The 57322-nt window shown below is 41.3% G+C and carries 63 protein-coding genes, 1 pseudogene, 1 riboswitch and 1 other annotated feature (2 of these 66 running past the window's edge); of the genes and pseudogenes, 24 read left to right on the forward strand and 40 right to left on the reverse strand.

What is annotated here, in order from left to right; all coding sequences use genetic code 11:
- A protein-coding gene (locus tag AKG37_RS04145; RefSeq protein ID WP_060697680.1) for a helix-turn-helix domain-containing protein crosses the window boundary here: on the forward strand, positions 1-946 show its 3' end. The gene continues 1355 nt to the left of window position 1, outside the view; 946 of the gene's 2301 nt are visible here — the last part of the coding sequence; its start codon lies off the left edge, out of view; its stop codon occupies positions 944-946.
- A 40-nt stretch (positions 947-986) separates the two neighbouring features.
- On the opposite strand, the gene AKG37_RS04150 is transcribed toward AKG37_RS04145, so the two are convergent.
- The gene (locus tag AKG37_RS04150; protein ID WP_060697681.1) at positions 987-1358 is read right to left on the reverse strand and encodes a winged helix-turn-helix transcriptional regulator; all 372 of its coding nucleotides are present in this window, start codon (positions 1356-1358) and stop codon (positions 987-989) included.
- 155 nt (positions 1359-1513) lie between these two features.
- On the opposite strand from AKG37_RS04150, the gene AKG37_RS04155 reads away from it, so the two are divergent.
- Together AKG37_RS04155 and AKG37_RS04160 are read left to right on the forward strand one after the other, a co-directional pair.
- Positions 1514-2701 carry an MFS transporter gene (locus tag AKG37_RS04155; protein WP_060697682.1) on the forward strand — a complete coding sequence of 396 codons (1188 nt, stop codon included), beginning with the start codon at positions 1514-1516 and terminating at the stop codon, positions 2699-2701.
- Positions 2702-2714: 13 nt separating this feature from the next.
- Positions 2715-3554: an aldo/keto reductase gene (locus AKG37_RS04160; protein ID WP_060697683.1), complete on the forward strand. Its 840-nt coding sequence runs from the start codon at positions 2715-2717 to the stop codon at positions 3552-3554.
- 45 nt (positions 3555-3599) lie between these two features.
- On the opposite strand, the gene AKG37_RS04165 is transcribed toward AKG37_RS04160, so the two are convergent.
- The 6 genes from AKG37_RS04165 to AKG37_RS04190 all read right to left on the reverse strand — a co-directional run bounded on the left by AKG37_RS04165 (position 3600) and on the right by AKG37_RS04190 (position 11205).
- Positions 3600-5099: an extracellular solute-binding protein gene (locus AKG37_RS04165; RefSeq protein WP_060697684.1), complete on the reverse strand. Its 1500-nt coding sequence runs from the start codon at positions 5097-5099 to the stop codon at positions 3600-3602.
- 25 nt (positions 5100-5124) lie between these two features.
- A complete protein-coding gene (locus tag AKG37_RS04170) occupies positions 5125-5985 on the reverse strand; it encodes a carbohydrate ABC transporter permease (RefSeq protein WP_149865067.1) in 861 nt (286 codons plus the stop codon).
- A gap of 220 nt (positions 5986-6205) precedes the next feature.
- A complete protein-coding gene (locus AKG37_RS04175; RefSeq protein WP_060697686.1) occupies positions 6206-6958 on the reverse strand; it encodes an NAD-dependent epimerase/dehydratase family protein in 753 nt (250 codons plus the stop codon).
- A gap of 46 nt (positions 6959-7004) precedes the next feature.
- The gene (locus tag AKG37_RS04180) at positions 7005-7907 is read right to left on the reverse strand and encodes a dienelactone hydrolase family protein (RefSeq protein ID WP_060697687.1); all 903 of its coding nucleotides are present in this window, start codon (positions 7905-7907) and stop codon (positions 7005-7007) included.
- Between the two features lie 131 nt (positions 7908-8038).
- Complete coding sequence (gene leuS / locus AKG37_RS04185) at positions 8039-10453, reverse strand: leucine--tRNA ligase (RefSeq protein WP_060697688.1); 2415 nt, start codon at positions 10451-10453, stop codon at positions 8039-8041.
- Positions 10454-10550: 97 nt separating this feature from the next.
- Positions 10551-10772: a binding site (T-box leader), on the reverse strand.
- A 103-nt stretch (positions 10773-10875) separates the two neighbouring features.
- Positions 10876-11205: a DUF4257 domain-containing protein gene (locus tag AKG37_RS04190; RefSeq protein ID WP_224929310.1), complete on the reverse strand. Its 330-nt coding sequence runs from the start codon at positions 11203-11205 to the stop codon at positions 10876-10878.
- 423 nt (positions 11206-11628) lie between these two features.
- Here AKG37_RS04190 and ytvA point away from each other — a divergent pair, with 423 nt between their 5' ends.
- On the forward strand, positions 11629-12432 hold the full coding sequence (gene ytvA / locus AKG37_RS04195) for a YtvA family blue-light photoreceptor (RefSeq protein ID WP_060697689.1): 804 nt from the start codon (positions 11629-11631) through the stop codon (positions 12430-12432).
- 84 nt (positions 12433-12516) lie between these two features.
- The gene (locus tag AKG37_RS04200; protein ID WP_060697690.1) at positions 12517-13218 is read left to right on the forward strand and encodes a coiled-coil domain-containing protein; all 702 of its coding nucleotides are present in this window, start codon (positions 12517-12519) and stop codon (positions 13216-13218) included.
- Between the two features lie 63 nt (positions 13219-13281).
- Here the strand turns inward: AKG37_RS04200 and AKG37_RS04205 are convergent, their stop codons facing one another.
- From AKG37_RS04205 to AKG37_RS04230, 6 genes are read right to left on the reverse strand one after another with little or no spacing between them, the layout of a single operon-like run.
- Positions 13282-14592, reverse strand: coding sequence for an ABC transporter permease (locus AKG37_RS04205; RefSeq protein ID WP_060697691.1), 1311 nt, complete (start codon positions 14590-14592; stop codon positions 13282-13284).
- Positions 14582-15280, reverse strand: coding sequence for an ABC transporter ATP-binding protein (locus tag AKG37_RS04210; protein WP_060697692.1), 699 nt, complete (start codon positions 15278-15280; stop codon positions 14582-14584). The genes AKG37_RS04205 and AKG37_RS04210 overlap by 11 nt, the downstream gene beginning before the upstream one ends.
- A gap of 21 nt (positions 15281-15301) precedes the next feature.
- Complete coding sequence (locus AKG37_RS04215; RefSeq protein WP_060697693.1) at positions 15302-16282, reverse strand: ABC transporter permease; 981 nt, start codon at positions 16280-16282, stop codon at positions 15302-15304.
- Positions 16276-17154 (reverse strand): ATP-binding cassette domain-containing protein, encoded by an 879-nt coding sequence (locus AKG37_RS04220; protein ID WP_060697694.1) that lies wholly within the window; start codon positions 17152-17154, stop codon positions 16276-16278. The genes AKG37_RS04215 and AKG37_RS04220 overlap by 7 nt, the downstream gene beginning before the upstream one ends.
- Positions 17147-17539 (reverse strand): GntR family transcriptional regulator, encoded by a 393-nt coding sequence (locus tag AKG37_RS04225; RefSeq protein WP_060697695.1) that lies wholly within the window; start codon positions 17537-17539, stop codon positions 17147-17149. Before AKG37_RS04225 ends, AKG37_RS04220 begins: the two co-directional genes overlap by 8 nt.
- A 17-nt stretch (positions 17540-17556) precedes the next feature.
- Complete coding sequence (locus AKG37_RS04230; protein ID WP_060697696.1) at positions 17557-17736, reverse strand: hypothetical protein; 180 nt, start codon at positions 17734-17736, stop codon at positions 17557-17559.
- Positions 17737-17940: 204 nt separating this feature from the next.
- Between AKG37_RS04230 and AKG37_RS18715 the strand changes: the two are divergent.
- A pseudogene (locus AKG37_RS18715) lies at positions 17941-18904 on the forward strand (IS1595 family transposase).
- Positions 18905-18939: 35 nt separating this feature from the next.
- Here AKG37_RS18715 and AKG37_RS04245 read toward each other — a convergent pair.
- Together AKG37_RS04245 and AKG37_RS04250 are read right to left on the reverse strand one after the other, a co-directional pair.
- On the reverse strand, positions 18940-19272 hold the full coding sequence (locus AKG37_RS04245) for a hypothetical protein (protein WP_060697698.1): 333 nt from the start codon (positions 19270-19272) through the stop codon (positions 18940-18942).
- Between the two features lie 158 nt (positions 19273-19430).
- The gene (locus AKG37_RS04250) at positions 19431-19706 is read right to left on the reverse strand and encodes a YtzC family protein (RefSeq protein WP_060697699.1); all 276 of its coding nucleotides are present in this window, start codon (positions 19704-19706) and stop codon (positions 19431-19433) included.
- A 152-nt stretch (positions 19707-19858) separates the two neighbouring features.
- On the opposite strand from AKG37_RS04250, the gene mnmL reads away from it, so the two are divergent.
- The gene (gene mnmL / locus AKG37_RS04255; protein ID WP_060697700.1) at positions 19859-20824 is read left to right on the forward strand and encodes a tRNA modification radical SAM protein MnmL/YtqA; all 966 of its coding nucleotides are present in this window, start codon (positions 19859-19861) and stop codon (positions 20822-20824) included.
- Positions 20821-21396: a tRNA 5-(aminomethyl)-2-thiouridylate-methyltransferase MnmM gene (mnmM, locus tag AKG37_RS04260; RefSeq protein ID WP_060697701.1), complete on the forward strand. Its 576-nt coding sequence runs from the start codon at positions 20821-20823 to the stop codon at positions 21394-21396. Before mnmL ends, mnmM begins: the two co-directional genes overlap by 4 nt.
- 14 nt (positions 21397-21410) lie before the next feature.
- Here mnmM and AKG37_RS04265 read toward each other — a convergent pair whose 3' ends face one another.
- Together AKG37_RS04265 and AKG37_RS04270 are read right to left on the reverse strand one after the other, a co-directional pair.
- Positions 21411-22490 (reverse strand): tetraprenyl-beta-curcumene synthase family protein, encoded by a 1080-nt coding sequence (locus tag AKG37_RS04265; protein ID WP_060697702.1) that lies wholly within the window; start codon positions 22488-22490, stop codon positions 21411-21413.
- 30 nt (positions 22491-22520) lie between these two features.
- A complete protein-coding gene (locus AKG37_RS04270) occupies positions 22521-23300 on the reverse strand; it encodes an alpha/beta hydrolase (protein WP_060697703.1) in 780 nt (259 codons plus the stop codon).
- 45 nt (positions 23301-23345) lie between these two features.
- On the opposite strand from AKG37_RS04270, the gene AKG37_RS04275 reads away from it, so the two are divergent.
- Complete coding sequence (locus AKG37_RS04275; RefSeq protein WP_060697704.1) at positions 23346-23861, forward strand: gamma carbonic anhydrase; 516 nt, start codon at positions 23346-23348, stop codon at positions 23859-23861.
- Between the two features lie 141 nt (positions 23862-24002).
- Here the strand turns inward: AKG37_RS04275 and asnB are convergent, their stop codons facing one another.
- Both asnB and metK read right to left on the reverse strand, forming a co-directional pair.
- On the reverse strand, positions 24003-25901 hold the full coding sequence (gene asnB, locus AKG37_RS04280) for an asparagine synthase (glutamine-hydrolyzing) (RefSeq protein ID WP_060697705.1): 1899 nt from the start codon (positions 25899-25901) through the stop codon (positions 24003-24005).
- 148 nt (positions 25902-26049) lie between these two features.
- Positions 26050-27252, reverse strand: a complete 1203-nt coding sequence (gene metK, locus AKG37_RS04285) for a methionine adenosyltransferase (protein WP_060697706.1) — start codon at positions 27250-27252, stop codon at positions 26050-26052.
- Between the two features lie 195 nt (positions 27253-27447).
- A riboswitch (SAM riboswitch) is annotated at positions 27448-27581 on the reverse strand.
- Positions 27582-27807: 226 nt separating this feature from the next.
- Here metK and pckA point away from each other — a divergent pair.
- Positions 27808-29394, forward strand: coding sequence for a phosphoenolpyruvate carboxykinase (ATP) (gene pckA, locus AKG37_RS04290; protein WP_060697707.1), 1587 nt, complete (start codon positions 27808-27810; stop codon positions 29392-29394).
- A gap of 44 nt (positions 29395-29438) precedes the next feature.
- Here pckA and AKG37_RS04295 read toward each other — a convergent pair whose 3' ends face one another.
- From AKG37_RS04295 to AKG37_RS04320, 6 genes are read right to left on the reverse strand one after another with little or no spacing between them, the layout of a single operon-like run.
- On the reverse strand, positions 29439-29681 hold the full coding sequence (locus tag AKG37_RS04295) for a DUF2584 domain-containing protein (RefSeq protein ID WP_060697708.1): 243 nt from the start codon (positions 29679-29681) through the stop codon (positions 29439-29441).
- A 39-nt stretch (positions 29682-29720) separates the two neighbouring features.
- On the reverse strand, positions 29721-30515 hold the full coding sequence (locus tag AKG37_RS04300; protein WP_060697709.1) for an alpha/beta hydrolase family protein: 795 nt from the start codon (positions 30513-30515) through the stop codon (positions 29721-29723).
- A 23-nt stretch (positions 30516-30538) separates the two neighbouring features.
- Entirely contained in the window at positions 30539-32023 is a 1485-nt protein-coding gene (locus AKG37_RS04305; RefSeq protein WP_060697710.1) for a phytoene desaturase family protein, read from the reverse strand.
- Positions 32020-33147, reverse strand: a complete 1128-nt coding sequence (locus AKG37_RS04310) for a glycosyltransferase family 2 protein (RefSeq protein ID WP_060697711.1) — start codon at positions 33145-33147, stop codon at positions 32020-32022. The genes AKG37_RS04305 and AKG37_RS04310 overlap by 4 nt, the downstream gene beginning before the upstream one ends.
- Entirely contained in the window at positions 33132-33875 is a 744-nt protein-coding gene (locus AKG37_RS04315) for a lysophospholipid acyltransferase family protein (RefSeq protein ID WP_060697712.1), read from the reverse strand. Before AKG37_RS04315 ends, AKG37_RS04310 begins: the two co-directional genes overlap by 16 nt.
- On the reverse strand, positions 33844-34572 hold the full coding sequence (locus AKG37_RS04320; RefSeq protein ID WP_060697713.1) for a carotenoid biosynthesis protein: 729 nt from the start codon (positions 34570-34572) through the stop codon (positions 33844-33846). Before AKG37_RS04320 ends, AKG37_RS04315 begins: the two co-directional genes overlap by 32 nt.
- A 171-nt stretch (positions 34573-34743) precedes the next feature.
- On the opposite strand from AKG37_RS04320, the gene AKG37_RS04325 reads away from it, so the two are divergent.
- Genes AKG37_RS04325 through AKG37_RS04335 form a run of 3 tightly spaced genes read left to right on the forward strand, consistent with a single transcriptional unit; the run spans position 34744 to position 37312 of the window.
- The gene (locus AKG37_RS04325) at positions 34744-35745 is read left to right on the forward strand and encodes an ABC transporter substrate-binding protein (protein WP_060697714.1); all 1002 of its coding nucleotides are present in this window, start codon (positions 34744-34746) and stop codon (positions 35743-35745) included.
- Positions 35746-35760: 15 nt separating this feature from the next.
- Entirely contained in the window at positions 35761-36531 is a 771-nt protein-coding gene (locus tag AKG37_RS04330; RefSeq protein ID WP_060697715.1) for an ABC transporter ATP-binding protein, read from the forward strand.
- Between the two features lie 34 nt (positions 36532-36565).
- On the forward strand, positions 36566-37312 hold the full coding sequence (locus AKG37_RS04335) for an ABC transporter permease (RefSeq protein ID WP_413597982.1): 747 nt from the start codon (positions 36566-36568) through the stop codon (positions 37310-37312).
- 31 nt (positions 37313-37343) lie between these two features.
- Here the strand turns inward: AKG37_RS04335 and ytkD are convergent, their stop codons facing one another.
- On the reverse strand, positions 37344-37820 hold the full coding sequence (gene ytkD, locus AKG37_RS04340) for an RNA deprotection pyrophosphohydrolase (protein ID WP_060697717.1): 477 nt from the start codon (positions 37818-37820) through the stop codon (positions 37344-37346).
- Positions 37821-38069: 249 nt separating this feature from the next.
- On the opposite strand from ytkD, the gene AKG37_RS04345 reads away from it, so the two are divergent.
- Both AKG37_RS04345 and AKG37_RS04350 read left to right on the forward strand, forming a co-directional pair.
- On the forward strand, positions 38070-38723 hold the full coding sequence (locus AKG37_RS04345; protein WP_060697718.1) for a TerD family protein: 654 nt from the start codon (positions 38070-38072) through the stop codon (positions 38721-38723).
- 22 nt (positions 38724-38745) lie between these two features.
- Positions 38746-39528, forward strand: a complete 783-nt coding sequence (locus AKG37_RS04350) for an AIM24 family protein (protein WP_060697719.1) — start codon at positions 38746-38748, stop codon at positions 39526-39528.
- A 29-nt stretch (positions 39529-39557) separates the two neighbouring features.
- Here AKG37_RS04350 and AKG37_RS04355 read toward each other — a convergent pair whose 3' ends face one another.
- The 4 genes from AKG37_RS04355 to AKG37_RS04370 form a co-directional block, all read right to left on the reverse strand.
- Positions 39558-39866: a hypothetical protein gene (locus AKG37_RS04355; protein ID WP_060697720.1), complete on the reverse strand. Its 309-nt coding sequence runs from the start codon at positions 39864-39866 to the stop codon at positions 39558-39560.
- A 43-nt stretch (positions 39867-39909) separates the two neighbouring features.
- Positions 39910-40314: a phage holin family protein gene (locus tag AKG37_RS04360; RefSeq protein ID WP_060697721.1), complete on the reverse strand. Its 405-nt coding sequence runs from the start codon at positions 40312-40314 to the stop codon at positions 39910-39912.
- 135 nt (positions 40315-40449) lie between these two features.
- Positions 40450-40641, reverse strand: a complete 192-nt coding sequence (locus AKG37_RS04365) for a hypothetical protein (RefSeq protein WP_060697722.1) — start codon at positions 40639-40641, stop codon at positions 40450-40452.
- A 123-nt stretch (positions 40642-40764) separates the two neighbouring features.
- Positions 40765-41202 (reverse strand): Dps family protein, encoded by a 438-nt coding sequence (locus AKG37_RS04370; RefSeq protein ID WP_060697723.1) that lies wholly within the window; start codon positions 41200-41202, stop codon positions 40765-40767.
- Between the two features lie 132 nt (positions 41203-41334).
- On the opposite strand from AKG37_RS04370, the gene ytzI reads away from it, so the two are divergent.
- The gene (gene ytzI, locus AKG37_RS04375) at positions 41335-41481 is read left to right on the forward strand and encodes a YtzI protein (RefSeq protein WP_059375225.1); all 147 of its coding nucleotides are present in this window, start codon (positions 41335-41337) and stop codon (positions 41479-41481) included.
- Positions 41482-41489: 8 nt separating this feature from the next.
- Here ytzI and AKG37_RS04380 read toward each other — a convergent pair whose 3' ends face one another.
- Positions 41490-41924, reverse strand: a complete 435-nt coding sequence (locus tag AKG37_RS04380) for a FixH family protein (RefSeq protein ID WP_060697724.1) — start codon at positions 41922-41924, stop codon at positions 41490-41492.
- Between the two features lie 119 nt (positions 41925-42043).
- Complete coding sequence (locus AKG37_RS04385; protein ID WP_003217624.1) at positions 42044-42517, reverse strand: S-ribosylhomocysteine lyase; 474 nt, start codon at positions 42515-42517, stop codon at positions 42044-42046.
- Between the two features lie 126 nt (positions 42518-42643).
- On the opposite strand from AKG37_RS04385, the gene yidD reads away from it, so the two are divergent.
- Positions 42644-42868, forward strand: a complete 225-nt coding sequence (gene yidD, locus AKG37_RS04390) for a membrane protein insertion efficiency factor YidD (protein ID WP_039180891.1) — start codon at positions 42644-42646, stop codon at positions 42866-42868.
- Between the two features lies 1 nt (position 42869).
- On the opposite strand, the gene AKG37_RS04395 is transcribed toward yidD, so the two are convergent.
- Positions 42870-43436 carry a beta-class carbonic anhydrase gene (locus tag AKG37_RS04395; protein ID WP_060697774.1) on the reverse strand — a complete coding sequence of 189 codons (567 nt, stop codon included), beginning with the start codon at positions 43434-43436 and terminating at the stop codon, positions 42870-42872.
- Between the two features lie 214 nt (positions 43437-43650).
- On the opposite strand from AKG37_RS04395, the gene AKG37_RS04400 reads away from it, so the two are divergent.
- Positions 43651-44634, forward strand: a complete 984-nt coding sequence (locus tag AKG37_RS04400; RefSeq protein ID WP_060697725.1) for a metal ABC transporter solute-binding protein, Zn/Mn family — start codon at positions 43651-43653, stop codon at positions 44632-44634.
- Between the two features lie 279 nt (positions 44635-44913).
- Here the strand turns inward: AKG37_RS04400 and AKG37_RS04405 are convergent, their stop codons facing one another.
- Positions 44914-45156 (reverse strand): type B 50S ribosomal protein L31, encoded by a 243-nt coding sequence (locus tag AKG37_RS04405; RefSeq protein WP_041086807.1) that lies wholly within the window; start codon positions 45154-45156, stop codon positions 44914-44916.
- A 176-nt stretch (positions 45157-45332) separates the two neighbouring features.
- On the opposite strand from AKG37_RS04405, the gene AKG37_RS04410 reads away from it, so the two are divergent.
- From AKG37_RS04410 to AKG37_RS04425, 4 genes are all read left to right on the forward strand, one after another.
- Positions 45333-46664 carry a cytochrome ubiquinol oxidase subunit I gene (locus AKG37_RS04410; RefSeq protein ID WP_060697726.1) on the forward strand — a complete coding sequence of 444 codons (1332 nt, stop codon included), beginning with the start codon at positions 45333-45335 and terminating at the stop codon, positions 46662-46664.
- Between the two features lie 22 nt (positions 46665-46686).
- Complete coding sequence (locus AKG37_RS04415) at positions 46687-47733, forward strand: cytochrome d ubiquinol oxidase subunit II (RefSeq protein WP_193391695.1); 1047 nt, start codon at positions 46687-46689, stop codon at positions 47731-47733.
- Positions 47734-47801: 68 nt separating this feature from the next.
- On the forward strand, positions 47802-47960 hold the full coding sequence (locus AKG37_RS04420; RefSeq protein WP_008360682.1) for a DUF1540 domain-containing protein: 159 nt from the start codon (positions 47802-47804) through the stop codon (positions 47958-47960).
- Positions 47961-47986: 26 nt separating this feature from the next.
- A complete protein-coding gene (locus AKG37_RS04425) occupies positions 47987-48178 on the forward strand; it encodes a hypothetical protein (protein ID WP_060697729.1) in 192 nt (63 codons plus the stop codon).
- 106 nt (positions 48179-48284) lie between these two features.
- Here AKG37_RS04425 and menC read toward each other — a convergent pair whose 3' ends face one another.
- The 6 genes from menC to AKG37_RS04455 all read right to left on the reverse strand — a co-directional run bounded on the left by menC (position 48285) and on the right by AKG37_RS04455 (position 55725).
- Positions 48285-49409 (reverse strand): o-succinylbenzoate synthase, encoded by a 1125-nt coding sequence (gene menC / locus AKG37_RS04430; RefSeq protein ID WP_060697730.1) that lies wholly within the window; start codon positions 49407-49409, stop codon positions 48285-48287.
- Positions 49396-50856 carry an o-succinylbenzoate--CoA ligase gene (locus tag AKG37_RS04435; protein WP_060697731.1) on the reverse strand — a complete coding sequence of 487 codons (1461 nt, stop codon included), beginning with the start codon at positions 50854-50856 and terminating at the stop codon, positions 49396-49398. Before AKG37_RS04435 ends, menC begins: the two co-directional genes overlap by 14 nt.
- 70 nt (positions 50857-50926) lie before the next feature.
- Positions 50927-51745 carry a 1,4-dihydroxy-2-naphthoyl-CoA synthase gene (gene menB / locus AKG37_RS04440; protein ID WP_060697732.1) on the reverse strand — a complete coding sequence of 273 codons (819 nt, stop codon included), beginning with the start codon at positions 51743-51745 and terminating at the stop codon, positions 50927-50929.
- Between the two features lie 14 nt (positions 51746-51759).
- Positions 51760-52587, reverse strand: coding sequence for a 2-succinyl-6-hydroxy-2,4-cyclohexadiene-1-carboxylate synthase (gene menH / locus AKG37_RS04445; RefSeq protein WP_060697733.1), 828 nt, complete (start codon positions 52585-52587; stop codon positions 51760-51762).
- A complete protein-coding gene (gene menD / locus AKG37_RS04450; RefSeq protein ID WP_060697734.1) occupies positions 52572-54314 on the reverse strand; it encodes a 2-succinyl-5-enolpyruvyl-6-hydroxy-3-cyclohexene-1-carboxylic-acid synthase in 1743 nt (580 codons plus the stop codon). Before menD ends, menH begins: the two co-directional genes overlap by 16 nt.
- On the reverse strand, positions 54307-55725 hold the full coding sequence (locus tag AKG37_RS04455; RefSeq protein ID WP_060697735.1) for an isochorismate synthase: 1419 nt from the start codon (positions 55723-55725) through the stop codon (positions 54307-54309). The genes menD and AKG37_RS04455 overlap by 8 nt, the downstream gene beginning before the upstream one ends.
- 381 nt (positions 55726-56106) lie before the next feature.
- On the opposite strand from AKG37_RS04455, the gene AKG37_RS04460 reads away from it, so the two are divergent.
- Both AKG37_RS04460 and AKG37_RS04465 read left to right on the forward strand, forming a co-directional pair.
- Positions 56107-57045, forward strand: a complete 939-nt coding sequence (locus AKG37_RS04460) for a 1,4-dihydroxy-2-naphthoate polyprenyltransferase (RefSeq protein ID WP_060697736.1) — start codon at positions 56107-56109, stop codon at positions 57043-57045.
- Between the two features lie 118 nt (positions 57046-57163).
- On the forward strand, positions 57164-57322 hold the start of the coding sequence (locus AKG37_RS04465) for a TraR/DksA C4-type zinc finger protein (protein WP_060697737.1). 576 nt of this gene lie beyond the right edge of the window; 159 of the gene's 735 nt are visible here — the first part of the coding sequence; its start codon is at positions 57164-57166; the stop codon falls past the right edge of the window.

A 57322-nucleotide genomic window follows, 5' to 3' on the forward strand; every position in this document is an offset into this window, starting at 1 on the left:
TCAGCCAACCGTTGTCAATCAGCATCAAACGACGATTATCCTCAATCAATCAAAATCAGATGAAGAGTTTACTGAATACTTAAATCAATTAGCAGAAACCATTCAGCATCGTATCGAGGAAGAGCTTGGTTTATCGATCAGCATCGGGATCAGCCGCCAGTTTAAAGAGCTCGCAATGGCGAAACATGCGTACATCGAAGGAAAAGAAGCCTTAAAATACCGACTCAAAGCAGAGAAAAAATCCATTATCCTATATGAGCATATCCAGCAAGGAAAGACGTTTAAAACCCATTTTCCAAAGCAGCTGCAGCATGATTTATTTGATGCGGTGAAAGCTGGCGATCAAGGCAAGGCGGATCACTATTTACATGTGCTCCTGCAGTCCATTTTCTCTAAAAATGCAGGCCCCCACGAATACCATATTGCCCTCGCCCGCTTTTTAAACAACTTAATAGAGCTGATGCATTTGCTTGGCATTGAATTATTTGAGGTTGAAGACAACAAAATGCTCTATGATACGATTTTCGAATTTAAAACCTTTGAAGATACAGAGGCATGGCTGAAACACGAGATCATTCGGCCAATTATTGACCAGCTTGCTGCACGTGAAGACTCACAATACAAAAACATCTCAGAAAAAATCATTCATATCATTCATCAAGAATTCGACTCAGATCTCACATTGGATGAAATCGCCACACGACTGCATTACAACCCGAATTATTTAAGTAGTATTTTCAGAAAGGAAATGGATATCTCCTTTAGTGAATATCTCTCATCCTACAGACACCATGTCGCCAAAAACTGGCTTGTCGAGACCGATATGTCCGTCAAAGAAATTTCAGAAAAACTGAAGTATAAAAACCCGCAAAATTTCATCCGGTCCTTTAAAAAGCTAGAAGGCACAACCCCTGGGAAGTACCGCGATCAGAAAAAAGGCACATAAGACAAAAAGTCCCGCTCTAAACAAGAAAGCGGGACTTTTTTTATTTAAACTGTTCATTCAAGATGCTGTCTTCCAGCACTGAAAGCGGCTCTCCATACACACGTTCAATATGAGCTGCTCCCCAATCGCATAGTGCATTGAGGATTTTTTCGAGCGACTGTCCGTATTCACTTAATTCATATTCCACTTTAGGCGGCACCTGTTCATAGACAATTCGGTTAATGACCCCATCACTTTCAAGCTCTCTCAACTGCTGCGTGAGCATTTTTTGTGTGATGTTTGGCATGAGCCGCTTCAATTCACTCGTACGTTTTTTTCCATGTGTCAAATGACATAAAATCACGCACTTCCACTTCCCACCAATGACCTCAAGTGTTGCTTCCACAGAGATATTATATTTCTTCTTTTCCATCAAATGTTCACTCCTCTTTGTACGAATAGGCACTTTTTAGTACCTATATTACAAAAAAGTACGTACTTTTTTTTTCGTCATCTATGTTAGATAATAACTCTTGCCGATCGGAATCGTCTATCAAAATGTCATCACAGAAGGATGTGAATTTACGAATGAAGAATAGTCAAAACCACTTTGCTCTTCTCGCACTAGCGATTAGTGCCTTTGCTATAGGAACAACTGAGTTCATCAGTGTCGGGCTTTTACCAATGATTTCAGAGGACTTTGGAGTAAGCGTCAGCCAGGCGGGCTGGACCGTCTCTTTATATGCTCTTGGTGTCACATTTGGCGCGCCTATTTTAACTTCTCTTACTTCAACGATGAACAGAAAGACGTTGCTTTTGCTCATTATGCTCGTCTTTTTGCTAGGAAATACACTCGCCACCATCGCCCCGACTTTTCCCGTACTGTTAATTGGACGGGTGATTTCAGCCTTATCCCATGGAATCTTCATGTCCATTGGCTCTACGATTGCTGCAAGCCTTGTGGTGAAAGAAAAACGGGCAAGCGCCATCGCCTTTATGTTCACTGGTTTAACCGTCGCGACTGTGACAGGCGTGCCATTCGGAACATTTCTTGGCCATGAGTTCGGCTGGCGGACGTCATTTGGTGTGATTGTTGTGATTGGACTGATCGCTCTGATATCTAACTATTTTCTTGTGCCATCTCAATTAAAGCAGGGCGTGAAAACATCATTTAAGGATCAAGCTGTCCTATTAAAAACAAAAAGAATCCTGCTCTTATTTGTTATTACAGCAACAGGATATGGAGGAACCTTTGTTGTCTTCACGTATTTATCTCCTCTTTTGCAGCATGTGACAGGGCTTGCACCTGAAGCGGTCGCCTTGATCCTGCTTTTATATGGAATCACGATTGCAGCCGGTAATGTCATTGGAGGAAAAGCTGCTAATGGGCAGCCGATAAAAGCACTGATTTATATGTTTATCATCCAAAGCATCATCTTGTTTATTCTTAGCTTCACTGCTGGATTCACAGTGTTAGGCATTGGAACCGTCATGCTGATGGGGCTGTTTGCTTTCATGAATGTACCAGGATTGCAAGTAGCCGTCGTTGATTTTGCCGAAAGATATACCCCCGGAGCAGTCGACGTCGCATCAGCTATGAATATCGCTGCCTTTAATGCCGGTATCGCCATCGGCTCATATTTAGGCGGCGTCGTCACAGATACACTTGGGCTTGTGCATACAGGCTGGGTCGGGGGCATCATGGTCCTCATCGCAGCGATTCTTACAATGATCAGTTATCAAATGGAACAAAAAGAACAAACACAAACCATCTAAAGGAGTTTTTATTATGGAACATTTACAAAGTACAAAAACATTAAACAATGGAGTCCGCATGCCAGGCTTTGGCCTTGGTGTATTCCAGGTAGAAGATGGAGCAGAATTAATTGATGCAGTCAAAACAGCCATTCAATTAGGCTATCGCAGTATTGATACAGCATCTATTTATGGCAATGAGGAAGGTGTTGGCCGAGGCATCCAGCTTGGTTTAGCAGAAACAGGACTAAGCCGCGAGGATATCTTTGTAACATCAAAGGTGTGGAATGCCGATTTAGGCTATGAATCCACACTAAAGGCATACGAAGAAAGTTTGAAAAAACTTCAGCTTGACTACCTTGATCTGTATTTAATCCATTGGCCTGTTGAAGGAAAATATAAGGAAGCATGGCGTGCACTTGAAACCTTGTATCGTGAAGGAAAAGTCAGAGCGATCGGTGTGAGCAACTTCCAGCCGCATCATCTAGACGAGCTATTAAAAGATGCAGACGTCATACCAGCTATCAATCAAGTAGAGTTTCATCCAAAGCTTACGCAGGAAACACTCTATACGTATTTGAACACACATGGCATTCAAATGGAAGCTTGGTCACCGCTGATGCAAGGTGAACTGCTGCATCACCCGCTGATTACAGAGCTGGCAAACACATACGGTCAAACACCTGCTCAAATTATTTTGCGCTGGGATGTGCAAAAAGGTGTCATCACCATCCCAAAATCGACGAAACCACATCGTTTAAAGGAAAACGCTGATATTTTTGATTTTGTTTTATCTGAAGAGGATATGAAGCGACTTTCTGATTTAAATGAAAACAAACGTATCGGTCCAGATCCAGACAACTTCGACTTTTAATCAAAAACACCTCCGCTTTTTGCTGCGCGGGGGTGTTTTCATTGATCATTTTGATTTTTTAAAGGAAGCTTCGTATTCTTCAATGATTTTATTTCCACCATTTGATTTCCACTTCTCTACATCTTTCTTAAATTGTTCTTCACTTATGTCTCCAAGAATGAATTTATACGTCGCATCATCGATGATTTTTTTCAATTCGTTTCCTCGCTCTGATGCTGTTGCCGAATACAGGCTTTCGGCAGGATTGGCGACAATGATATCTTTATTGTCTTCTTCTAGTTCTTCATATTTTGTACGAACCGCATCTCCTTTATTTTTCAAGTAACGTTTATCAATGCCCACAAGACTAACGAGCGGCTGTACATCTGTCTGCCAGCTTTTCACTTGGCTTTCTTCCCTAACAAACGTATTTCCTTCTTCCTTCTTATAATGCTTGCCATCGATACCGTACGTCATGAGCCCATATACATCCTCTTCGGCAATACGGTCAAAGAAGGCCAAAATCCGCTTTAATTCTGCCTCAGATTTCACACTTGTTTTAGGGAATGCGAAGATTCCATTATGACCACCAGATGCCCATACACGTTCTTTGCCATCTGGGCCTTTGATTCGGTTGATGATATCTACTTCCATGTTTTTATCTGTTGCATCATCTCTCAAGTTCACCGCATCAACCATATTTCCAACATAGATGCCTGCTTTTCCTTGTGAGAATAATTCCTGCTGCTGTGTTTTGCTTGTCACAGGGAAATCTTTATTGATAAAGCCATTGTCACGCAGCTTTTTCATGTATTTCATTGTATTCATGTACTCATCTGTCATAAAATCAGGCGTGAATTTCCCGTTTTCTTCTTTCCAGTCTGTTGGCATGCCTTCATATGAACCAAGTGTTTTAAATGCCCCATAAATCAAATCGTTTCGATCCGTAAAGCCAATTGTATCGGCCTTTCCGTTTTGATTCGGGTCTTTCTCAGTAAAGGCTTTGGCTACTTCATACAGATCATCCAATGTTTTTGGTGTATCCAAATTTAAATTTTCAAGCCAATCCTTTCGAATGACAATCCCTTGTCTTGAAAGTGGTCTTTCTCTATAGATACCATAAAGCTTGCCGTCTATAGAGGCGTTTTTATTAATCAGTTCGTTCATCTTACTTAAATTTGGATAATCCTTTAAATACGGACCGACTTCCCAGAACATGCCTGATCTGAACGCGTTAATGGCAGACGAATTTTTAATGTCTTGAATCGTCACAATTTGCGGGAGATTCCCTGCGGCAAGTGCGGAATTTAAACGATCTTCCTTCACAGCATCCGGTACCCACGTAATATCAAGCTCTGTATTTGTGAGCTTCTCAATCTCTTTTAAAACTGAATCTTTCGGCGGCTGCTGATGATATAAAATGGCCATCCATGTCAGCTTCACCTTTTTGTCTAAATCAACCTTCTCATCTGATGAATTTGCTCCTTTACTTGAACATGCTGACAAAATACCGCTTGCTGCAAATAACAGGACGAACGCAATCAGCCATAATTTCTTTCTCCCCATAAGATCCCTCCGTTGTTCCATCTTTTTAACCCTTTACAGAACCTAGTAATGCCCCTTTGTTGAAATGCTTTTGAATAAATGGATAGACAAGCAGAACCGGAATGGTTGCCACAACAATAACTGCCATTTTAATTGTCTGGTCTGGTGGTGGTGTGGATGAGCCCATATCCGACATATCTCCCTGCATTCCGCTTGAGACAATGACGATCTGCCTTAGCAGCACCTGAATCGGCCATTTTACTGAATCATTTAAATACAGAATGGCGGTCATGTACGTATTCCAATACGTCACTGCATAAAAAAGTGAAATGGTCGCAATGGCTGGCAAAGAAAGTGGCAGCACAATTTTAAAGAAAATCCCTAAATCGTTACAGCCATCCATCTTCGCAGACTCCTCAAGACTTGCCGGTATGTTTTGAAAGAAGTTTTTCAATATGATCAAATTGAATGCATTGATGGCAACCGGTAGAATAAGTGACCAATAGGTATCAAGCAAACCTAGTGTTTTCACCACAATAAACGTCGGAATCATCCCTCCGCTAAACAGCATGGTGAAAACAACAAGAAACATCAATGTTCTCCGGCCTTTTAACTCCTGACGAGACAGCCCGTATGCCATAAGTGAGGACAAAAACATGCTGACAGCTGTTCCAACAAGCGTCACAAGAATGGACACAATGAGGCTGCGATACACAATATCTGTAGAAAAAATATATCGATAAGCCTCTAGAGAAAACGTCGTTGGAAATAAGATAAACTTCTTCGTGATGACCTCTTCTACTGTGGCAAAAGAGGCAGCAATGACATGGATGAACGGAAGCACACATATTAATGCGAACATGAGTAGAAAAGAGTAATTAAATAAACTGAACAATCGGCCTTTAATAGAACGATCTATGTTCATCACACCCTCTCTTATGAAAGCGTTATCATTTCGTCTGAAAATAAGCTGCAGCCTGTGACGATATCGTGATTAAAATGTAACAAACGAGGGAAGAAAGCGTCTATAATCATCTTGACAGACCAACTGAAGGGATCATGTCAGCCGTGCTTTTATGCTCATGAAACAAAAGAATAGGATCATTAGCTCATGACATGATTATGCCCTATGTCTGATCATTTTCTTCTAGGATTTCTGTCGTGTTGACATCTGGTTCGTAGCCCAACTCCTGCTTCGTTTTCTCAGTAGACCACGGCTTTTCTATATTTTCTGATACGGCATAATATGTCCCAAAAGAAATGTCCGTTTCAATCGCCGCCTTTGTCATCCCTACAAGATCTTCATGTGATAGCAATGTTCTTTTCGTTCTTTGTTTTTTGTGTAATGCCTTCATCTCATCTGTCACAACCGTTCCAATCCGTAAATTGATGACAGACAATCCCGTTTGATCGTGAAACAAACGCCCTAGCTGTTCGGAAGCAAATTTTAAAATGCCATAGACATTTTTAGTCGCAGGCACATCATCAGTGGTAATCTGTCGCCCAAGTAAGGAGCGGCCATCCATTTCATAACGATCGGTCACATGGTTGCTGCTTGCAAAAATGACTTTTGGTATGCCAAGACGTGCGGCTGAGCGAAACATATAATAGGTACTCCTCCAAAAAATATCATTCATGTTTGCAAATTCTTGATGATCCATCACATCATGCGTCATATCCATGTTTAGAAGGTGCATAATAACATCTGTATCTCGTGGAATCACCTCATATAATTTCTGTTCATTCGCTGCATCTGCTAAAATGACACCTTCTTCACAGCTCGTTTGATCAATCATGATGATGTCATACTCAGAAGAGAGCGCTTTTGTTAACACACGTCCAATCACACCGCATCCGCCAATGATGGTGATTTTTTTCATCCGGCTCCTCCTTTCTTTTGATGTAGTATATCCAAGCTTTCAATGCTTACAGCCATTTTTTCAAAAATCGTGTGGCCTCGTGACGCATAGCGGCTGTTTCAAAATGACCCGCATGAAGATGGGCAAGCTGATATCGTTCTTTTAATGAAGCAGTTTGATAGGTTTGACTCAATCTCTTTTGAATCCTTCCGACGCCTTCAGCAGGCGTCAGCTGATCAAGTTTTCCAACTAAGCTTAAATGCGGTCTTGGAAAAATCATTTCCTGAATATCGGATGCTGTAAAATGCTTCGCCAAGCTCGGTACATAGTAATAAAAGCCATGCCTGTCCAAATTGTTCGTTTCAATTAATGTGTGATGATCCACCTGTGCGCAAAGATCAATACACACACTGACTCTCTCATCAAGCGCAGCCGTCCACCAGGAAAGGAGACCCCCCATTGACATTCCAAAGACAGCTAATCGGTCTGGAAGCACATCAGAACGAGACAGCAAATAATCGATCGCGCACATACTTTCATACAGCATCATACCCCACATCACTTTTCCTGTTAAAAGCATTTCCTTAAAAATTTCACTTTCTGTTCTGCCCCTTCTTTCACCAAACCCTGCATGATCAATAGCCAGTACACTATATCCTTTTGATGTAAATTCTTTTGCATATGAAGGCGCTTGCAAATAATGAGCACCCTTTAACAACTCTTCTTTCCCATCGATGTAATTCCCGCCGTGAGAGTGCTGGAACAACACAACAGGTCTTTTTTTCACCATATCCTTCGGTTTCACGAAATAAGCAGGAACTTCCTCTACACCATTCATGGAAAGAATGAGTGTTTCAACTACATAGGATTCACGTTCTTCAATTTTTATCGTATAAGCCTCTACGCGATGACGTTCTGGCATTTCTCCTAACAGACTGAGCAGTTGTTCACGTTTGCTTTCCTTTTCCATCGACGTCACTCCTCATTTTTTTGATCACCTGTTAAAATACGAGATCGATGAGAGAATCACCTTGTTTTCGACAAAATTATGTCCCGGGAAATAAAGAACACCCACCGGTTAAATACCGATGGGTGTCATCATTAGTTCGCAACAATATTGACAAGCTTCCCAGGAACCGCAATCACTTTACGAATGGTTTTCCCTTCCAGCTGTTCTTTTATTCGTGCATCATTTTTCGCAAGCTCTTCTAACTGCTCCCTTGTTGCATCAGCAGGAACGGTTAATTTTGCTTTCACTTTACCATTAAGCTGTACGACAATTTCTACTTCATCGTCGACAAGCTTTGACTCATCATATTGCGGCCATGCTTCATAAGAAATAGATCCTTCATGACCAAGTTTATTCCAAAGCTCTTCCGCTAAATGCGGTGCAATTGGAGAAAGAAGTTTCACAAAGCCTTCTGCATATTCTTTCGGCAGTGTATCCGCCTTGTAAGCATCGTTGATAAACACCATTAATTGTGAAATTCCTGTATTGAAACGCAAGCCCTCATAATGATCCGTTACCTTCATTACTGTTTCATGATAACTGCGTTCTAATGTGCCGCCAGACTGCTCCGTCACTTTAGCACTGATTGAGCCATCTTCATTTGTAAATAGACGCCATACACGATCAAGGAAACGACGAGCGCCATCAAGTCCTGTTTCAGACCAAGCAATTGACGCATCTAAAGGACCCATGAACATTTCATAAAGACGTAATGTATCCGCACCATGAGATTCTACGATATCATCTGGGTTGACAACGTTCCCTTTGGATTTACTCATTTTTTCATTGTTTTCTCCTAGGATCATTCCTTGGTTGAACAATTTCATGAATGGTTCTTTAGTTGGGACAACACCGATATCATATAAGAACTTATGCCAGAAGCGTGCATATAGAAGATGCAGTACAGCATGTTCTGCTCCACCGATATACACATCAACTGGAAGCCATTTCTTCAGCTTCTCAGGAGATGCAAGCTCTTCTGAGTTATGTGGATCAATATAACGTAAGAAATACCAGCAGCTACCTGCCCATTGCGGCATTGTATTCGTTTCACGGCGGCCTTTTTTACCTGTTACAGGATCTACAACCTCAACCCAGTCTTTGATGTTGGCTAATGGTGATTCACCTGTGCCACTTGGTTTAATTTCCGTCGTCTTAGGCAGGATCAATGGAAGCTCTTCCTCTGAAACCGCTGAAGATGTTCCGTCCTCCCAATGAATGATTGGAATTGGCTCACCCCAGTAGCGCTGACGGCTAAATAGCCAGTCTCTTAAACGATATGTGACTTTCTTTTCACCTTTTTGATGCTCTTCAAGCCAAGCAATCGCTTTTTCAATCGCTTCTTCTTTTCCTAAACCATTGAGGAATTCAGAGTTGATGTGCTTCCCATCACCTGTGTAAGCTTCTTTTTCAATGTCTCCGCCTTCTACAACTTCTTTGATTGGAAGATCAAATGTTTTGGCGAATTCATAGTCACGTTCATCATGAGCAGGTACGGCCATAATCGCCCCTGTTCCATAAGTGGCTAACACGTAATCTGCAATCCAGATCGGCATCTTTTCACCATTTAACGGATTGATGGCATACGCGCCTGTGAAAATACCCGTTTTTGTTTTGGCAAGATCTGTCCGCTCTAAATCACTCTTCGATTGAATTTCTTTGATATATGCTTCGACTGCTTCTTTTTGAGCAGGTGATGTAATTTTTTCAACAAGTGCATGTTCTGGTGCAAGCACCGCATAAGTTGCACCAAATAGTGTATCAGGACGCGTTGTAAAAACCGTAAACTGTTCGTTATGTCCTTCTACTTCAAAATGAACATGCGCACCTTCAGAGCGTCCGATCCAGTTACGCTGCATATCTTTAATGCTTTCAGGCCAATCAATGTCCTCTAAATCTTCTAACAGCCTGTCCGCATATGCCGTAATCTTGAGCATCCATTGCTTCATAGGACGTCTTTCAACTGGATGCCCTCCGCGTTCACTTTTTCCATCAATGACTTCTTCATTTGCAAGGACTGTGCCAAGTGCTGGGCACCAGTTCACTGGTACTTCGTCGATATAGGCTAATCCTTTTTCGTACAATTTCAAGAAAATCCATTGTGTCCACTTGTAATAATTCGGATCTGTCGTGTTGATTTCTCGATCCCAATCATACGAAAACCCTAGTGATTGAATTTGGCGGCGGAAGTTATTGATGTTCTCTTCTGTAAAGGCCGCCGGGTCATTTCCTGTATCCAGTGCATACTGTTCTGCTGGAAGACCAAATGCATCCCATCCCATTGGATGAAGAACATCATATCCTTGCATACGTTTCATGCGTGATAAAATATCCGTTGCTGTGTATCCCTCAGGGTGTCCGACATGAAGCCCTGCTCCTGATGGATATGGAAACATATCCAGCGCATAAAACTTCGGTTTATCTTCCGAGTCAGATGTGGCGAATGTTTTATGTGTCAGCCAATAATCCTGCCACTTCTTTTCAATTTCCCGATGCTGAAAACTCAATGTGAAAACCTCCTTTAATATGTACGGCTTTATCTGCTTAGATGACCACTGCAAGAATTCAGATTTTTCTAAAATCAACAAAAAACCCTCATCCCTGGAAAGGGACGAGAGATTTTTTGGTTCCCGCGGTACCACCCTTGTTAGCGTAACATTCTGTTCGTACGCTCACTTAATATCTTTAACGCAGACATGCGACAGAAGCTTTAACGCAACTGCAACTCTGAGGCGAGTTCAGAAGCAGATTTGATTGACTTTCACCAGCCGTCAATTCTCTAAAGACAAATACTGCTTTCCTACTACTCCTCTTCACTGTTCTTATCGTAACCGTCATCTAAGTAGTATTTTATAGAATTATGATCATAAGTGCAAGCAGGTTTGTATACAATGGGAATGTACCCTAGACTAGGGTAAAGTAGAGGATATTATTCGTGTGGAGATCGGTTATGACGGCTGGAGTCTGCATCCTGTGAACGCTGCTCTCTCACAAAATCGAAGCTTCGCAGAACTGCTTCTCCTCCGTAACCTGAAATAATTGATAAGATGATCAAGTGCAGACTAGAATCGGGATTTGAGGATAAGACAAGCAGTGTAGCGGCAATCATCCCAACGAGCCAATCTTCAATAAACCCTAAATAAATAAACTTTTTTGTCATTCTGGGCTTCTCTAGCCTGCCTTTTTTCTTTACGTGACCGAGAATGCCCATGACCCCTCCAATGGCGCAAGCAATAATGACTTGTTGCAGCATTTTCATCACCTTCCTAAAGCCCTTAGAATAGTAAAGCGACTTCAGGCTGTCCAGCCCCCTGTAATGCCATTCTGCTGTTCCGTCATAATCCATGTAAAAGGTCTATTCTCTCTAACGAAGAAAAAAAGCTTGTTTCTTCCATTATATGTGAATGACCCAAAAACAATCTTGATGCATTGGAATCATTTTCGCCTAATCCATATTAACTATTTTTGTCATTTTATGAATTATCAGCAATTGATTCCTTCTTTTTCTAAAGAAAAGTCTCCTTACTTACTCTATTCTAATGGAGGACAAACTATGATGACAAATTTAACAAAGCGTTTGCAATCGTTGAAACAGAACATATGTTATGTTACGTTTATAAAGAATTCATTTGGTTGAAAAGACAACCATTTGATATGTCTCATAGTAGCAAAGGAGGGTAATATGGTCAGCTCGAATATCTTCGGCTTGCAAAAACAGCTTGAACTCATAAAAAAAGCGCTGGATCATGCGCGGATCGGTGTTGTCATTACAGACCCTTCCTTAGAGGATAACCCTATCGTTTATGTGAATCATGGTTTTACACAAATGACTGGATACAAACCAGATGAGATTCTTGGGCGGAATTGTCGATTCCTTCAAGGAAAAGATACAGATCAAAAGCAGCTTGCTTTAATCCGACACGGAATACAGAACAAAACACCTATTACCACACAGCTGAAAAATTATAAAAAAGACGGCACTTTTTTTTGGAATGAACTCAATATAGACCCTCTATACATTGAACAAGATGACAAAACATTTTTCATCGGTTTTCAAAAGGATATTACAAAACAGAAAGAATATGAACAGCTCCTAGAAGATTCCTTACAGGAAGTCACCTCTCTTTCGACGCCAATCGTCCCAATCAAAAATGGTGTTTCCGCTCTTCCGCTTATCGGAAAACTATCTGAAGAACGCTTTGATGCCATTGTCGCTAAGTTAACTTGTATATTAGATGATTCAAAGGATGATTATTTAATTGTCGACCTTTCTGGTTTAATCGATGTCGATGATTCCGTCGCAGGACGCATTTTCAAACTGCATCATCTCCTCAATTTAACTGGAACCGAACTGATTATTACTGGGATCAAGCCCCAGCTTGCGATGAAAATGAAAGACCTAGATACAGATTTCCAGAATACAGTTACTTATTTAACAGTAAAAGAAGCGATTAAAGGATTGCCATTAGCTGAAAACCCTGTGTAAACAGGGTTTTTTTAATTGAACCGCTTCCCAAAATGGAAAAATGAGGTATGATAGGTGTAAATAGAGATTTAGGGGGGCTGCTAGATGATGATGTTACTCATCATAGGTCTTTTATGTGTTTGTTTCGCCATAGGATATGCCGTCAATTTCTTATTACTCAAACACCAGAACGAGCAGGTCTTTTCAAAGAAACTATTTTATCCGTTTTTAATCATTGGTTTTGTCTTTTCCATTATGTCATTACCGTTTGCTGCCACAGATGCTCCGAAGGCACAAGCCGATCCATCTTCTGCACAGCTTTTAAAGGATCAAAAGCAGCTCACATCTGACATATCACGCTTAAAAGCTGATAAAGAGGAACTTACCGCTTCTTTAGAGGACGCAACAAAGGATAAAGAAAAACTAGCGAAAAAGCTAGAAAACATCACCTCAGAAAAAGAAACAGTCAAAAAGCAAGAAAAGACCATTCAAGCGCTTGAAGAGAAAATAGACAAGCTTGCCTCAAGCAACGAAACACTCAAGAAAGAGAACAAAAAAAGAAGCAGCGATACAGCGTCTTCTACTGTTCAGCGCTCCGCTCCTAAAGATGAAGGAACCAGTACAGGCGGGCATGAATCTCAAAAGGAAACAAAAAAAGAATCGGCTGCCTGTAACATCAAAGGGAGTGTTAACGGCATTTATCACACACCGAGCAGCAGATACTACTCTAGAACAAAGAATGTAACGAAATTGTTCTGCTCTGTTGAAGAGGCAGAACGTGCCGGATACCGGGCGCCGAAGCAATAGCAATGTTGAAGATGAAAAAGAACCTCCTGTAAGCCCAATCGGGTTTTCTAGGAGGTTCTTTTTTTAGATTTCTCTTCTTAACGCTGATAATACATTCGTTTTTGTTGCCTTACGTGCCGGGTTAAGACCTGAAAGAATCGCTACCCCTGCGCTAATCACTGTTGCTGTGATGACAAGGCTGAGCGGAATATAGGAAAAAGTAATCGAGAATTGATCGCTTGACCCTCCCTCAGACATAGAAGACAGTATGGCTGGAATAATTAAATTGACAGCGAAACTAATGATATATGAGATGATAATTCCGATGATTGATCCGATCACCCCGATATAAGCACTTTCCATTAGGAACATTCGCTTGATAATGGATGGATTCGCGCCAATGGCTTTCATGATACCAATTTCTTGTGTTCTCTCTGTTACTGCCATTGTCATCGTATTGAAAATTCCGATCGCAGAAATAATGACGGCAATACACCCAACAAAAATAAGTCCAATTTTGAAGACTGTAAAGAACATAGCCATTCCTTCGAGCTGGTTCGTCACAGAAATGACTTGGTAGCCCTCATCTGTCAGCTTATCCGTAAGCGCACCGACATTGTCGAATTTATCTGCATAGACTGAGGTCATTTTTTCAACATTTCCTGCTTCAGGAGACAGATCGAGTATTTGATCGAATTCTTTTTCATAAGCATTCGGAATGAGAACTTTATGATCCTCCTGCCACTCCAAATTCGGCTTTTTCAAAACGCCCACTACACGGAAATCGAATGTTTTTTCTTTGACGATTTCATTTTCTTCATTTAGTTTTGGCACCTTGATTTGAATGACTTTATTTAAAATATCCTTCGTGTAGCCTTTAGGTTCCTTTGGTGTTTCTTCACCATTTGACGTCTGATTTAATTCTTTTTCATAGGCTTCGCGTTCTTTTTTTGTCCACAGTTGTTCCGCCATATGATACCCAACCACTATTTCGTTTGCTGATGTTGGGACTTTTCCTCGGTCTAGCTCAAGCCCTGCTTCTTTTTCTTCTTTCATATTGGTTAAAGCAGCCTGCGTTTCACTTGAGCGGTCATCGAGCTCGACGTTTACCGATGGATTGATCGACGTTCTTGAGACGACAGATTTCACATGATCGTATTTCTTTAAATCATCAACCTTGACGTCTCCTTTTTCTTTTCCTACCACTTTAATTTCCGTGATGATTTGCTGCTTCATGATTTCATCTTGAGCTGATTTTTGCAGACCAAAACCGACAGATGCTAGAACGATTAAGAAAGAGCAAGCCATTGTCGTCGCAAGAATAGTCATAAACACTCGTAATCTATTTTTCTTCATGTTTCTTCTAATGAATTTGACCTGATCTCTAAATTTCAATGGACTGTTCCCCTTTCTTTAATACACCATCATGAAGCTGGAACGTTGTGTCTGCGATTGAAGCGACCTCATCGTCATGTGTAATAATGACAAATGTAATTCCTTTTTCACGATTAAGCTGCTGGATAAAGGCTAATATTTCTCCTTCAGTTTCTGAATCCAGGCTGCCTGTTGGTTCATCCGCTAAAATAATCGACGGATTCAATATCAAGGCTCTTGCAATACTCACACGCTGCTGCTGCCCGCCTGACAGTTCATTTGGATAATGCCCTGCATGATGTTCTAAACCTACTCGTTTCAGCATTTCTATTACTTTCGCCTTTCGTTCAGACGGCTTCACACCCTTTAAAGTAAGCGGAAGTTCAATATTCTCATACGTTGTTAAGCTTCCGATCAATTGAAAGCTTTGAAAAATAAAGCCAAAGTGATCTAAGCGAAAGTCTGCCCATTCTTTTTCATTAAAGCCCGTCACATTAGTACCATCGATTACAATTTGTCCACTCGTTGGCGTAATATAGCCTGATATTAAGTTCAATAAAGTCGATTTCCCCGAACCACTTCGTCCAACAATACAAGCAATATCACCTCTTTTGATGGACAGGTCAATTCCCTTCAGCACAGGAATCTCGTTCTCTCTGCCCTTTTTACCGATTTTAAACACATGATCTAACGCTTGAATTTGAATCATCTCTACTCCCCTGCTCTCTGTTTATCTTTTTCGATAGATTAAGAAATAACTCGTCAGTGCACCGACAGCTCCACCGATCAGCATGCCAGCAATATAACCAAACATAGAATTGTCTGAAGAAAATCCAAGCCAGCCAAATCCTAGAATACCAAAGACAATGACCATAATCTGAATTGGCCGGTCCATTTTTGAAAAAAGGAAAAACCGCCCATTTCGTTCCATTGGATTTTTAAGAAAACCTATCAAACCAATAATATAAAATAAAATGAACATCATGGTAGGAATGACAATATCATCACCTGGGAACAAATAAGGGACTGCAGGTTGAGGCTCATTTGTAATATACATAACCGGTGACATTGGCATAATCAAACGGTTAAGTTGGTTGTCAATCAAGCTTTCTGTTGTTTGTAACAGAAAGTCTAAATGAACTAACGGTAAACCAATCACTAAGAAAGGCAATATTGATGTACTGAATCCAACAAGCACCTGAGCGACCAAATTTCCTGTTAATGTACCTGCAGCTAAAAACAAGCTGTATACCATTAAAGATCCAATGAGTGCAAGGTAATACTCACTATTAAAATCAGAGGTTTCAGATGGGTGCAACCACAAAATGAATAAGCCCGTGATTCCATAGGATACGCCATGAATGAAAATCAACATACCCGCTCCAAGCATAAATTTTGAATGATAGATCGAACTTCTACTAAAAGGTAAAGATAACGTGAAATCCATCAATCCTTTGTTTCTTTCAATACCAAGAATCATCAATGCAAAAAACAAACCAATAATCCATGACACAGACAAAAAAGAATCTGAATGAAAGCTGTAATAAAATTCGCCTGCCGGTGTACACATTTCATCTTTTAAGCACGTTTGATAAGATGAATATTCCATTAAAAGGGATAATGGCGTCGCAAACACCGCCACAAGCATCACTAAAATGAATGTCAGCTCAGATTGCTTCCACTCCTTGTATAACAATTGCCGCTTTACCATCTGCGTTTCCCTCCAAACTTCGCAATGAATACTTCTTCTAAATTCACAGGCAGTTCATTCCATACTTTTGGCTGCAGAGACTTCAAGTACTCTTTAGCCTCTACATCGGTTTTAAGGACAAGCGCTGTATAAAAAACGCCCGCTTGATCTAATATGGCAACGCCATTTTTACGAATACTTAAATTCATATCTTCTTCAAAGGCCATTTGGATTTTGACATAGTCATTCTTTAGTTCATCTAAATCCATGACACTTGTGAGTTCATTACCTTCTAAAAATCCAATTCGATTACACATACGCTCAATATCTTCTAAGCGGTGAGATGTAATGAGAATCGATGTTTCACGCTCTGCTACTTCGTCAATCATGAGCTGAAGAACATCATTTCTAGTGACGGCATCGATTCCATCAGTCGGCTCATCTAATAAAATGACCGCTGGTTTGATGGCAAAGCTTAAAATGAGCGACAGCTGTTTCTTTAACCCTGTCGACAATTCACGATACTTCACTTTTTCTGGGATCTCATACCGGTTCACAAGCTCATTGGCATATGTCACGTCAAACTTTGGATAAATATGCTTTAACAGCTGGACAAGCTGTCCATAATTGTATCTGTCAAAGTATGGATTCACGACCGGCATATACACAATATTTTGCTTCACTAATGGGTGATCTTTCACCAGCACGTCTTTGAAATAAATCTCTCCTTCATCCGGAAGAAGAATTTGCTGTATCAATCGGAGAAGTGTTGTTTTCCCGGAGCCATTCCGTCCAAGCAGACCAAAGATCTCACCTTCACCTATTTTGAAGGAAACGTCACTGAGTACTTTGCGTCCATTTAATGTCTTCGATACATTTCTAACCTCAATCACCTTGATTTCCTCCTTTTAGACTTGAGCCGATCTCTTCTAGCCATTCCTTCAATTGATGAATATCAATACCGGCATAATGAGCTTCTATAATGAGCTGTCTTAATTGCTCCTTCATCTCGAGCACCTTCCCTTCATTCAGCTTTAACTGAGCACCTTCTGTCACATACGTACCGCGGCCCCTTAGAGTTTCAATAATCCCTTCCCGCTCAAGCTCTTTATACGCTTTACTGACGGTGTTTGGGTTGGCAATAATAATGGTGGCGAGCTCTCTGACGGAGGGCAATTTGTCACCTGGCTTCATCACGCCTTTTAAACATAAAATTTTGAGCTGCTCAATGATTTGTTCATATATTGGCGCAGCGCTTCTTGGATCTATTTGGATCATGATGGCTCCCTCTTTCCTCATTCATGCTTTTGCAGTCCTATCGCTTGTTCATGCCCTTGTATTAAAGAGACCGAATTGGGTATCAAATCTTTTTGAACTTCAAAACCAATGAAAACAAGAACGAAAAAAAATGTACATGCTAACGCAACAGCCAGCACCATCCACTTCAAATTGATTGGTTTTTTTTCTTTTTTCATGGTTGAACACCTTTCTTCACTTTTTAAGTGTCTGTAGTGTATTAGTTGATATAGTACACTTAATACAATATAGACACTTAATTGAAAAGTCAAGAGACTCTAGAATAAAAATAGGCTATTTTCGTAAAAATTGTTGCTTTCTTAGCCATACTGTTAAAAGGTTGTTACAATGAGCATTCGGGAGGCGTTTAAGTATGTGGGAAAATGTTTATGAAGAGTTCAGCGATTTTAAACGCAATGAAACAGGACTTGTTTCCAGACGAACCAGATAAAATTACGAAACTACTTAAAAGCATTCGTGAAGCCAGATTTGCTTCTGGTTTAAGGCGTATTCATTGCGGTAGTACATCCGTTAAACGGAACGGGAAATATCGCTCAAGACAACGCTATCTGTGTAACGATTGTGGAAAATCCTTCAATGATATGACCAACACACCATTCTCAGGCTCTCGTTATCCAGAAAAATGGGTAAAATACATAGAACGAATGGTTGAGGGTTATACACTACCCAAAATTGCTGAACGCCTTAAAATAAACATTTCCACCGCATTTAATTGGAGACATAAAATCTTGAACGCATCAGGCAGTTTCGGATTTAATCAACTTTAAGGTATCGTTGAAAGTGATGAAACTTTCTTTCGTGAGTCTATGAAGGGGCGAGAAATCACCCATAGAAAAGCCAAAAAGCGTGGAGAAAAGGACGAAAAGAGAGGTATTTCTAACCTTAAAATTGCTGTTGTCGTAGCACAAGACCGTAATGGAAGTGTAATTGCTCGTAAGGCAGGAACAGGTCGTGTTAAAGCAGAAGGATGAGTATATTCACCCTTCTGCTTTGCTATGCACTGATACAGCAACAAATTATAAAAGGTTCGCCAAGATAACAGGATTACAACACGAAACAGTCAATGAGCGTCAAAAACAGCGTGTAAAGAAGGGGATTTACCACATTCAACACGTTAATAACTTTAATAACTTTCATAATCGCCTGAAAAAGTGGATGGAGCGTTTTCAAGGAGTTGCAACAAAATATTTGGACAACTACCTCTACTGGTTCCGATGGCTTGATAAGGAAAAGAATTTAGCATTTGAAAAACGAGTAGAGCAAATGCTTGTTTTAGCATGTCAAAAATCTAATTATAGTACAGTTGAGATGTTGAGAAGTGCATAATAAAAGACCCCGAATATTGAGGTCTCTACAATGTTTTAATTAGATACTATTACTTGGTTTTTGGACTTGCTTTTGAACAGGATTAGCACCCACCATACTAATAAAAATATATAGCCTATAACTGTAAAGATAGACCAAACTGCCCCCTGTTGCAATTGACTAAATAAGTGTTCAAATTCATTCATTCCTTCTACTCTACCAATGCTATTTATCAGGCTAATAATCGGAATTGTAACAGTAAATACAATGGTTAGAATGGACAATCCCCTATGTTTATTTTTCACAACACTGAATATTGCAGTTCCTAATGTTGCTAAGAAAAACAAGTAATATAATGCCCAAAACCAATTAGGAAGAGTCTCCCACATTTTTTATCCCCCCTTGATTAAAGATATTTGCAATTCCTTTATATATAACATATTTTAACGGAATAAAAACCAATTACAAATATATATCCAAAAACAACAATCTTTGCGAAAACAGCCAAAAAATAAAAAAACAGACCCTTAAAAGAAGGATCTGTTCATCAAACGTTATCGTAAGAAATTCCTAATATCATTTGGTTTTGCAGGCTTTGGATTTGAACACGTGCCCTATCTAAACGCTCTCTTTGCTGGTCATTGGCGACATCTTTTAATTTTTCTAATTCATTGACCGCCTCCTCAAGCATAAGCTGTGCTTGAGAAAACTCTTCCTCATTATAATGTTCCTGCCTTGAGCTCAAATCAAATTGTTCACTTGCAAATTCAAGCGTTTCAGTACTTTTTTGTATAAATTCATCGATCGACTGCCTTGTTGCCATCTTGCTTTCCCTCCATTTCATCATCGCTCCCGCCTATTTTACCCATGTAAAGCTTTTTCACTAAAGAAAATGTTGGACAGATTCAATTGTCCTCCCTCGTAATTTTTGTTAAACTTTAAGGATGCCTATTATTATGCAAGGAGGTTACTGACTTGGATCAGCATAACCCTTTTTTATATTCAAACAGCGAAAAACGTTATCACACATGGAATTATCATTTACGTGAGCACTTTGGTCATAAAGTATTTAAAGTAGCCTTAGACGGCGGCTTTGACTGCCCAAACCGTGATGGTACTGTAGCCCACGGCGGCTGTACATTTTGCAGTGCCGCTGGATCTGGTGATTTTGCAGGAAACCGGGCTGATGACCTCATCACTCAGTTTAATGACATCAAAGACCGGATGCATACAAAATGGAAAGACGGAAAATATATGGCGTATTTCCAGGCGTATACAAACACACACGCACCGCTTCCTGTCCTAAAAGAAAAATATGAAACCGTCATGAATCTGGATGGTGTGGTTGGTCTATCCATTGCAACAAGACCCGACTGTCTGCCGGATGACGTAGTGGAGTATTTAGCCGAATTAAATGAACGCACTTATCTCTGGGTAGAGCTTGGTCTTCAAACGGTACACGAACGAACAGCTATGCTCATCAACCGTGCCCATGATTATGAATGCTACGTTGAAGGTGTAGAAAAGCTGCGAAAACATGGAATTCGTGTCTGCTCGCATATCATCAACGGACTGCCTCTTGAAAACCGGGATATGATGATGGAAACAGCAAAAGCTGTCGCTGATTTAGATGTGCAAGGAATTAAAATTCACTTGCTTCATCTTTTAAAAGGTACCCCAATGGTCAAGCAATACGAAAAAGGCAAACTTGAGTTTTTAAGCCAGGATGAATATGTTCAGCTTGTTTGTGATCAGCTGGAGATTCTGCCGCCAGAAATGATTATTCATCGTATTACAGGCGATGGCCCGATTGAATTAATGGTTGGTCCGATGTGGAGTGTAAACAAGTGGGAAGTACTAAATGCCATTAATGCCGAGCTTGAAAAACGCAACAGCTATCAAGGTAAACGTTTCGTTAGATTGGAAGAAGCAGCCAAATGATTTTAAAACGCATGCTCCCTTTTAGTAAAGAACTATTAGAACGCGCGTGTCAAAAAGGCGACATCGTCATAGATGCAACGATGGGGAATGGGCACGATACACTCTATTTAGCCGACCTTGTAGGAACTGATGGACAAGTGTTCGCATTCGACGTGCAAGAGGATGCCTTACAGCAGACTAGCAAAAGGCTTGGTGATCATTATCCTTACGTTCACCTGATCCACGATGGACATGAAAAACTAGCCGATCACCTGCCAAAAGATATTTATGGACATATATCTGGTGCAGTGTTTAACCTTGGGTATCTGCCCGGTGGCGATAAAGCTGTCACCACTCAAGCTCATACAACCATTGAAGCCATCAAGCAGCTCCTCGATTGGCTCAAACCTGGAGGTCTAATCGTTCTTGTGATTTATCATGGTCATCCTGAAGGAAAAAGAGAAAAAGAAGTGCTTCTTGACTATTGTAGGTCACTTCCTCATGAAGAAGTACAAGTTTTATCTTATCAATACATGAACATTCAAAACGACCCACCTTTTGTGGTCGCCATTGAAAAAAAGCTCAAATCCTAATGGATTTGAGCTTTTTATGAGGATTTCATCCAAGGCATTTTCTGATAGGTCCGATACGCTCTTCCGTTGATATAGAAAAAGAACGATGTTTTCCCGCTTGATTTAATCAGCCGTTTTGCCAGCTTGTTCATCTCTTTTTGGGCTGTCACTTTTTCATCGGACAAATAGACCGCAAGTAACCCTCTGTTAATCAATTTGTGAAAGTTTTCGTGTGGAATGCCTTTCAGCTGCTCATCCGCTTTTTCGATAAAATGCTGAAGTCTATCCATCATCTCGTGATGAGAGTCATAGTATGAGCAAAAATTCAAATCTCCCCCAAGCCGATCCTCTTCTTGGTCAATTAAATAATCAAGTAAAATGTGCAAACCTTGAATATAAGGGAAATAGCTTTCATAAATTTGCTTTGCCTGCTGTTCTGTAAAATCAGGCTGCAGCGCATACGCCACAAGACAGAATATCCCTAATGTTGATCCAGCACAAGCTGAAAACTCATACCATTCCATCTTTGGTAAATCTTTTTCATATTGGCGGAACCAAGACTCTAGCCGTGGTACACGCTCATGAGGAACGACGTGCTTATGTACTTGCAGATCACTATAGTAATCACAAAGCGTGTGTAAATAGGGCTGAATGATTGGATAATGCTCAATGCGCGACAGCACGTCTTGACATGTGCGGACAAGCGCATGTAAATATCCATGATCGTCTTGATCATCACGGAATTGATAGTATGGCTTGAGCTCCGCATGAATATCAAGCGCATCTCTCATCGCTTGATGCAGCATATGAAAATCTTTTGGGTCAAGTGACGTGCTGCGGTCACATAGGTTATCTAAGTAATCACTGATGGTTTGATACGCCACAATAAATTCAATACACGTTTCCTTCTCTTCACCTGCTAGCAGAGATAAAATGCCTCCGCCTTCACAGTGAAAAGTTTTACTGGATATACTCGCTAGTGCCTGCGTTCTCAATTCTTCATTTTCAATCATTTCTGCATGAGCCCGCCACTTTTTCAGCTCCTGATGAACAAGCGGAAAAATATCTTTATATACCTTTGTCATCAGTGCAAAAGGACGCTCTGGTACTGACAAATCAATCCACCCCCAACTTAAAGCTCACAATCAAATATATTGATCTGTAAAGGCTCTTGCCGCCTTAAACACATCTTCTCTTTCCGGTTCATTAAAAATTTCATGATACAGCTCTTCCCATTCACGGTATGATTTATTGGTTGATTCTATGCCATTGAACCATTTGATCACCCTCGTTTTATCCACGATCTTATCATCGCCCGCCTGCATTAAAAGAAGCGGAACCGATTTAAAGACATTCGTCGGCTGCATGGCTGCATCAATATTTTTGATCAGCTCTCGATACCAGCGAACCGACACCTTTGTCACGTAAAGAGAATCATTTGAGTCTGCCTCAATGACAGCCTGATTCCGTGTGGCTAGTTCAATCGACAGCCCTGACTCCACTTTAAAAGACGGTGCCAGCACATTTAGACCTTTTGACGCAAAATCCATCAGCTTCTTCGGTTTAAATTGCAGACCTAAACAAGGTGATGATAAAATAAGGCCATCAATCTTCGTATGGGTATACTGCTTCATCCACTCAATGGAAATAAGCCCGCCCATGCTGTGTCCAAGTAAAAAAGTAGGAAGCCTGAATGACTTCGCATGTTCGATCCATTCGTCTACTGTATCAATGTATTCTTGAAAGGAACGAATGTGGCCTCGCGCACGTGTCGATGTTCCTTGCCCAGGTAAGTCACCCATAACGACGTGATAGCCTGCAGTACGCCACATTTCAATCAACCATTTATATCGTCCGTGATATTCACTAGCACCATGTACAATCACAATTGCACCAACTGGTCTTTCAGCATGCCAAGTCCACAAAGTAAACACCTCACAAATGTTGTATTAAGAAAGGAAGTCGAAAAAGTGATTTATCCATATCATCAGTTTACACCTGAGATTCATGAATCGGTCTTTGTCGCAGATAACGCCACCATTACAGGTGATGTCACAATTGGAGAATATTCGAGTGTATGGTTCCAAACCGTCATCAGAGGCGATGTCGCACCTGTGCGTATTGGAAAGAGCGTCAACATCCAAGATTTATCTTGCCTGCATCAAAGTCCTGGAAAAACACTTCTTATTGAAGATGGTGCTACCATTGGACACCAAGTCACATTACATAGCTCAACTATTCGAAAAAATGCCCTCATTGGCATGGGGTCCATTATTCTCGATGGTGCAGAAATTGGCGAAGGCGCCTTCATCGGTGCAGGAAGTCTTGTCCCTCAAGGAAAGGTCATCCCAAAAGGATCACTCGCTTTTGGCCGTCCAGCCAAAGTGGTTCGGCTGTTAACAGATGAAGACATCCAAGACATGGACCGAATCCGCAGAGAATATGTAGAAAAAGGACAATACTATCGTTCCCTTTTATCCCGTTAACATCATACGTGTATCTTCACTTTATCATGTTTTTTTCAGGATATTAAGCAATAACTATGAACTGCTGTTATTTTACCCTTTTCCACCGCTTTCTATCATGACAAAAAAGGTTTTCAGCTTTGTGCTGAAAACCTTTTTTGATTAACTAAAGATGACTTCTTTCGGTTGGTGATTCAATTGCTCTGGATCAATGCTGCGCTCCACATAGATGCTGTGCCAAATCATAAAGATGAGGACAGTCCAAATCTTACGGCTATGATCTGCTTTACCAGCACAATGTTCATTTAATAGATCAAGCACATATTCCTTGTTAATGTATTCGTCTGTTTGACTGTTTTTAATGATGTCTTTCGCCCAAGCGTTCATCTCATTTTTCAGCCAATGACGAATTGGAACCGGGAAGCCCAGCTTTTTGCGGTTTAACACATGGTCAGGTACAATACCTTCCGCTGCTTTACGCAATAAATATTTCGTAGTGCCATCTTTCGTTTTCAGCTCTTCTGGAATTTTAGAAGCCGCTTCAAATACGACCTTATCAAGGAATGGAACACGAAGCTCAAGAGAATTCGCCATCGTCATCTTATCTGCTTTCAGCAAAATGTCTCCGCGCATCCACGTATGAATATCAACATACTGCATTTTGTTAATATCACTGTAGCCTGCACTTTCCTCGAAGTATGTCTTCGTCACATCACGGTACGTAATGTTCGGATCATACTGCTTTAAGAGGTTTTTCTTCACTGGCTCTTCAAAGATTTTCGCATTACCGATATAACGTTCCTCTAACGGTGTACAGCCGCGAACGATAAAGCTTTTTCCTTTCATTCCTTCTGGCATTAAACGCGCCAGACGAAGAAGAAGCTTTTTCAGCATAGATGGAACGGATTCAAATGGTTTAAGAGAAAGAGGCTCACGGTAAATATTATATCCACCGAATAGCTCGTCTGCTCCCTCACCAGAAAGAACAACGGTCACTTGTTTCTTCGCTTCTTTTGCGACAAAATACAATGGAATCGCCGCCGGATCAGCTAAAGGATCATCTAAATGCCAAACAATCTTCGGAAGCTCATTCATATATTCCTCAGGAGAAATCACGGCACTAAAGTTTTGTAAGCCCAGCTTATCTGCTGTTTCCTTCGCCACATCGACTTCACTAAAGCCATCCTGCTGGAAGCCAACAGAGAATGTCTTCAGCTCAGGATGAAATTCCTTGGCAACAGATACGATGAAAGAAGAATCGATACCGCCTGATAGGAATGAACCAACAGGTACATCACTTCTCATATGAACTTTCACAGAATCATAGATTGCGTCGCGCACTTCTTCAATGAGCTTCTGTTCTTGAGTTTGCTCAGGCTTAAATTGAACCTTCCAATAAGTCTTAAATTCAATCTCCTGACCTGGACGTAAAGTAAACTGATGACCAGGCTCTACTTTATGCACCTTTTGATCAAGTGTATTTGGCTCAGGGACGAATTGGAATGACATGTATTGCTGTAAAGCTGTCTCATCAAATAAAATGTTTTCGTTTACAGCCATCAAGCTTTTGCGTTCAGACGCAAAGTACACTTGCTCATCCATTTGAGTAAAATAAAGCGGTTTAATGCCAAAAGGATCTCTTGCGCCATATAATAATTGCGCTTCTTTATCCCAAATTAAAAAGGCAAACATACCGCGAAGCTTAGAAGCCGCTTCTTCTTTATAATGGCAGTATGTAGCAAGAAGGACTTCCGTATCAGAATCTGTGCTGAACGTATAGCCTTTTTTCACAAGCTCTTCCTTCAGCTCGACATAGTTATAAATTTCTCCGTTGAAAATAATCCAATACTTTTCATCTTCATAAGAAAGCGGCTGCTTTCCATGCTCAACATCTATAATACTTAAACGTCTAAATCCAAATCCTACATGCTCATCTTGAAAGTAACCCTCATCATCCGGACCACGATGAACGATGAGACGATTCATTTGTTTAATTAGCTCTTCCTGTTCAGTAGTTTCGGACAATGGACGGTGATTAAATACACCAACAAACCCACACATATTATTGCCTCCACGTTATGTTATTTCTTAAAAGTAGACCTATAATTAGACAGTATTTTGTCCGATTTTGTTTCACATTTTTTCGCTTTTGTAGAAATTTTTTTAATAAAAAAGGAAAACCGCTTAAAATAAGCGGTTTTTTATGTTGTTATTGTCCTAATGCTTCTTTACGAAGTGTATCAGCTTTATCCGTTTTTTCCCACGGAAGATCTAAGTCGTGACGGCCGAAATGTCCGTATGCAGCTGTTTGTTTGTAGATCGGACGACGCAGGTCAAGCATTTTAATAATGCCTGCTGGACGAAGATCAAAGTTCGCACGAACCACTTCAATTAATTTTTCTTCAGAAGCTTTTCCTGTTCCGAATGTATCAATTGAAATCGATACTGGCTGTGCCACACCAATTGCATAAGCAAGTTGTACTTCACAAGAATCTGCAAGGCCGGCAGCTACGATGTTTTTCGCTACGTAACGAGCAGCGTATGCCGCAGAACGGTCAACCTTTGTTGCGTCCTTACCAGAGAATGCACCACCGCCATGACGAGCGTATCCGCCATACGTATCAACGATGATTTTACGGCCAGTTAAACCAGCATCCCCTTGAGGTCCACCGATGACGAAACGGCCAGTTGGGTTAATAAAGTATTTTGTCTGTTCATCAATCAGTTCACTTGGAACCACAGGGCTGATGACATGCTCTTTTAGGTCGCTTTGAATTTGTTCAAGCGTCACTTCTGGGGCATGCTGTGTTGAGATAACGACTGTGTCAATACGAACTGGTTTATTTTGCTCATCATATTCAACTGTTACTTGAGTTTTTCCGTCTGGACGAAGGTATGCAAGTGTTTTATCCTTGCGTACTTCTGTTAAACGGCGAGATAATTTATGCGCTAGAGAAATCGGAAGCGGCATAAGCTCTTCAGTTTCGTTATTAGCAAAACCAAACATAAGCCCTTGGTCACCGGCACCGATTGCATCAATTTCTTCCTCAGTCATTGTTCCTTCACGTGCTTCAAGCGCTTTGTCTACACCTTGCGCAATATCAGCAGACTGTTCATCAATTGATGTAAGCACTGCACATGTTTCCGCATCAAAACCATATTTCGCACGTGTGTAGCCAATTTCCTTAATTGTGTCACGCACCGTCTTTGGAATATCAACATAAGTAGACGTTGTAATTTCACCGCTTACTAATACAAGACCGGTTGTAACAGAAGTTTCACAGGCAACACGTGCATTTGGATCTTTCTTTAAAATTTCATCCAAAATGCTGTCTGAAATTTGATCACAGATTTTATCCGGATGTCCTTCCGTTACTGATTCTGAAGTAAATAAACGACGATTTTGACTCATAATGGCTATTTCCTCCTGTACAAGACCACATCATCCCAAGATGAGGCCTCCAATATGATACGGAACTCGTTCCCTCTTATATTTGAAAACGTTTATATTAGAGATGTTATTGGCAATTTGTTCATATGATATCCCAAAAATAAAAAAACCATTTCCTTCATTGCGAGGAAAGGGTCTGAGATCGCATGCCTTTCACTCTTATCGCTCAAGGTGTTCTTGTACCTTGCATCAGGTTAGCACCTTGGTTTCTCAGCATTTTCATGCCTTTTCATAAGAAACCGGTTGCTGGGCTTCATCGGGCCTGTCCCTCCACCAACTCGGGATAAGAGTATCCGTTCAATAAGATATCTTATCTTAAACCCTTGCGTCATGTCAATGCTTCATCAGAATTATCTCCCTCTTTTTTCACCTCACCATTAGCATCACCAAAAAGCATATTTTCATAGCAGAAATGAAAAAACACACACAAAAATATTTAAATAGTATAGACTATTATTATTAATGTGTTATACTAATCAAAACAAACAAATTCAACGGTAAAGGAAGGGTTTTTTTATGAACTCAGTGGATTTAAAAGAAGATTTACAGTCATTGCTCTCATTAGAAAATACGCACCAAAATTTATCTGTTCCGAAACTTGTTGAAAAGATTTTGGCACGTAATGAAGGCATTTTAACATCAACAGGAGCTGTCCGCGCCACAACTGGAGCCTACACAGGACGTTCGCCTAAAGATAAATTTATCGTCAAAGAAGAAAGCTCTGAACATAAAATTGATTGGGGTCAAGTCAACCAGCCGATCTCCAAAGAAGCATTTGACCGTTTATATACAAAGGTTGTGTCATACTTAAAAGAACGTGATGAACTATTCGTCTTTGATGGCTTTGCCGGCGCTGATGAAAGATACCGTATGCCGATTACAGTTGTAAACGAATTCGCATGGCACAATCTCTTTGCAAAGCAGCTGTTTATTAGACCTGACGGATCAACACCTTCTTCAAACGAAAAACCTTTCACCATCTTATCTGCACCGCATTTTAAAGCAGATCCTGAAACAGATGGCACAAACTCAGAAACGTTTATTATCGTTTCATTTGAAAAACGCACCATTCTAATCGGTGGAACAGAATATGCAGGAGAAATGAAAAAGTCCATTTTCTCTGTCATGAACTACCTGCTTCCTGAGCAAGATATTTTATCTATGCACTGCTCAGCAAACGTCGGTCAAGAGGGCGATGTGGCATTATTCTTCGGTCTTTCAGGTACTGGGAAAACGACGCTTTCTGCAAGCGCAAGCCGCAAGCTGATCGGAGACGATGAGCACGGCTGGTCTGGCACAGGGGTCTTCAATATCGAAGGCGGATGCTATGCGAAATGTGTGAACTTAAGTGAAGAAAAAGAACCACAAATCTACAAAGCGATCAGCTTCGGATCAGTTCTTGAAAATGTTGTGCTTGATGATGAAACACGTGAAGCAGATTATGACGACACATTCTTTACTGAAAATACACGCGCTGCTTACCCAATCGAAATGATTGATAACATTGTGAAACCAAGTATTGCAGGACATCCATCTGCCATTGTTTTCTTAACAGCTGATGCATTTGGCGTTTTACCTCCAATCAGCCGTTTAACAAAAGAACAGGCAATGTACCATTTCTTGAGCGGGTACACAAGTAAATTAGCTGGAACTGAGCGCGGTGTCACATCACCAGAAACGACATTCTCTACTTGCTTCGGTTCACCATTCCTCCCGCTTCCAGCTCACGTCTATGCTGAAATGCTTGGCAAGAAAATTGATGAGCACGGAGCAAAAGTATTCCTCGTGAATACAGGCTGGACTGGCGGAGGCTACGGTACAGGCAAACGAATGAATCTAGCTCATACAAGAGCGATGGTGCAGGCAGCGATCGAAGGTGACCTTGACAATGCCGAAATGATCACTGATGACATCTTTGGATTGCACATCCCGCTTCACATTCCTGGTGTACCAGATGAAGTGCTTCAGCCTGCTAAAACGTGGGATGACCAAGAGGCTTATCAAGAAAAAGCACACTTCTTAGCCAATGAATTTAAAAAGAACTTCCAAAAATTCAGCCACGCGGCAAGTGACATTGAAGCCAAAGGCGGACCACTCGTATAACAAAATGACAAAAGCTGAGGAGATTCAATCCCTCAGCTTTTGTGTTAATTTGTTGAATGCAAGGACACAAGACGGTACGTCACCTTCGTGACATTGCCAGTCAGCTCCAGCTTTTCAACATGTGCTGTCCCTGTTTTTTCTCCGTCTTTCGTTTTGCGCACCTCAAGCGGAATATTTAATGGATAAATGCGGTATCCTTCCTTCATGAGCTCAAACACATTTTCTTCAATTCTTGTCTCTTTTCCCTTTGTGACAATCATTGTATTAAATTCAACAGGCATTCCCATAATGAAAATCCCCCTACTTTCTATATTTCGTTATACTGCTTATTTTATCACATTTCCGCTTTTTCGGCTGTGCATCCATGTGGTCAGCCTTCTGACAATCTCTCGATTATGCTGCGGCGGGAAATAATGATTGTAGCCGTGGAAATACCAAGTCTCCACAGACTTTCCATGCTGGCGCAGCGCATCCTCTAACAAATACGCATGCTCAATTGATACATTTTCGTCCTCTTCTCCATGAATGATGAGGACAGGGGCTTCAATTTGGTCTACAGCATGTAAAGGGGTTCTGTCCTCATATGCCTCTGGCACCTTGTGCGGCGGGCCGCCAATTACACGCTTCATCATCCTTCTCATATCCACACGTTCTTCATAAGTGAGTTTCATATCGCTGACGCCTCCCCATGTGACAAAGGAAGCCGCCTCCTGTTTCATTTCAACAGCGGTCCAAATGCCCATAATACCGCCTCGCGAAAAACCAAAGATATGAATACGGTCCTGCTTCACTTTTTTGTGCTGTTTTAACAGCTGAAAGGCAGCGAACGCATCCTTCCGATCCTCTCCGGCAAAATCTTCGTTCCCTTCGCCGCCCTGATTTCCTCGGTAAAAGGGAGCAAAGACGACAAAACCCTGCGCAGCAAATTGTACAATCCGGCCTGGTCTGACCATCCCCACATTTTTAATGCCACCACGTAAATACAAAAAGCCGTCATAGCGTCCTTCTCCCGCCGGTTCAGCGAGCAACCCTTTGATCCGAAGCCCATCTGCCTCATAGGTCACTGTAAATAAGTGAATATGCGGATGTGGCGACGGAAACCTTCTTTTTTCCACAATCACTCGATTTCTCTCCTTTTCCTCTCTTATGACTTCAATTGCTTCAGCATCGCTTCTGCGACAAGCTGGCCTGATTTTGTCACCATTGGCGTGCCGCCTCCTGGATGGCTTGTTCCTCCAACAAACCAAAGTCCTTCAATGTCCTTTGATTGATTATTGATGCGAAAGAACGCCTGCTTGAACGAGTTTGAAGACATGCCATAAATGGCTCCACGATATGCTCCCGTTTTCTGCTCCAGATCAAGCGGAGTTTGAACCGCTTCATAATCGATCAGCTCATCCATATCAAAAAGGCCCTTTTCTTTTAATTTCGTTTTCAAATGCTGACGATATGTCTCCTTTAGCATGTCCCAATCTTGCTCTTTTGTCACATAAGGTGCATTGGCCAGCACAAACAGGTTGCTTCTTCCCGATCCCCCGCTTAAAGCTGATTCTGAATGACCTGAATAACATATGTAAAGGGTTGGGTCCTGAGGCAGTTGTTTTTTCTGAAAAATATCCTTAAATTCCTGCTCATAATTTTCAGGGAAAAACACATTGTGATGGGCCAGCTGTTCATAGGCTTTACGTATTCCTAATAAAAGAACAAAGCCTGATAACGACGGTTCAATGCCAGCCAGTTTTTGATTTACAAAACTAGGGCGGTCTTTTTCATCTATAAGATGGCGGTATACAGTCAGCGCATCTGCTCCTGCAATGACTTGATCTGCCTCGTACATCTGCTGAGCCGTCTCCACTCCTTTAATCCGCCGATCCTTCACATGTATCTTGTTTACTTGTTCATTGAGATGAATCTGAACGCCTAATTCCTTTGCCAGTGTCTCAAATGCCTCCACTAAACGATACGTACCACCCTGTATTCCAAAAATCCCTTTCTCTCCTTCTAAATACGCCATCATATTAAAAATAGCCGGTGCCTCATAGGGAGAAGAACCAATATATGTTGCATAACGTCCAAACATCGCCAATGTATGGGGATGACGGAAATATTGACGCAGCAGGCGCTGAACGGATGTAAAAGGTTTAACAGCGAGTAGTGCTTTTATCAGCTTTAAATCCGCCTTATCCTTCCAGGTCAATAACAAACGATTTAAAAACTGCTCCTCTGCCTTTTGAAAAAGCGTCTTCGATTCCTGTAAAAATGCACGGTATTGCTTCGCATCTTCGGGACTGAATGCAGCAATTTGTGATTCCATTTGCTCAATATCCGGCGTAAACTCGACCGTATGTCCATCAGAAAAAACGTTTTTGGTCAGCGGAGAAATCGGATAAAAAGTGACGTAATCCTCCATCCGTCTATGACAAGCTGCAAACACCTCTTCGAAATATGCCTTCATTGTTATCGTACTCGGTCCTAAATCAAAAGAGTAGCCTGCTCCTTGATGGCGCTGCAATTTCCCGCCTAAAGCCGCTTCTTTTTCTAAAATAGTGACCTGAACCCCGCGCGACTGCAAGCGGATTGCTGCTGATAATCCGCCAAGTCCACCGCCGATAATGATCACCTTTTTCATTCGTACCTTCTCCCTTTCCATTCATACCCTTCTTTTTTCAGCCCGATTTTCATTGAGGCAAAGCCAATGGCAATTAGGCTTAAAATGCTGACTGGCAATAAAAAGGCCATCGCAGCTGTTCGCCCATTTTCAGTATCAATTGCCGCTTTGATCGACACGCCCAGCCCGTAGCAAAGAATGGCTAAGCATAAACTCAATACATCTAGCTGAAACAATGCGATCATGAAACAAATGACAGGCACCAAATAAAACATGGTGTATAAACAAAAGACACTGCTTAGTAAAGCAATGCTTCGATTCACGCCCGGGAACAAATTTTTCCGGTAACCTTCCCAAACCTCCTGTCCATTCTCATACATTCTCATATACACAAATGGATGAATGCTTGCAAGTGTAAACGGAAAGCCTTTTTCTTTCACCCGTCTGGCCAAGGCCATATCATCAACTAGTGAATCCTTAATTGCTTCATGCCCGCCGATGTCGTGATAACAATTCTTTTCAATGGCAATAAAACCTCCATGCGCTGCGGCAAAAGCGGGATTCTTAGATTTCTTTACCCATTTCACTGGCAGATGACAGCCAATGGTAAACATCATCATAGGAACCACAAGCTGTTCAAAAAATGTACCTGTTTTTTGTTCTGGAAAGCCTGACAGCATGCCCGTTCCTTGCTTGCATAACTGCTTGTACACTGATTCAACTGCCCCTCTTTTTAACCGGACATCCGCATCTACAAATAGCAGCCAATCAGAAGTTGCTGCCTCAGCGAGCTGAGAACAGGCATATGATTTACCAAGCCAGCCGCGCTTTAATGCTTGACCTGACTGGACACGGATCCACGGGTATCTTTCTGCGAAGCGCTGCACTATCGCTTTTGTCTGATCTGTCGAATGATCATCAAGTACGATCAGCTCTTTCGGGTGAAGACGTTGATCAACGATCGATTGAAGACAGGCTTCTATCCGTTTTTCCTCATTCCTCGCTGGAATCAAAATCGATAACGAGATAGACTCATCGGGCGAAAAAGCTGCTGGCTTTAAAACTGGAAACTGCTTCATATTCCATATCGTGAAAATAAACTGACAGAAGAGGCATACACTGATCAAAGTTAAAAAGACCGCCATGTTTTCACCCACTTTTTAAAGGAATCAAACGCATCACTTGTTGACTGACTTGTCCTCGTCATCTGTCTAAATTCTTCATTAGAAAAATCAGGATCAGCGATGACCTGTTCTTGATGTGCGTTTAACTGCGTTTCAAGCAAGCCGCTGAGCATATACGTCACTTCCTTGCTTCGAAGTGCCCCGCCAGAAACTAAAGCCTCTTCACCAAACACAACAGATACTGTCGGCTTTTGAAATTGATTAAATGTATAATGCAAGGTCACAGGCTTCACCACGACTTGCTCAAATTGTCTCACTAAAAAAGAAGCACCGCCCTCCAATTCAAGCGGCCGTACATCCTGATGCATGATTTTCCCCTGCGGAAAAAGCCATACAGCCCCGCCAGCCTGCATATTCTTCTTTGCCGTCATTAAGGCTTGTTTGACACTTTTCAGATTCTCTTTATGAACCGGAAAGGCACCAAGCTTACGGAAAAAAGCATATTGCTTCAGCTGCTTCTCTTCCATCATCATATAGTGATCGAGCTCAGATGCTTTTTCTGTTAAAAGAAAGATGATCAATCCATCCCACCACGAGCTATGATTCGCAAGATAAAGAACAGGCAGCTTCTCGTTTGGGTCAACCGAGCCCTTCATCATCACACAGCGGAAATGTTTATGAAGTAAATACCGCTCAAGATAAAGTGAAAATATACGTCTAAACGATCGGCTTTTGTCGCTTTCTTTCAAATTGAACCCTTCCTTCACACAAAATAACAATGATCAGTGCTAAATAAAAAATGACCTCGAGCCCGCCTTTTAATGCCAGCACACCAAAAAAGAATACCATCGCCTGATATATTCGACTCGTCCAGCTCAGAGCCTTTTGATCAATCTGCACAAGCGGGAAGAGAAATGAAAGTCCTGCTCCAATCATACCCCAGCTCACAAAATTCTCAAAAGGAATACCATAAAAACCACCGCCGTCATACCACACCCAAAACTTCCGTTCAGCCGCTACTGGGTCTAATATGAGGTCAAGCAACACAATCCATATTCCTGTTTCAACAGCTCGTTTCCACTTCGACTGCTGACTGGATAAAAAAAGACTGTTTAAAAACACACCAACCCATGCAAAAGCAATGGTTAAAGGCACCCCTGCCACTAAAAAACCTAACGTTGGATAATAGTCATAGGCCCCGAAAGGGAATCCGGTTGTGATCCCTACCCATTCAACCGTAAATGTCAGCACTCCGACAATGGCTGCCCTTTTCATCACAAACCACCATGATTCATAAATATTACGCCCAATCTCGATGACGCAGCAGGCATACAGCACAAGGAATATTCCATTTGCAAACTGAAGCCATGCTGGCACTTCAAAAGCGACCATTAATATGAGCCCTACTAAATACCATCCAAGAAATACCCAACTCACTCTATACACATAACCGCTCCTTTATTTCTGCCAAATTCAAGAAAGTCATGCTTCTAGTATAGAAAAAAAGACGCGTTCTATAAATAAAGAATGCGCTTCTTATTTTCATCTAGGCACTCACCAAAAATCCCTTTTAACATACTTTAATTAGTGATCTAGAACAAAGGAGGCGAATTACTCTTGAATCGTTCCATCAAAGTCAGACTGGCATTCATCGTCGTTGTCCTGCTCTTTATTCCATTTGTCGCCTGTAAAAAAGAACAAGAGCAGACCGTACAAGTAGCCGAGGTAACCCATTCGGTCTTTTATGCTCCGCTATATGTCGCTTTATCTGAGGAATTCTTCCAAGAAGAAGGCCTAAATGTTGAATTAAAAACCACTTGGGGCGGCGATAAAACGATGACAGCTCTCTTATCCGGCGGTGCCGATATCGCCCTGACCGGATCTGAATCCTCGATCTATGTAGAGGCTCAAGACTCAAAGGACTCTGTCATCAACTTTGCTCAGCTGACACAAACAGACGGCACATTTCTTGTTTCAAGGGAGAAAGTAAACCAATTCTCTTGGGATCAATTAAAAGGAAAAGACTTTCTTGGACAGCGGAAAGGCGGCATGCCGCAAATGGTCGGTGAATATGTCCTGAAAAAGGAAGGCATTGATGTAAAAAAGGATCTTCGCATGATTCAAAATATTGATTTTGCCAACATTTCAGGTGCTTTCTCCTCTGGAACTGGCGATTTTGTGCAGTTATTCGAACCGACAGCATCCTTAATTGAAAAAGAAGGCAAAGGGTACATTACCGCCTCCTTTGGAGAAGCTTCTGGGAAAGTGCCATATACCACCTTCATGGCAAAGAAGAGTTACTTAGAGGAAAACAAAGAAACAGCAGAAGCCTTCACTCGCGCCATTTACAAAGCGCAGAAATGGGTAAAAGCCAGGCAGCCAGATGAAATTGCCAAAGTCATTCAATCTCAATTTCCTGACACAGATCTTGATGTCTTATCTACTGCCATCAAACGCTACAAACAGCAGGACTCCTATGCAACAGATCCCCTTCTGAATGAAGAGGAATGGAACAAATTGCAGGAAATCATGAAGGAGAGCGGTGAATTGCCGGAATTTATTCCGTACAAACAACTTGTCGATTCATCCATTGCAAAGAAGGTCACAGATCACAAATAGAATAGGAGGTAGCACATGTCTTTCCTTCAAATTGACCATGTGACCCATACGTACTTCTCTTTAAAAGAAAAAACAACGGCCATACAGCACATCAATATGGAGATAGACCAAGGTGAATTCATCTCTTTTATTGGTCCCAGCGGCTGCGGAAAAACCACCCTGCTGTCTATCATTGCAGGAATAACGCCGCCCTCTGAAGGTCGAATTTTAATCGAAGGAAAAGAACCGAATCAAAAGGAGCATCAAATCGGCTACATGCTCCAGCAAGATTATTTGTTCCCTTGGAAAACCATCAAGGAAAATATCATTCTCGGATTAAAAATTGCCAAACAAGATTCACATGAAGCCACCTCAGCTGCCCTTGGTTTACTGCCAAAACTCGGCCTGCATGATGTGGAGGAAAAATATCCGAAGGAGCTATCTGGAGGAATGAGACAGCGTGCGGCTCTCGCCCGAACGCTTGCAGTGAATCCCGGACTTCTTTTATTAGATGAGCCATTTTCAGCTTTAGACTATCAAACCAAACTAACTTTAGAGGATCTCGTCTTTCACACACTAAAAAACTATCAAAAAACAGCGGTCCTTGTGACACATGACATCGGTGAAGCTATTGCGATGAGTGACCGCATTTTCTTATTCTCAAAGCATCCTGGCTCGATTCAGCGAACCTTTACCGTTCCAGAGGATCTGAGGACTATTTCTCCTTTTAAAGCGAGACAGACACAAAGTTTCCAAGAGCTCTTTCAAACGATTTGGAAGGAGCTGAAAACAGTTGAAACACAGTGACCTTTTACATGAAGCCTATCGCAAAAAATACCGAATGGAAAAACGCATCACACGTATCTATCAGCTCATTATTTTCGCCAGCTTCTTTTCGCTTTGGGAGCTTGCTAGTCATTTTCGTCTCATCGATCCGCTCATATTCAGCTCACCATCTGCGGTCTGCCAATTGTTTGTGCAAAAAATATCAGATGGTTCTTTAATGAATCATATGAGTATTACATTATTTGAAACGGTGCTCGGATTTCTACTTGGTACCTTTTGCGGTATTTTACTCGCTGCCGCCTTATGGTGGTCTACCCGCCTGGCGAACGTTCTTGATCCTTATTTAGTCATTTTAAATGCCATGCCAAAAGTCGCCCTCGCCCCGATTTTAATTGTTGCCCTCGGACCCGGCATGATCAGCATCGTCGCCATGGGCGCGATCATTAGTGTAATCATTACAACGATCGTCATTTATACAGCCTTTCAAGAGGTCGATGAGAATTATTTAAAGGTGATGAAAACCTTCGGTGCGAAAAAGAGCGTCGTCTTTCGTGAGGTCATTTTGCCCGCTAGTATTCCGACAATGATTTCTGCCATTAAGGTCAATGTCGGTCTTTCTTGGGTTGGGGTCATTGTAGGGGAATTTCTTGTTTCCTCAAAAGGGCTCGGCTACATGATCATTTACGGCTTTCAAGTCTTCAACTTTACACTCGTGTTCTTAAGCCTTTTCATTATTGCTGTGTTTGCGACCATTATGTACCAGTTTGTAGAATGGCTCGAACGCCGTTTTCTTCAAAAATAAAAAAGCACAGGGATTGTCTCCCTGCGCTTTTTTAACGAATCAAACCGTTCTTTTCTAAATAAGCAAGACTTTGTCTTAACACATCATCTTTCATAATAAAACTGAAGTTCTTATTTTTTGCGATGGATCTCGGCAAGTCTGCGAAAAGAACCGGTCCTTTCGTTTCAAAATATGTTTCTTGCTTCACTAGCTTTTCAATATCAGCGAAATAAATATTCTTTACGATGACCTTTTCTCTGCCCAGCACCTGATATTGGCCAATATACGTTAATTCACGAACAACAGCACCCGTCTCTTCTTGAATCTCCCGTATAGCGGCTTGGTCTGCATCTTCATTCGGCTCAACTTTCCCTCCTGGGAACTCATAGCCCCGATCCTCATGTTCAGTGAGCAGCCATTTCCCTTGGTAGCGGCAGATGGCCCAAACATGCTTAGGATGACTTGAAAAAGGCTTCTCATCAAAAGAGAGCTTGACCGTATTATGATAATAGTCTTTAAATACATGCATGTGAAATCCCTCATATCCTGTCCTTGCTTCTTGTAAAACATCATACCACAGATCACATTTCTCTGAAGAATTTTTATTAAAAGTGAAACAAACGAGTGGTCTCATCTCGTCTTGTATCTAAAATGAGGTATTGTTGCTAAAACCTTTTTATCTTCTCCAACTTCACCCAACTTTAATCATGAAACCTTTTCATCTGTATGACGTAAAAAGAAGAAGCATTTGTCCTATCACAACGAGGAGGAACCTAGCATGAGTACCACAAATAGGTCAAAACAAGAAAAGAATAAAACACGCTCCCTGAGTCAAAAGGAGAAAGAAAACGCATCTCATGAGGCAGCAAAGAAAAGCCTCACAAAAGGACAAAATATAGATTTAACAAAAGATAATCCAAATGCAGATCAAATTCAAATCGGACTCGGCTGGGATTTGTCTGGTCAGCCAATTGATTTAGATACGCAAGTGTTTCTTTTAAATGAAGAAGACAAGCTGTTGTCTCCAAACCATCTAATCTATTATCATCAGCAGCAAAGTTTAGATGGTGCTGTTCGTCATCTTGGTGACCATCAATTTGGCGGAGGGTATCGAGACAATGAAATGATTATTATGCAATTAAGCAGAGTCTCACCTGATATTCATAAAATTGTCGTCACAGCCACAATACATGATGCACACGAACGTCAGCATCATTTTGGACAAGTCACCAATGCTTATGTGCGCCTTACTGATCAAATCTCGCAGCAGGAGATTTGTACCTTTCAGCTAACAGAGGATTATTCATTTTGTACATCCATCCTCTGCGCTGAACTAACAAGAGATGAGGACGAATGGAAGATCACCGCTACTGGACAAGGAACAACACTGGATTTAAATGATTTATGCCACATCTACGGATTCACATCTTGACGAAGGAAGGGAGCCTGCACCTATGGGATTTCATTTCAACACGATAGAAGAACTGACCTTACAAGCAGAAGGCAGCGGGATCTTTTTTGCCAAAAAAGGCGCCATGATTGCCGATCAAGGAACGTTCCAATACCGCAAGCGATTACTCGGAACGAATAAAGGAAATATGGTCAGTCAAGTATTTAACCATATCAGCAGAAAGTTGACAGGTGAAAATCTTGAGATGATGGAAGTGAGTGGACAAGGTACTTGCTATTTAGCGGACTCAAGTGAGCATGTGACAGTGATCAATCTTGAGCCAAGCGGTCCTTGGCAGCATGTAAGCGTAGAAAGTGAAGATTTATTAGCCTTTACCGAGGAATGTCATTACGGCGTCACACCAGTAGGCGTTGGTATTTTATCACAAAAAGGACTGTTTACGTCAAAGCTATCCTATCAAGGACACGGAGCGCAGGTCGCCATCAAAACGAATGGAAACCCGCTCATTTTAAAAGCCCCCTGCCGTGTAGACCCTGACGCTATTGTCGCTTGGACGGGCAAAGCACCGAAAGTCAAACTAGATGTAAACTGGAAAACCTTTATCGGACAAACATCTGGCGAATCCTACTTATTTGAGTTCCAAGAGCAAGACCAAATTGTCATTATCCAGCCATCTGAGCGTACATCTGGCTTGCGGGTTGGTTTAGATGATAATCGCTACAAGCCTCAGAGTCAGAGCTCCTCTCATGATCTCACCAATTCGTCGCAAGAAAATAGAGGCGGGATTAGTGATCTGATCGGAGGTATTTTACAACCACGAAAATAAAAGCATGTAGAGATTCTCTACATGCTTTTTCAACTCATCAAACCGTTTGTCTCAATAAAGCTCCTTGTCTCTTCATTCCCGAGTTCATAAATCATTGAGTAGATCTCTTTTCTTTTTCTATCCATTTCATCATTTGGACTATCATAATGATATTCAAGAAATGGAACATGCGCCCGAAAGAAGCCTTTCCAATCTGTCATATACTGTTCATCAAAATAGTCTCTCAGCTGTAAAATTTGATCGTCATCTGCTTCTATTTGAAATTGCCAAGCTGCCGCGTCTCTATGCTGTGATATCGATCCATCTTGGACAGATACATAGTATGTGTGCCTCGCCATCTGAATCATCCTTTTTCCTTTAGTATGACCAGATATGAGGAAATTACGGCTTTTTTCGCAATTTATTTTTCAACATGTCCAACACATCAATAAACAACTGCGGAATCGGAATTCCGAGGGCTCTGGCTGTCGAGACGATTTGGTATGATTCATAAATAATATAAAAGATGATCGCTAAATCCTTAATCGTCCCATTTGTCTTCAGCATAACATCGAAGAAATGTGCCATGGATATTAAAGAGATTGTCACAACCTTTCGAACAAGCCGTGTAAAAAAACGCTTCATTGTGAGCTGCCCAGTAACAGATTCTCTTAGGCTCGAACAAATTAAGTCAATGCCCATCAATGCCACTAATATCATCAGTAAATATCCTGCTCCACCAAACAGAAAGCCCATCGCCGACAAACTGACTGTAACCAACGAAAAGATGCCTAAATCCTTGCTCACTTGGCATCAACATCCTTTCAAAGTGGAACTCCTTACCTCAATAGTATATGCCGGAAGTTCGCAAAAGCTTGGACAACAAAAAATAAAGGCTCTGCCTTTTAACAAGAAAAAGCCGCCTTGCGCGGCGGCTCCTTCCTAGACTCTAACATCAATATAGCTAGCGTCTGAATCCTTGGGCTGAACAGCTTGAGGCTGCTGCTGTACTTGATCCAGCATCACCATAGCTTGTGCTGTATTCGTAGCAAGCTGTGAATTCAACAAACTGATATTAAGTGTTTTTTGAATGCTCGCTACTTGCTGACTCATCATTCCTGCAATAGAAGACATCTTCTTCCCTCCCTTCTCTTTTCTCTTCGGCTGAAAGCCCTATGATTTCAATGGGCTGTCTGTCCCAATTCAATCAAAAAAAATGTCGATCTATTGATGATCGACATTCCTTCCACATACGTATTATCCTAAAAATGCTTTAAGCATCCAATTGTGCTTCTCAATTGATTGATGAATTGCAAGCAGCATATCACCTGTTGTTTCATCGCCAACCTCTGCAGCCAGATCCATTCCTTGCTTTAATTCCTCTGCGATATTGGAGAAATCGTCATATAGGTTTTTCACCATTTGCTCTGCTGATTCATTGCCTTCTGCTTCTTGAATGCTAGAAATTTCTAAGCACTCTTTCATTGTCGCAACAGGTTGTCCATTTAAAGCAAGCATACGCTCAGCCAAATCATCGATATATGTAGCTGTTTCTGTATATAATTCCTCAAACTTCTCATGGAGTGTAAAGAAGTCTTTTCCCTTTACATACCAATGATAGTTATGTAATTTCACGTAAAGCACAGTCCAATCAGCTACTTGTTTATTGACAACGTTTAATAATTTTTCAGACATGTTCATTTCCTCCTTATGTAATTGCGTTTAGTATGAGAATACCCTTTTCTTATTATACTGAAACCTGCCATGAATTTCTTCTATTTTGACTGCATGAAATATATGTTAATATGGAAATAAGGAGGGAGTTAGATGCTGTTACTTGGGATTATCAGCTTTATCATTATCTCAATCGTTGTCTTTTTATCACTGTGGACGACATCGAAGGCTTATGAATATAAGCATAAAGTCGATTCACCACAGGATACTGAACCAAACCAACGTCCTAACCCAAAATAAAACCGCTTTCAATGATGTGAGGTTTCTTCTTCAGTAGATGAACTCTCTTTTTTCACTTCACCTACGTGAATGTTCGTCTTCGGCATATTATGCTGCTGTTTAGCTGTCACATGGACTTGTATGATATAAAGGCCATCTTTTTTGAAGGCTGTGTGCAATTCGTATACACCTTTATTTTCTTTCTTTGGCTGAATCATTTTGCTGTTATCCTTGTCGCCATCTTTCCACACTTCAAATTGAACATCATCTGCATCGTCAACAGGCGTATCACCATATGTGACAGCTGCTTTTACTATAACGCTTTCATTTTTCTCCACTTGCTCAGGTCCTGTAAGCTTGACCTCTAATAGTTCAGGCACTTCCCCTTTGCCGCTATTTGCTGCAGAGTTTCCACATGCACTTAATAACGTAAGCATCAAAATCATTCCCATCATTTTTCGCATCCCGCGTTTCCCCCTTCTTTTACTGACATGTCCATTTTAACAAATATCCCCTATTTTTACATCTCATGATCGAATTCAAATAAAAAACCGGACACCTAAATGTCCGGTTCATCATTTTATTAACCAAAAACTTTTAAAAGCTCTTCTTGATCCTGAGAAAGCCAGAAACGCATTAAACGTTTTGCCCCTTCAAGATCATGAAGCTTCGCTTGACCGCATTGCTCTTCGTTTGCAGCAGGAATTTCTGTTACCTCAACGGCATCCTTGAATGTTGCATCAAGCAATTCTACGATTTCTTTTGGAGTTGGTGCACCACTGACAACTAAATAGTAGCCTGTCTGGCAGCCCATCGGAGAAATATCAATGATATCAAAATGATCGTATTTCTCTGAGTGTGTTCTAATATTAAACGCAAGTAAATGCTCTAATGTATGAATCGTATCAGGTTTCATCGCCTGCTTGTTTGGCTGACAAAAACGAATATCAAATTTATTTACTTCACCATCTGATCCCACTTTATGAACGCCGCAATGACGAACATATGGCGCTTTTACAGCATTATGATCTAATTCAAAGCTTTCGACTGAAGGCATAATGACCACTCCTATAATTGCAATTTTCTATATTATAGCATATTTCTCCGACCAGTTTAGTTTATAAAACTTTCCTTCCTTGTCCTTTTTTCTTATACTGTGGAAGACAGACAAGGAGGAACCTCTATGAAACAAATATTTATCGGTATCATACGCTTTTATCAAAAATGTATTTCCCCTCTCACACCGCCTAGCTGCCGGTTTTATCCAACATGCTCAAACTATGGCCTAGAGGCAATCAAAACACATGGGGCGATCAAGGGAGGCTGGCTCACCATCAAACGAATTTTAAAGTGTCATCCGCTCCACCCTGGCGGCATTGATCCCGTCCCGCCTAAAAAGGAAAAGTAACTTACTTTTCTTCATATCCATTCACAACTAAGTCAAGCTTCCCTGTCCCAGGATCAATGACAAGCCCGTGTACAGGCACATCTGATGGAAGAAGCGGGTGATTTTTGACAACGGACACACTGTCTTTCACGCTCTCTTCAACTGAACTAAAGCTTTTGAGCCACTGTTCAAAATCAATTCCTGAGTATTCCAGTACTTCAATACGTTTTTCTGGAATACCACGCTCAACGGCTTTATTTAAAAGTGTTTTGCTATCGATTTTACTCATACCGCAATCATGATGCCCAATGACATATACCTCGTCAGCGTTTAATTCGTAAACAGCTACTAAAATGCTGCGCATAATACTTCCAAATGGATGAGAAACAAGTGCCCCTGCACTTTTGACAATCTTAATATCTCCATTTTTCATGTTCATGGCACGCGGAAGCAGCTCAACAAGTCTTGTATCCATACATGATAGAATGACAGCTTTTTTCTGTGGAAACTTCGTCGTTGTAAATTCTTCATATTTCTTTTCTTCAATAAATTGTTGATTATATTCGATGATTTCATCTAAAAGTTTCATACGTTTGTCCATTCCTTTATCTTTTTTTAAAAATAAATATAGCACAATGTGAGAAATCTCGTCACGTTTTGCAGCCTATTTTTTTAGAGGAAACATCTGCTGACGAAAAATTTTTATTTTCCCCTTTTCAAATCGTAATTATTACGATACAATAACTCAGGACATTAAATCGTAATCATTTCTATCTATTGGATTGAGAGGAGACATTTTCTACATGAAAAAAATCTTTTATATTTTAACAGCTGCTTTATTCGCGATCGGTCTCGCCGCTTGCTCAAGCAGTGCGGGGACAAATGCTTCAAAAGGTAAGGCAGACGGGAAACTAAACATTTACACCACGATTTTCCCGATCCAAGATTTCACTGAAAAAATTGGTGGCTCTCATGTAAACGCACAAAGTGTGTACCCTGCCAATGCAGATGCACACAGCTTTGAACCAAGTTCAAAAACAATGGTTGAAATGGCTGAAGGGGATGCCTTCATCTACAGCGGCACAGGGGCTGAAGCATTCGCAGACAAAACGGCTGCCACATTAAAAGACCAAGGCGTAAAAACAGTCAAAGCAGCTGAAGGTATCAAATTATTATCGACAAAAGACGAACATGCACATGAAGAAGGCGAAGATCATGAACATGAAGGTGAAGAGCATGATCATGATGGGCACGATCACGGAGATAAAGATCCTCATGCATGGTTAGATCCAGTTTATGCGCAGACAATGGCAAAAAACATTAAAGACACACTCGTTTCATTAGATCCAGATCATAAAGACGAATACACAAAAAACTATGAAAATCTAAAAAAAGAGCTGCAATCGTTAGATCAAGAATTCAAAACAACCTTATCTAAAGCGAAGCATAAAGAAATCCTTGTTTCTCACGCAGCTTATGGTTATTGGGAAAAGCGCTATGGCATTGAGCAAATCAGTGTTTTAGGATTATCCGCTTCAGAAGAGCCATCACAAAAGCAGCTCGAAAACATTGTACAAAAAGCGGAAAAGCACCACATTCAATATGTTATTTTTGAAAACAACGTCAGCAGCAAAGTATCAGATACGATCCGTAGTGAAATTGGGGCAAAAAGCTTGACCCTTAAAAATCTCGAATCCATTACAGAAGATGATGCCAAAAATGGCGAAAGCTACGTCAGCTTAATGAAACAAAATTTAAAGACCTTAAAAACCGCTTTAAATGATTAATTCTTTGAACCCCGGGTTATGATCCGGGGTTTTTTGCTGTCATAAAAAGCACACCTTTATAGGGTGTGCTTCCAGCATGTAGACAAACCCTCGCATTCGGTGTCAGGTCTGCGCTCCGGTGCTCACGAATGTCAAATTCGCTCCGCTTCGGTGCTCGCCCTTCCTAGACTGCAAAGGTTTTCTATCACGCTGAAAAGAAGACAAAGGGCTAAAATAAAGATCATTTTAGCCCTTTGTCAACAATCTGAAAGCACACCTTTATAAAGGTGTGCTTCTTTTTTACATTTGATATTTTTTCTTAAACAGCTCAGCTCTTCCGCCTTTTTCACCGAATTTCTGGCGCCCTGTATAAAAAGGATGTGTATCTGAGCTTGTTTCTACTTTAATGACAGGATATGTTTTCCCGTCTTCCCACTCTACTGTCTCATTTGATGTCTTTGTCGATCTACTCAAGAAGCGGTAACCGCTGTTTACGTCCATAAATACAACTTCATGTGAGGTTGGATGAATATCTCTTTTCAATGTCAAAACTCCTTTCGTCATCAAAACGTAATTATTACGTTTTATAATTATATTCTACTCCCTCTTTTACAACCTGTCAAAAAACAAGCTTTCTTAGTCAGGAAGAATAATCTAAAAATGGTGGAGAATAATAAGCATCATGAAAAAGAGAAGCGATAAGAAAGGCGGAGAAAAAATTGACTGATCTCGTTTTAGCTAGAAGCCTATTCGGCACAACCATGGGCTTTCATATTATTTATGCCTCACTTGGTGTCGGCATCCCGCTAATGATTTTGTTAGCTGAACTCATCTTTCAAAAAACGAAAGACCCGCATTATGCCATCATGGCCAAGCGGTGGACAAAAGCACAGGCTGTCCTCTTAGGGGTCGCCATTCCAACAGGTACTATTGCTGGTACACAGCTTGCTCTTTTATGGCCGGGTTTTATGGAGGTCATCGGAAAGGTCATGTCACTGCCATTCCAGATTGAAATTTATGCGTTCTTTATAGAAGCATTATTTATGTCTATTTATGTGTACGCAGCGGATCGCCTATCATCTTCTATGCGCATCATTACCGTTATTTTTATCGTCATTGGCGCAGCCGCATCAGCGATTCTGATTACAAACGTACATGCTTTTGAAGGGACACCTGCTGGCTTTCAGATGGTGAATGGAGAAATCACAAATATCGAGCCTTGGAAGGCCTTTTTCAACCCTAGCTTTGTTGTGACCGCTACACATGTCGTGCTGTCTGCTTTTACAACAGGCGCATTTGTAATTGCTTCAGTGGCAGCTTTTAAAATGCTGAAAACAAGAAAGAATGAAAAGCTCTATACCTTTCATCGAAAGGCCCTCTTTCTTGGACTGATTGTAGGAGGACTTTTCTCTTTTCTAACAGCCTTAAATGGTCACGAATCCGCTCAGTTGCTCTATGAATATCAGCCTGAAAAGCTCGCTGGTGCTGAAGGTTTGTTTGAAACGCAATCACATGCGCCTCTTGCAATAGGTGGTTTTACAGATGCCGAATCGCAGGAGATTAAAGGTGCTATTGAAATTCCTTGGGCACTGAGTTTTCTGGCAGGAAATAGCTTTGATACAGTGGTCAAAGGGTTAAATGATTTTCCTCGTGACGAGTGGCCGCCTTTATTTATTCACACATTATTTAACGGCATGGTCATTATTGGATCAGTGCTCATACTGTTTGCTGTGTTAGCACTGCTTTACCGTAAAATTTTAAAACGCGAGCATTATCCGAAATGGCTTCTTTTTCTTTATTTATTCGGCGGTCCTCTTAGTCTTTTGGCTATTGAATTTGGCTGGATCTTTGCATGTACAGGCCGGCAGCCATGGGTCATTTATCGAATGCTCAAAACCTCAGAAGTCGTCACATCATCAGGGTCGATCGGGACACTCTTTATCCTATTTGCCATTGTCTATCTCATCTTAGGCATTGCAACCGTTATTGTGCTGACATACTACTTTAGAAAACATTCGGTTGAAGAAGACCTACGGTTAACAGAATCTTAAAAAGGGAGCGATCTTGATGCAAATGGATGTTACAACCGATGCGCTCATTGCAATCACCATTTTATGGGGATTCGTGTTTATCTATGCAGTGATGGCATCAATGGATTTCGGCGCAGGATTTTGGTCAATGATTTATATGAATAGGGAACAAACAAAGGCCGCAAATATCGCAAATAAGTATCTTTCTCCAACATGGGAAGTGACAAACGTCTTCATTGTGGCCATCGTCGTCGCATTGTTCAGCCTGTTTCCAGGTGCGACCTTTGTACTTGGCACCGTTTTATTAATACCAGGCAGCATCATATTATTGCTTCTTGCACTGCGAAGCGGGTTTCTCGTGTTTTCTCATTCACTGCCTAAAAAATACAGAAAAGTCGTCACATACATTTCAGGGATTAGCGGGTTTATCATTCCGTCCATCCTGATCATGGTTCTCCCGATTACCCATGGTGGATTTATCTATCAGGAGAATAACGTCTACTCGTTAGACCTAGGACTCGTCTTTACAAGTGCAAATGTCTATTCTTTCGTAGGCTTTGCCATTTTCAGCACCCTTTTTCTTTCAGCTTTGCTTTTAGCTGATTTTTCAAATGTGGCGGATGAAGACGAAGCATACAGCATTTATAGAAGAGGTGCGCTCATTACTGGTCCACTGTCACTTATGATGGCCTTTTTTATCATGCTGACATTACGAAGCGAGGCCAATTGGCTATTTACAAAAATGATGCAGCACATTCCTATTCTTCTTGTATCACTCCTAATGTTTTTGCTAGCAGGGCTAGCTCTGTTTTTACCAAACAGGCGGTTCAAGCATCGAAAAGGGAGACCGCGTTTGGCGGTCATTGCGATTACGATTCAATATTTCTTAGCAAGCTATGTGTACGGTCATGCTCATTTGCCTTATATGGCCTATCCAGATATTACAATCATGTCTGGATTTACAGACCCTGTCACATTTAGGGCATTATTTATCACCTATATTGTAGGTTTTGTTATCTTATTTCCTGGATTTTATTTCTTCTGGAAATTGTTTATGAAGGATAAGCGTTACATTCGTCAGGAAGATTGACATGAATGGACATGGTTCATTTCGGTTACATTATAAATGAAAGACATATTCAAAAGGAGGTCATCTATATGAGTCAAAAAATCCTTTGTGAAGTCAATAACTGTTCCTATTGGAATGCTGGAAACCGCTGTGGTGCTGATGCAATTTATGTCGTCAGCCACACAGGAAATACGGCTGAGAAAAGTGAAGAAACAGATTGTAAAACGTTTAAACCACAAGATCTTTAAGTCTCATTTAAAGGAGGCGCTTCAATTTGAAACATGATCGGCTGCTTCAAACGTTTTTTGACGAAATTCATGACGCGGATGAAGCCGCATTTTATCAAGCCGCTCACTCCTTTTTAAACCTTTGGGATTATGAATATGGTCATGCAGCAAACATGCCCAATGACATGCATCAGTATATCGGACAGCTTGCTTATGACAGCGAGCTGATAGAAGAGTAAGAAAGAGCGGGTTGCCGCTCTTTCTTTTTTGTTCAGACAGGAAAGAAAAACTTTTCCTCACTATACATAGATTCTATTTGATATGCAAAAGGTGATTCCTTCGTTTTCATCTCACAAAATCATGTTTTGTAAACACGTCAATTTTATCTGAAAATGAACGAAGTGCTTGATAATCAACTTCCACACCCATTCCTGGGGAACGAGGCACCTCAATAAATCCATTTTCAACCTTGATTTCAGGATAAATGATATCCTGCTCCCAATATTTTGACGAAGCTGAAATATCACCGGGAATTGTAAATTGCGGAAGCGACGCAAGTGCCACGTTCTGTGCGCGGGAAATACCAGTTTCAATCATCCCTCCGCACCATAAAGGAATTTGGTGCTCCTTACTAAACGTATGAATTTTAAGTGCCTCTGTCAGTCCGCCCACTCGTGAAGGCTTCACATTAATAATTTGACAGCTGCCAAGCTCTATAGCTTTTCTAGCATCATCTAAAGAACAAATACTTTCATCTAAACAAATCGGCGTTTTTAAATGCTTTTGCAAATGGCGGTGGTCCACAATATCATCTGCAGCTAGAGGCTGTTCAATCATTAATAAACGAATATCATCGAGCTGCTTAAGCTTGCTAATATCCTTTAATTCATAAGCGGAGTTTGCATCTGCCATTAATGGAAGGTCAGGAAAAGACTCTCTTATCCTTTGAAGAAGTCCAATATCCTGTCCCGGCTTAATTTTCACCTTCACCCGCTGATAACCTTGGTCAACATATTGCTGAATTTGCTGAAGCATATCGTCAATAGGACCTAACCCCGCCACAACACCAGATGGTATTCTCTCTTTAGTACCGCCTAATACGTCACGTAAGGACTTATTTTCACGCTTCGCATAAATATCCCAAACAGCCGCTTCAATGCCTGCTTTCGCCATCCTATTGCCTTTAAAATGATAGAGACTGTCAGGTATTTCTGAAGGATGTGTAAAGGTGCGCGTCAGCACATTCGGGATAAAGAAAGCCCTCAGCATGTGATAGCAAGTCTCGATTGTTTCTTCTGTATACCACGGAGAAGAAAAAGCAGATACCTCTCCCCATCCAGTCAATCCTGTTTGATCTTTTACTTCAACAATAATAAACTCACGTTCAGAAATGGTGCCAAGACTTGTTGTAAATGGCTGTTTAAGCTTCATTGTGACATGATATAAAATTACTCGTTCAATTTGAATCATTTGAAAACCCCTTTGACTTGAGTCTGTGCCTCTGCAATTTATTGGACGCATTTCTTGGCAGCTCGTCCACAAAGTGAAAAGCCGCGGGCCATTTATATTTGGCTAAATGCGACTCACACAAAGCATAGAGCTCATTCTCCGGTATTTTATCGTCTGTTACAAGGAAGGCAGCAGGTACCTCTCCCCATCTATCATCATACATACCCGTCACTCCGGCCTCCTTGACATGCGGATGTGTTAACAGAACCGCTTCAATTTCCGCAGGATAAATATTTTCTCCTCCAGAAATAATTAAATCTGAACGGCGGTCAAGTACATATAAGAACCCTTCCTCATCCACATAGCCAATATCACCTGTTTTCAGCCACCCTTCATCAAATGCAGCCGCCGTCGCGTCTTGACGATAAAGGTATCCTTTCATGACATTTGCACCTTTAACGATAATTTCGCCATGCTCAAAAGGACGACAAATACGTTCGCCATCTTGAATTTTCAGCTCACATCCAAAAAGAGGTTTACCCGCTGAACCAAGCTTCTCTACACTAAATTCAGGCGCAAGGGTCACAATTTGTGAACAGGTTTCCGTCATACCGTACGATTGAAAGACAGGAAAGCCCTTCTCTTTGCTTTCTTGAAGCATCGCATAAGGCGCAGGTCCTCCGCCTAATAAAAGACAACGCAAAGAAGATGGACATTCTTCAAGTCTGCTTAATAGACGGGATAACATCGTCTGAACAACAGAGATCATTGTCACACGATGCTGTTCAATAGAATCCTTTACTTCATCAACATCAAACTTCTGATGAAGCACAACAGTCATGCCATATATGACCGACTTAAATAAAGCAGATAATCCGCTAATATGAAAAAGGGGCAGCGCAATGAGCCAGCGGTCATCCTCTCTGAGCCCCATATTCAATGCTGAGGAAACAGCACTGTGAAAATGATTGCCAAACGTTTGCTCCACCCCTTTTGGACGCCCAGTTGTTCCAGATGTATACATGATGGTCGCTGTTTCATTCAAATCAAATTCGCTCTCGATTTTCTTTTCATCGCCTTGCTCTGCTTCAGGTAAAGTCTCCATTGTATAAACAGGTAAATCACTTACATGATCGATTGCAAAAACAGATTCCGTTAATAAAGCCGCTGCTTTTGCATCTTCAAGCTGATAGCGTCTTTCAGCTTTTGTCAGCTTATTGTTCAATAGCACAATTTTTAATCCTAATAAAAAACAAGCATGAACTAGCATCACCATTTGAGGCTGATTATTCATCAAAAGCGCAACCGTTTCCCCTTTTTTCAATGATGCTTGTGCAAGTCTATTTGAAAGCTCGTCAACTTCTTGAGCTAATTCGTGAAATGTCCACTCTTTATTTTGATAAATGAGCGCGACTCGATCTGGCGTTAAATAGGCACGGTGCAGCAGCCAATTCGGTTGCTTCATCATGACACCTCCTTTTTGTAAAAGAAAACAGCTTAGTCTGATGCACTAAGCTGTTTTCATCGATATCATTGAATCAAGGGAAACGCGGGAACTGACCGAAGTCCGGCTTGCGTTTTTCCTTAAAGGAATCGCGTCCTTCTTTTGCTTCATCTGTTGTGTAATAAAGAAGAGTCGCATCTCCTGCAAATTGCTGAATTCCAGCTAGTCCATCTGTATCCGCATTAAATGCAGCTTTCAAGAAACGTAAAGCAGTCGGACTTTTCTCTAGCATTTCTTCACACCACTTCACTGTTTCCTCTTCAAGCTGATCTAATGGTACAACTGTGTTGACAAGTCCCATATCAAGCGCTTCTTGTGCATTGTATTGACGGCATAAGTACCAGATTTCTCTCGCTTTCTTATGACCAACAATACGTGCAAGATAGCCTGAACCATAACCAGCATCAAAGCTGCCAACTTTTGGACCGGTTTGTCCAAAAATCGCATTATCTGCTGCAATTGTGAGGTCACATACTATGTGAAGAACGTGTCCGCCTCCGATTGCATAACCTGCAACCATCGCAACAACCGGCTTTGGAATCACACGAATCAAACGCTGCAAGTCTAATACGTTTAGACGTGGAATTTGGTCATCTCCCACATAACCGCCATGGCCGCGAACTTTTTGGTCTCCACCAGAGCAGAATGCTTTACCGCCTGCACCTGCAAGAACAATTACACCAACCTCTGAATTATCACGAGCACGTGAAAATGCATCAATTAATTCACTAACAGTCTTTGGGGTAAACGCGTTATGTACGTGTGGACGATTAATCGTAATCTTTGCGATCCCATTGTACGTTTCATATAAAATTTCGTCATAATGACGCTCAGTTTGCCATTCAATAGCCATCAATATTTCCTCCTCTAATCTTGCGCTAAAATAAACTCACTTACTATTTTACCAAAAAAATGTGGTTGTTCCACATGAACTGTATGCCCAGCCTGCTCAGCCAATATCAATTGACTGCCTTTCAGCTCCTGCTGCATATGCTTCGCGATATTGCAGAACTTTTCATCAAGCGTTCCGCAAATGAACAAAGCAGGCAAATGAATATGCTTTAATGCATTCCAAACAGAGGGCTGTGAACCTGTTCCGATGCCTTCTAAGCTTCGAGCCAGCCCAAGAGGATTAGCTTTCAACCTTCCCTCTCTCAGTTGAGCCTGCCTTTCCGCTGATAAAGCTTTCTGCGAAGCAAACAAAGGAATGCTCTCCCAAAAATCCACAAACTTCACTAAGCCTTCATGCCTGATTTTTTGGGCGAGCTGATGATCCTGCTTCAGTCTTGCCATCCGCTCTTGAAATGTGCGAAGCCCTGGAGACGTACTCTCAAGGATCAGTTTGTTGACACGATCTGGATAACGAGCGGCAAATGATAAAGCAATACGCCCTCCCATAGAATATCCGAGAATATTCACTTTGTGAAGCTTTAATTGGTTTAAAATCTCTGCAAGATCTGCCAGCTGCCTTGACATCGCATATCTTCTCACACTTTCTGGCGAGTCCGTACGCCCATGCCCAAGCAAGCTGACCTGTATCAATCTTGTATTTTCCAAATAAGCATTCAAAAACGTCCAAGACGCTGCACTTCCAGTAAAGCCGTGTAAGCATAGTGTGGCATTATCAGCTGAGGGATTCTCGTCCACCACTTCGTACGCTACCCCATCACGCATTCTTATTATGAGAGAAGGCATTCTTTTTTCACTTCTTCCAAGATGTCATCCATCATTTCACGATGCTTGCCTACACGGGAATGCCGATCTGTTTCTATTTCAATTAAATGAAGCCCAGGTTCATCTATATGCGCCATATACACATCATGAAACTCTTGCTTCGTTACCGGTTTCGAATAGGTTCCCCCATATAACTTTGAGGCATACTCAAAATTCAGGCCTGTTGGCGTACCGAAGAGTTTTTCATAATACGGTTCATCAGACGCCTGTGGAAGGAAAGAAAAGATCCCTCCCCCATCATTGTTTAACAAAACAACTGTCAGTGGAATGTCCATCAGCTTAGCCGCAAGCAGCCCGTTCATATCATGGTAAAATGATAAATCTCCAATGACTAACGTGACAGGCTGCTTCAAAGCTGCATAAGTACCAAGTGCTGTAGACACAACACCATCAATACCATTTGCTCCGCGATTCGCCATCATCCGAAAAGGCTTAGATTGCGTTTCAAAAAAAGTATCCACATCACGAATCGGCATACTATTTCCAATAAAAAGGACACTCTCCTTTGGTAAAAGGTGCTGAAGCTGACGGTACACATTCCCTTCAAAAGACAAATCCTCGTCAGAATAGCGGGATGCATGTAATCTGAATGAAGAATTGGCATTCTGCCAGCGTTTTAAGAAACTTGTATCCTCACGTTGCTCTGCTCTCTTTAATGCTTCATCTACAAAAGCAGCCACATGACTTTCAATGACATATGAAGCACTTAACCCAGGATCGCGAAAACCTCCTGCAGCATCCACAACAACCTGCTTCACTTCCGCATGTTTTTCCAGCCACTTGAATAAAGGCTTCGACACAGGCATCGGTCCAAACCGAATCACCATATCCGGCAATAAATGCTGCTGCAATGCTTCATCTTTTAATAAAGAATCATACGCATCAATAATCAGATCTTCATCATCATGCCCATTTCGCAATAGAGAAAGCGGGTCAGCTAAAATCGGAAACTGCATTTCCTTTGAAAGACGTAAAACAGCCTCTCTCTCTTCCTCTGTATGAAGTTCTCCAGCCACAATCAATCCTTTTTTGAATTGGTTCATGGTGGTCACAATTTCAGACATTACACGATCATTTGGGAAAGCATAGCCTGCTGCTAATACCTTTTTCGCATTCGTTTCTTCCCGCTTGAAAGGATCAATAGACAGATCAGGGAGTAATGGTTCCCTCAGTGGCACATTGACCTGAACAGGCCCCTTTGGCTCCTGCATTGACATGTGATTTGCTCTCGCAGCTGCCGTCTGAACATAACGTAGCATTGTTTGACTTTCCTCTGGCAAGGCTAAGTCTGTGAACCATTTAACAAACTTACCGAATAAGAATTGCTGATCAATCGCTTGAGGTGCCCCTACCTCTCTCAATTCGTGCGGCCGATCAGCAGTTAAAACAATCAATGGTACACGGGAATAATGCGCTTCTACAATGGCTGGATAAAGGTTAGCAGCTGCCGTACCTGAAGTACAAATGAGCAGCACTGGTCTTTGACTTGCTTTCGCAAGACCTAGCGCATAAAAAGCAGCAGACCGTTCGTCCACAAGCACATGGACATTTATCTCTTGATGGGCAAGTGCCAGCATCGCAAGCGGAGTTGAACGGGAACCCGGACAGACAACGGCCTCCTTCACACCACCTTGGGCAAATTCATCCATAAATCTGCCAATATATGTTGTCATAATTTGATTATTCAATGGGATGACCTCCAAGAGCAGACAGCATAGGTCTTAATTTCACTTGCGTTTCCTCATACTCCTGCTTTGCAAGGGAATCCTCTACAATTCCGCAGCCAGCGAACAAACGAACATGGTCTTTCTCAATAAGACCTGACCGAATGGCTACAGCAAATTCTCCATTATCCTGAGAATCAATCCAGCCTACTGGCGCAGCATACCAGCCGCGCTTGAGCGGTTCGATTTCACGAATCACCTCAACCGCCTTTTCCTTCGGATATCCGCCAAGTGCCGGCGTCGGATGAAGCTGTTCAATTAACGAAAAAAGAGAACAGCTGCTTTTGATTTCTCCTACAATCGGTGTAAACAAATGCTGAATGTTTTTTGTTTTATAAAGACTCGGTTGATTTGGTTTATGCACGCGGAGGCAATTTGCCTCAAATGCTTGTTCAATCATATTGACAACAATTTGATGTTCAATCAAATTCTTCTCATCTTGCAGAAGTTCCTCACCTAATGCTTGATCTTCCGCTTCATCTTTTCCACGTACAATGGAACCTGCTAAACAAGATGAAAAGACCTCTCCACCGCTTTTCTTTACTAAGCGTTCAGGCGTTGCTCCAACAAATGCTTGTCTTCCCTGTTCAACCGCAAAAACATAACTTGTTGTTTGATGCTTTAATAATTGTGCTAATAGTGGAGCGAGTTCAATTTGATTTTTATAGTGAAGCAAGACTTCTCTTGCTAAAACAACCTTTTCATATTCGTTTGCACGAATGTGGTCTGTCGCTTCTTGAATCGCCTTCATCCATTCCTTCACATCTAGCTCTTCCATATGAACAAGCTCAGCTTGTCCATCAGTTCGTAGCGGCGATGTCTCGAAATGAGAGGCTTTCTGTTCTAATTCCTGAATCAGCTGATGAACATTCCCGTCCACCTGCTTCCATTCATTGATCGTCAGAAAACTGCCTTCTTTAGAGACAGTCAGCATGATAGATGGCACAAAAAAATGAGCCTCACCAAATGCTTCCCAGTGTTGCGCCTTCTCTTCATACGGATCAAATGAAAATCCTCCAAATAAAAGCGGACCAACAGCCGCTTGCTTTAACTCCTTCTCATCATGAAAATGGAACATGTGCTGCTTGAGCTGTTCCCATTCTTGATGCACGATATCGAATCGGTCCTTGCCTTGCTCAGATGATTTAATGACGGCCGCTCTACCAAGTCCAGAAAAAATCATTTGGCTTTCTGGATCAGACCAAAAAAACCGCTCGCCTAAAAAATCCGCTTCGCCGCTTTGGAAAAAGGCAAGAGGATCCAGATCGTCAACTCTTCTGGAGTAGCTTATCAAAACAGCATGGTTGACGTTATTCGCTTCTTCTAATGTCGCAAGCGCTTCCTGCCGGAAAGTACTTTGCACTGTTGTCACCATGATACATTCCTCCAAAATCCATGAAATAACATAAAAAATAAAAACATAATGAAAAAATACATGAACATTCGAATATGTCGAATGACCTGCTTTTCTATTATAAACCTTAACAGATGAACTTAGTAAAGAAAACAGCTTTTTAAACCTCGAATCCTTATTATATCACGCTTTCGAGATTTTTTCGCTCTTGCTTCTTGAAACGAGAGCATCTAAAGAAAAAGTGGCAGGACCTTCTCTAAGATCAATCTTTCCCTTGATATGGCAACGATTAGCAAACATCTTTTTCAGGTTTCATCGCATCAATATATTGACACCTTTTTGAACTTTGCTAAACTGGAATTTGGACGTGTACGTATTTTTTTATTTAAAGGAGTATATTTTATGCAGCATCAATCGATATCAGATCAGCTTTCACCAATTAAGCCTGATAAAAACTGGAGAATTTGGTGGAATTTACTACGACCACATACACTAACAGCGGCATTTATTCCTGTTACTTTAGGAACTGTTCTAGCACTTCCAAGTGGTCAAATACATGTTGGGCTATTTTTAGCCATGCTATTTGCATCTATGTTTATCCAAATCGCAACAAACATGTTTAATGAGTACTTTGATTATGTTCGTGGGCTGGACAATGAGAAATCTGTCGGCATCGGCGGAGCCATTGTAAGAAACGGTGTAAAGCCAAAAACAGTCCTCAGCCTCGCTTATGCACTATTTGCGCTTTCTTTATTACTTGGGGTGTATATTTGCATGATGTCTAGCTGGTGGATCGCACTGATAGGACTTATTTGTATGGCAGCAGGCTATTTCTATACTGGTGGACCTGTACCTATTGCATATACACCGTTTGGAGAGCTTGTGTCCGGTGCTTTTATGGGATTAGGAATCATCCTGATTAGTTTCTATATCCAAACAGGTACACTGACGTCTAAAGCTGTTCTCGTCTCATTACCCATTTCTATTTTAGTTGGTGCCATCTTACTGTCGAACAATATTCGCGACTTAGACGGCGATAAAGAAAATGGACGAAAAACACTTGCAATCCTTGCTGGACGTAAAGCTGCAGTGAACATTTTACTTTCTATGTTTTTTGTATCATATGTACTCATTTTTGTTTATATCTTCACAGATATCGTCGGCCTTTGGAGTCTTCTTGTTTTGCTCAGTGTGCCAAAAGCCTATACAGCCATTAAAGAGTTTAAACAAAAGGAAAAACCGATTGAATTAATGAATGCTATGAAATCTACAGCTCAAACCAATACATTCTTCGGTTTTCTGCTAACGATCGCTTTGATCTTACAATACTATATTGCGTAACAAAGAACGCCTGCATCCGCGGGCGTTTTTTTAATGAAGAATTGCTTCAAATTGGTACTAGTCTTCTATACAAAATTGCTCATACTAACAATATGTTTGATATGAAAGGATGATCGCTTTGTTGTCTAAAGACGAATTACATCATTTGAAGCAGCGACTTCTCGATGAAAAAAAAGAACTTGAAGCCAAAAGCCATGACGATGAACAGAAAGTATCCTTTCCTTATGATTCGGTCGGAGAACTGTCAGCCTATGATAACCATCCGGGCGATCAAGGG

Origin of the sequence: Bacillus australimaris (assembly GCF_001307105.1) — a bacterium.
GTDB lineage: Bacteria > Bacillota > Bacilli > Bacillales > Bacillaceae > Bacillus > Bacillus australimaris.

Coding starts and splice junctions, on each gene's coding strand:
- AKG37_RS04150 (WP_060697681.1), bottom strand. CDS start 1,358: ATGGAAAAGAAGAAATATAATATCTCTGTGGAAGCAACACTTGAGGTC.
- AKG37_RS04155 (WP_060697682.1), top strand. CDS start 1,514: ATGAAGAATAGTCAAAACCACTTTGCTCTTCTCGCACTAGCGATTAGT.
- AKG37_RS04160 (WP_060697683.1), top strand. CDS start 2,715: ATGGAACATTTACAAAGTACAAAAACATTAAACAATGGAGTCCGCATG.
- AKG37_RS04165 (WP_060697684.1), bottom strand. CDS start 5,099: ATGGGGAGAAAGAAATTATGGCTGATTGCGTTCGTCCTGTTATTTGCA.
- AKG37_RS04175 (WP_060697686.1), bottom strand. CDS start 6,958: ATGAAAAAAATCACCATCATTGGCGGATGCGGTGTGATTGGACGTGTG.
- AKG37_RS04180 (WP_060697687.1), bottom strand. CDS start 7,907: ATGGAAAAGGAAAGCAAACGTGAACAACTGCTCAGTCTGTTAGGAGAA.
- AKG37_RS04190 (WP_224929310.1), bottom strand. CDS start 11,205: ATGAAAATGCTGCAACAAGTCATTATTGCTTGCGCCATTGGAGGGGTC.
- ytvA (WP_060697689.1), top strand. CDS start 11,629: ATGGTCAGCTCGAATATCTTCGGCTTGCAAAAACAGCTTGAACTCATA.
- AKG37_RS04200 (WP_060697690.1), top strand. CDS start 12,517: ATGATGATGTTACTCATCATAGGTCTTTTATGTGTTTGTTTCGCCATA.
- AKG37_RS04210 (WP_060697692.1), bottom strand. CDS start 15,280: ATGATTCAAATTCAAGCGTTAGATCATGTGTTTAAAATCGGTAAAAAG.
- AKG37_RS04215 (WP_060697693.1), bottom strand. CDS start 16,282: ATGGTAAAGCGGCAATTGTTATACAAGGAGTGGAAGCAATCTGAGCTG.
- AKG37_RS04225 (WP_060697695.1), bottom strand. CDS start 17,539: ATGATCCAAATAGATCCAAGAAGCGCTGCGCCAATATATGAACAAATC.
- AKG37_RS04230 (WP_060697696.1), bottom strand. CDS start 17,736: ATGAAAAAAGAAAAAAAACCAATCAATTTGAAGTGGATGGTGCTGGCT.
- AKG37_RS04245 (WP_060697698.1), bottom strand. CDS start 19,272: ATGTGGGAGACTCTTCCTAATTGGTTTTGGGCATTATATTACTTGTTT.
- AKG37_RS04250 (WP_060697699.1), bottom strand. CDS start 19,706: ATGGCAACAAGGCAGTCGATCGATGAATTTATACAAAAAAGTACTGAA.
- mnmM (WP_060697701.1), top strand. CDS start 20,821: ATGATTTTAAAACGCATGCTCCCTTTTAGTAAAGAACTATTAGAACGC.
- asnB (WP_060697705.1), bottom strand. CDS start 25,901: ATGTGTGGGTTTGTTGGTGTATTTAATCACCGTCCATTGTCCGAAACT.
- metK (WP_060697706.1), bottom strand. CDS start 27,252: ATGAGTCAAAATCGTCGTTTATTTACTTCAGAATCAGTAACGGAAGGA.
- pckA (WP_060697707.1), top strand. CDS start 27,808: ATGAACTCAGTGGATTTAAAAGAAGATTTACAGTCATTGCTCTCATTA.
- AKG37_RS04295 (WP_060697708.1), bottom strand. CDS start 29,681: ATGGGAATGCCTGTTGAATTTAATACAATGATTGTCACAAAGGGAAAA.
- AKG37_RS04305 (WP_060697710.1), bottom strand. CDS start 32,023: ATGAAAAAGGTGATCATTATCGGCGGTGGACTTGGCGGATTATCAGCA.
- AKG37_RS04310 (WP_060697711.1), bottom strand. CDS start 33,147: ATGGCGGTCTTTTTAACTTTGATCAGTGTATGCCTCTTCTGTCAGTTT.
- AKG37_RS04330 (WP_060697715.1), top strand. CDS start 35,761: ATGTCTTTCCTTCAAATTGACCATGTGACCCATACGTACTTCTCTTTA.
- AKG37_RS04335 (WP_413597982.1), top strand. CDS start 36,566: ATGGAAAAACGCATCACACGTATCTATCAGCTCATTATTTTCGCCAGC.
- ytkD (WP_060697717.1), bottom strand. CDS start 37,820: ATGCATGTATTTAAAGACTATTATCATAATACGGTCAAGCTCTCTTTT.
- AKG37_RS04345 (WP_060697718.1), top strand. CDS start 38,070: ATGAGTACCACAAATAGGTCAAAACAAGAAAAGAATAAAACACGCTCC.
- AKG37_RS04350 (WP_060697719.1), top strand. CDS start 38,746: ATGGGATTTCATTTCAACACGATAGAAGAACTGACCTTACAAGCAGAA.
- AKG37_RS04355 (WP_060697720.1), bottom strand. CDS start 39,866: ATGGCGAGGCACACATACTATGTATCTGTCCAAGATGGATCGATATCA.
- AKG37_RS04365 (WP_060697722.1), bottom strand. CDS start 40,641: ATGTCTTCTATTGCAGGAATGATGAGTCAGCAAGTAGCGAGCATTCAA.
- AKG37_RS04370 (WP_060697723.1), bottom strand. CDS start 41,202: ATGTCTGAAAAATTATTAAACGTTGTCAATAAACAAGTAGCTGATTGG.
- ytzI (WP_059375225.1), top strand. CDS start 41,335: ATGCTGTTACTTGGGATTATCAGCTTTATCATTATCTCAATCGTTGTC.
- AKG37_RS04380 (WP_060697724.1), bottom strand. CDS start 41,924: ATGCGAAAAATGATGGGAATGATTTTGATGCTTACGTTATTAAGTGCA.
- AKG37_RS04385 (WP_003217624.1), bottom strand. CDS start 42,517: ATGCCTTCAGTCGAAAGCTTTGAATTAGATCATAATGCTGTAAAAGCG.
- yidD (WP_039180891.1), top strand. CDS start 42,644: ATGAAACAAATATTTATCGGTATCATACGCTTTTATCAAAAATGTATT.
- AKG37_RS04395 (WP_060697774.1), bottom strand. CDS start 43,436: ATGAAACTTTTAGATGAAATCATCGAATATAATCAACAATTTATTGAA.
- AKG37_RS04400 (WP_060697725.1), top strand. CDS start 43,651: ATGAAAAAAATCTTTTATATTTTAACAGCTGCTTTATTCGCGATCGGT.
- AKG37_RS04415 (WP_193391695.1), top strand. CDS start 46,687: ATGGATGTTACAACCGATGCGCTCATTGCAATCACCATTTTATGGGGA.
- AKG37_RS04420 (WP_008360682.1), top strand. CDS start 47,802: ATGAGTCAAAAAATCCTTTGTGAAGTCAATAACTGTTCCTATTGGAAT.
- menC (WP_060697730.1), bottom strand. CDS start 49,409: ATGATTCAAATTGAACGAGTAATTTTATATCATGTCACAATGAAGCTT.
- AKG37_RS04435 (WP_060697731.1), bottom strand. CDS start 50,856: ATGATGAAGCAACCGAATTGGCTGCTGCACCGTGCCTATTTAACGCCA.
- menB (WP_060697732.1), bottom strand. CDS start 51,745: ATGGCTATTGAATGGCAAACTGAGCGTCATTATGACGAAATTTTATAT.
- menH (WP_060697733.1), bottom strand. CDS start 52,587: ATGCCTTCTCTCATAATAAGAATGCGTGATGGGGTAGCGTACGAAGTG.
- AKG37_RS04455 (WP_060697735.1), bottom strand. CDS start 55,725: ATGGTGACAACAGTGCAAAGTACTTTCCGGCAGGAAGCGCTTGCGACA.
- AKG37_RS04460 (WP_060697736.1), top strand. CDS start 56,107: ATGCAGCATCAATCGATATCAGATCAGCTTTCACCAATTAAGCCTGAT.